We start from the raw sequence: 56,738 nt of genomic DNA on the forward strand, positions 1-56,738 counted from the left end.
CGGGGCGGTCATCGCGTGGGCTACCCCCGCGGAGGTCCCGCCGGCGGCCGGGTTCCGGATCCTCGGCGCGCACACCGACTCGCCGGGCTTCAAGCTCAAGCCGAGGCCCACCAGCACGGCCCACACCTGGCACCAGGCCGGGGTCGAGACCTACGGCGGAGCGCTGCTGAACTCGTGGCTGGACCGCGAGCTGCGCCTGGCGGGCCGGCTCGTGGTCCGGGGCGCGGAAGGCACCCCGGTGGAGCACCTGACCGCGACCGGCCCCGTGGCCCGCATCCCGCAGCTGGCCATCCACCTGGACCGCGACGCCAACAAGGGCCTGCAGCTCGACCGGCAGCAGCACGTGCAGCCGATCTGGGGCGTGGGGCAGCCGGAGGACGCGGACGTCCTGGCCCTGCTCGCCGAGCACGTGGACTCCGGGCCCGTGGATCCGGCACGGATCGTCGGCTACGACGTGGTGCTGGCGGACGCGCAGTCCCCCACCGTGTTCGGGCAGGGCGGGACCCTCTTCGCCTCCGGGCGGCTGGACAACCTCTCCTCCGTGCACGCCGGGCTGGGCGCTCTCGCCCGGGAGGCGGAGGCGGTCGAGCAGGGCCGGCACATCGCGGTGCTCGCCGCGTTCGACCACGAGGAGATCGGCTCGCGCACCCGCTCCGGCGCCGCGGGGCCGTTCCTCGAGGACGTGCTCGTGCGCATCGCCGAGGGGCTGGGCCGCACGGCCGCCGAGCACCGGCGCTCCCTGGCCGGGTCCGTGTGCCTGTCCGCCGACGCCGGGCACCTGGTGCACCCCAACTACCAGGGCCACCACGACCCCGTGAACCGGCCGGTGCCGGGGGCGGGCCCGCTGCTGAAGATCAACGCGGACCAGCACTACGCCACGGACGCCGTGGGCGCCGGGATCTGGGCCGAGGCCTGCGAGCGCGCCGGCGTGGGCTACCAGGAGTTCGTCTCCAACAACCGGGTGCTGTGCGGCTCCACGATCGGGCCCATCACCGCGGCCCGGCTGGGGGTGCGCACGATCGACGTCGGCATCGGCCTGCTGTCGATGCACTCCGCCCGGGAGCTGTGCCACGTGGACGACGTCGCGGCCCTCGGCGCCGTCGCGGGGGCCTTCTACACCGCCTGACCGGACCGCGGCGCCGCCGTGCGAGGGCGTCTCGTGCGCGAACTCCTGCGCGAACTCCTGCGCGAACTGCTGCGCGAGGGGTCGCCACTGAACGGTTCGAGTCGGTCGTTCCGTTCAGTGGCGACCCCTCGGCGCGGACGGTTCGCCGGTGGCGACCCGTCGGCGTCCCAGGCCTGCGAGGGGCGGCTCAGCCGGGGATCGACGCCGTGCCGACCGCGACCCGCTCGGCCGGGAACTGCGGCATGGCGATGTCGGCCATCCGGGCGAGCACCCGCACGACCTGGCAGGAGTAGCCGAACTCGTTGTCGTACCAGACGTAGAGCACCAGCGAGCTGCCGTTGACGATCGTCGCGAGACCGTCGACGACGCCCGCGCGGCGGGAGCCCACGAAGTCGGTGGACACGATCTCGGGGGAGTCGGTGTAGTCGATCTGCTTGCGCAGGGACGAGTTCAGCGAGATGTCCTTCAGGTACTGGTTGACCGCGTCCTCGGACTCCGGGGCCTGCTCGAGCTGCAGGTTCAGGATGGCCATGGACACGTCGGGGGTGGGGACGCGGATCGCGTTGCCCGTCAGCTTCCCGGCCATCTCCGGCAGGGCCTTGGCCACGGCCTTCGCCGCACCGGTCTCGGTGATGACCATGTTCAGGGCGGCGGAGCGGCCCCGGCGGTCGCCCTTGTGCCAGTTGTCGATGAGGTTCTGGTCGTTGGTGTAGGAGTGGACCGTCTCGACGTGGCCCTGCGCGATGCCGTACCGGTCGTGGAGCACCTTCACGACCGGGGTGATCGCGTTGGTGGTGCAGGACGCCGCGGACAGGATGGTGTCCTCCGCGGTGATGACGTCGTCGTTGACCCCGCACACGATGTTCTTCAGGTCGCCCTTGCCCGGGGCCGTGAGCAGCACCTTGGCCACGCCCTTGGACTGCAGGTGCTTGGACAGGCCGGCCTCGTCGCGCCACACGCCCGTGTTGTCCACGACGATCGCGTTGTCGATGCCGTGCTCGGTGTAGTCGATCTCGGTGGGGTCGTTCGCGTAGATGAACTTGATGGCCACCCCGTTGGCCGTGATGACGTTGTTCTCCTCGTCGACGTGGATGGTCCCGTCGAACTTGCCGTGCACGGAGTCGCGGCGCAGGAGGGAGGCGCGCTTGACCAGGTCGTTGCCGGGCTTCTTGCGCACCACGACGGCGCGCAGGTTCAGGCCGGTGCCGTCGTTGCGGTTGATCAGGATGCGGGCGAGCAGGCGGCCGATCCGGCCGAAGCCGTAGAGCACCACGTCCTGGGACTCCGGGGAGTTCTGGGCCCTGCGGTCCACCACGGGGGCGAGCTCCTCGCGCAGGAACGCCTCGAGGTCCTGGTCCGACTCCGGGGCGAGCCGGTTGAGCTTGCCGAGGTCCACCGCGCAGGTGCCGAGGTTCAGCCCGGACATCGCCTCGAGCAGGCGGGTCGTGTCCTCCAGGGGCAGCTCCTCGCCGTCGATGCGGCGGGCGAAGCGGTGCGCCTTGATGATCTGGGTGACGGACTTGTGCACCAGGGAGCGGCCGTAGACCGTCGGCACGACCTTGTTCTCGCGGTGCAGACGCCCGACCAGGGGGACGATGCCCTCCGCGAGTGCCTCGCGGTCGGCCCAGCTTTCAGGAGTGCTCAAGAATGACTCTCTTCCTCGGCCGGGGACGTCATCGTGTCCGGCCGTGACGTGCCGCGCCTCGTTGCGCGGTCGGGTGCGCGCCGCTGCGGTTCGCGCAGGACGCCGCCCTCCATTCTAGGGGCACGGGGGCACCGGCGAGGCTCCCGTTACACGTCCGCCGGACCGCTCCTGCGCCGGGGCGGCGGGACCGGCGGGTGCTACCGTGAGGGCATGCTGACGGTCATCGGTGAAGCGCTCGTCGACGTGGTGTCGAAGCACGGACAGGAGCCCCGCGCGCACGCCGGGGGGAGTCCCATGAACGTGGCCGTGGGCCTGGCCCGGCTCGGCCACGAGGTCCAGTTCCTCGGCCGCTACGGCGAGGACGAGTACGGCACGCAGGTCGAGGCGCACCTGCGGGACAACGGCGTCCTCCTGCCCTTCGAGGCCGATGCGCGGCCCACGTCCGTGGCGGAGGCCGTCATCGGGGACGACGGCGCCGCGACCTACGACTTCCAGCTGGACTGGTCCCTGGACCTCTCGGACGAGCAGCTGGGCGAGCTGCTGCGGGACACCACCCTGCTGCACGTGGGCTCGATCGGCGCGATGCTCGAGCCCGGTGCCTCGCGGGTGCTGCACGCCGTGGAGCAGGCCCACCGCTCGGCCCTGATCTCCTACGACCCCAACTGTCGGCCGTCCATCATCCCCGACTCCTCGGAGGCGCGGGCCCGGGCCGAGCAGCTCGTGGCCCTCGCCGACGTCGTGAAGGCCTCGGACGAGGACCTCCTGTGGCTGTATCCCCACCGCAGCGTCGAGGAGAGCGCCGGAGCCTGGCTCAAGGCCGGCGCGGAGCTCGTCGTCGTCACCCGGGGCCCCCTGGGGCCGTGGGCCCGCACCCGGGCCACCGGTCCGCGCGGGGTGCAGGTGCCGGCCGCCCGCACCACCGTGGTCGACACCGTGGGAGCCGGCGACTCGTTCATGGCGGCGCTGCTCTCCTGGCTCACCGACCACGGCTACACGGGCGCGCAGGCCCGCGAGCGGATCGACAACCTGGACGAGGAGCAGGTCGGCGAGCTGCTGCGCCACGCCGCCTCGGCGGCCGGCGTCACGGTCTCCCGCGCCGGCGCGGACCTGCCCCGCAAGGACGAGCTGCCGGCACCCTGACCGGCCCGGCCCCGATCCCCACCCCGACCCGATGCCCACCCGATCCCGAGCGGAAGGAGAGCCCGTGCTCGACCGCGACCCGTACGCCGACCTGCCCGACCTGCCGAGCTTCACCCTCACCTCCGAGGACTTCTCCGACGGCGGGCCGCTCGCCCCGGCCCAGCTCTCGGGCATCATGGGCGCCGGCGGCCAGGACGTGTCCCCGCAGCTGAGCTGGTCCGGCGCCCCGGAGGGCACGAGGAGCTACGTGGTCACGGTCTTCGACCCGGACGCCCCCACCCCCAGCGGCTTCTGGCACTGGTGCCTGTCCAACATCCCCGCGGACGTCACCTCCCTCGAGCGCGGCGCTGCGTCCGACCCGCCGGCCGGGGCGGTCAAGCACCGCAACGACGGCGGCACCGACGAGTACGTGGGGGCCGCCCCGCCCCCCGGCCACGGACCGCACCGCTACATCGTGTGCGTGACCGCGGTGGGCGAGGAGCAGGTCGACGTCGACGAGAGCGCGAGCCCCGCCGTCGTCAACTTCCAGCTGTTCAGCTCCGGGATCGCCCGGGCCTGCCTCACCGGGACGCACGAGGCGTAGGTGGCAGAACACCCGTGAGCCCGACTCCGGAGGTCCCCGGGGCGGAGGTGCCGATCAGGATGATCGCCAGCGACCTCGACGGCACCGTCCTGGGGCACGACTTCCGCTTCCGCCCGCGCACCGTCGACGCGATCCGGGCCGCCCAGGACAGCGGCATCCACGTGGTGTTCGTGACGGGCCGGCCCATGCGCTGGCTCGACCCGCTGCGCGAGCAGCTCGGCCACGAGGGCGTGGTGATCTGCTCGAACGGCGCGGTGGTCTACGACCTCGGTGCCGACCTCGTCGTGGAGTCCAGCCTCTTCCCGGCCCGGGACGCCTTCGCCGTGATGGACGAGGTCGCGGCCCGGCACCCCGGCACGCTGTTCGCGGCGGAGACGCTCGAGGGCGTCTTCACGGACCGCGGGTGGGCCCGGACCGACCGGATGGAGATCGGCGCCCCCCTGGTGGGGGCGCTGCGGGACCGGGTGCCGGAGGACCAGGGGCTCGTGAAGTTCCTGGCCAAGCTGGACAGCGCCGACCCGCAGGAGTACTTCCGGGCCCTCGCCGGGCTCGTGGCGGGCAGGCTGTCCGTGACGCACTCCGTGGCGGCCGCCCCGCTCGTGGAGATGGGCCAGAAGGGGCTCACCAAGGCGCGCACCCTCGAGCAGTACGCGGCCGAGCGCGGCATCCGCCCGCACGAGGTGATGGCCTTCGGCGACATGCCCAACGACCTCGAGATGCTCACGTGGGCCACCCACGGGTACGCGATGGCGAGCGGGCACCCCGCGGTCGCGCGCGCTGTCGGCCGCACGGCCCCGCCCTTCGAGGAGGACGGGGTGGCCCAGGTGATCGAGGCGCTGCTGCGCCGAGGGCGACCTGATGCGTCACGGGCGGGACAATCCGCTACCACGGGGTAACAATAGGAGGGTGACCCCTCCAGCGCACCGGCGTGACGCCCCCGCAGCCCTGGCCCACCGCGGTTTCTGCCGGGACGGGGCCGAGAACACCCTCGACGCCTTCCGCGCCGCCCGGGACCTCGGCTACGAGTGGATCGAGACGGACGTCAACACGACGGCCGACGGGGTGGTCCTGTCCTTCCACGACGAGACCCTCGACCGTGTCACCGGCGGGAGCGGGAAGGTCTCCTCCCTGACCTGGGAGCAGATCAGCACCCGGCGCGTCGCCGGCGCCGGGAGCATCCCGCGGTTCGCGGACCTGCTGACGGAGCTCCCCGAGCTGAAGTTCAACGTGGACGTCAAGGACGAAGCGTCCGTGGCGGCCCTGCCCGCGCTGCTCCACGAGCTCGGAGCCGTGGACCGGGTGCGGGTGACCTCCTTCTCCGAGAGCCGCCGGCGGCGCACGCTGCGGCGGATCCGCGAGCTCGAGGGACGGACGGTGCTCACGTCCTCCGGCAAGGAGGGGATGCGCCTGCTGCTCGTGTGCTCGTGGCTGGGCGGACCCAGCTGGCGTCTCGTCCGGCGGGCGGCCGCCCGGTGGATCGAACCGTTCGACACCGTGCAGATCCCCCGCCGGCACCGGATGCGCGGCGGGGCGGAGGTCGAGCTCGTGACCCCCCGGTTCGTGGGCTTCGCCCACCGGCACGGCATCGACGTGCACGTGTGGACCGTCAACGACACGGCCGAGATGGCGGAGCTGCTCGAGCTCGGGGTCGACGGGATCGTCACGGACCGGGCCGACCTGCTCGCCGCGCTGCTGGCGCAGCGGGGGCAGTGGCCGCCCCCGGGCGTGTGAGCCATGACACGGCGGCCCGGCCCGTGGCAGGGTGGGGACCATGACCGACACCGCCACGACCGGCACCGCGCAGCACGTCCTGACCGAGGTCCGCAACGGCACCGGGCGCATCGTGCTCAACCGCCCCCGTCAGCTCAACGCGCTGACCGCGCAGATGTACCGGGACCTCAAGGCCGCCCTCGACGCATGGCGGGACGACGACACCGTGCGCCACGTGCTCGTCACGTCCGCCTCGCCCAAGGCGTTCTGCGCCGGCGGTGACATCCGCGAGGTGCGGGACGCGGTCCTCGCCGGGCGGATCGAGGACGCCACGCAGGTCTTCGCCACGGAGTACGCCCTCGACTGCCTGATCGCGAACTACCCCAAGCCGTACGTGGTGCTCATGAACGGCATCTGCATGGGCGGCGGCATGGGCATCTCCGTGCACGGTTCCCACCGCGTGGTGGGGCCCTCGACGGTCATGGCGATGCCCGAGACGAAGATCGGGTTCTTCACCGACATCGGCGCCTCCTGGTTCCTCCCGCGCGTCTCCCGGCCGGACCGCCGCGGGGAGCCGGGCCCGGCCGTGGGCCGCTGGCTCGCCCTCGGCGGGCAGCGGCTCGGCGGCGCGGACGCCGTCGCCCTCGGCCTGGCCGACGTCCTCGTGGCGGACGAGGACCTCGAGGCCCTGGCCGGGGCCGTGGTGGAGGAGGGACCGGAGGACGCGCTGGCCCGCTTCGCGCGCGAGCCCGAACCCTCCTCCGTGGTGGCGCGGTGGGAGCAGATCGAGGAGCGCTACGGCGCGTCCACCCTCGAGGAGATCGTCGCCGCCGCCCCGGAGGACCTCACGGGGATGAGCCCGTCCTCCCTGGTGCGCACCTTCGAGCTGCTCGAGCGCGGGGCGGCCGACGACAGCGTGCGCTCCTGCCTCGAGCGGGAGCTGCGCCTCGCCGCGGACACGATCGCGCGCCCCGACTTCGCCGAGGGCGTGCGGGCGGTCCTCGTGGACAAGGACAACGCGCCGGCCTGGGAGCACGCCTCCGTCACGGACGTCGACGTCGCGGCCGTCCGGGCCGTGCTCGACGAGAAGCTGCCGCTGCCCCTCTGACCCGCCGGGCCCGCGCCCGGTGCGCTCAGCGGCGGGACGGGTGCTTCCCGTTGTCGCTGGCCAGCGGCCGGGGAGGGCCCCACCGGTCACCGGCCGGGGTGGGACGGTCCACGAACCGGCGGTAGCCGAGGTACAGCACCACGACCAGGGCCACGGTGACCACGGCGAACGAGGCGACGGTGTCTTGCGAGATCAGGCTCCGGACCACGCTGTGGAGCAGCGTGAACAGGCCGCCGAGCAGGATGCCCTGGCCCAGCACCGCTCTGCGCCGCTCCACGGCCAGGCTCGCCGCCAGGAGCGCGACCGAGGCGACCAGGGTCACCACGCCGACGTCGCGGCTGTGGTCCAGGAACTCGTCCTCCCACGCCTCCCACTCGCGCTCGTAGGCCGCCCACTGCTGCTGCTCCTCCGGGGAGAGCTCGCGGGTCTCCCGCGCCATCGCGATCCCCGGGGGCGGGACGGGCTCCTCCGGGCCCGGGTGCACCGTGGCGACGCCGAGACCCACGAACAGGGCCAGCAGCACCCCCAGGAAGAACGTGTAGACCGTCCGCAGGATCCTGCCGTCCGTGCGGTCCTCCGCGCGGTCTTCCGTGTGGTCCTGCATGCGGCGTGCTCCGTCTCCCCCCGCCTGTGCGGGACGTCCGTCCAGGGCGCCCGGGACCGCGGCCGGCCGGCCGCCGGGGCGTGCTCACATTGTGGGTCGCCCCCGACCCGTTGTCCACGGCCGTCACCTGGCCCCCGGCCCTTCCGCCGGGTTCCCCGTCTGCCTACGCTGGAGTCCTCCGCCGCGGCCCGCGGGACCCGAGGGCGCGGGCGGAGCCGGGGAGGGGCGGTGGGCCGCGTGCCCGCCGGAGAGGCGGTGGGGGCCGTGGTGGTCTTCGAGAACAGGGTCGAGGCAGGGCGTCAGCTGGGGAAGCGGCTGAGGTCCCTGCGCGGACAGGACGTGGTGGTGCTGGGCCTGCCCCGCGGCGGGGTGCCCGTGGCCCACGAGGTGGCCAGGATCCTCGACGCGCCGCTGGACGTCATCGTGGTGCGCAAGCTGGGGGTCCCCTCCCAGCCCGAGCTGGCCATGGGCGCCATCGGGGAGGAGGGCGCCCGGGTGCTCGACGAGCGGACCCTGCAGTACTTCGGCGTGACCGACGCGCAGCTCGAGCAGATCGAGGCGCGGGAGCGGGCCGTGCTCGAGGCCCGGACGGCGCGCTTCCGGGAGGGCCGGGAACGGGTCGATCTCACCGGGCGGATCGCCCTGGTCGTCGACGACGGCATCGCCACCGGCTCCACGGCGCGCGTGGCCTGCCGGATCGCGCGCCAGCTGGGCGCCGCACGGGTGGTGCTGGCCGTTCCCGTGGCCCCGCAGGAGGCCCTGTCCCGGGTGGTCGAGGCGGACGAGGTGATCTGCCTCGCGACCCCGCCGTACTTCACGGCCGTCGGCTACCACTACCGGGACTTCTCCGCCACGGAGGACGACGAGGTCGTGGCCCTGCTCGACGCCGCCCGGCGCCGCCACCAGGCGGAGCTGCCCGGGCCGTCCGGGGCGGGGCGGGCGCCGCACGGCTGGCCCGTCGACGCCGACGTGCGGATCCCTGCCGGGGAGGAGCAGCTCGAGGCGCACCTGCACCTGCCGGGACCCGGCGCCGGGGTGGTGGTCTTCGCCCACGGCAGCGGCAGCAGCCGGTACAGCCCGCGGAACCAGTACGTGGCCTCCGTGCTGCAGCAGGCGGGGCTCGGCACCCTGCTGCTCGACCTGCTCACCCCCGGGGAGGAGGCGGACCGCGGCAACGTCTTCGACATCGGCCTGCTCGCCGAGCGGCTGCTCCTGGCCACGGCGTGGCTGCGCGCGCAGCCCGGTTCCGCGGCGTCCCCGGTCGGGTACTTCGGGGCGAGCACCGGCGCCGGCGCGGCCCTGTGGGCCGCGGCCGAGCCCGGCGCGTCGATCGCCGCCGTGGTCTCCCGCGGGGGCCGCCCGGACCTCGCCGGCGAGCGGCTGCGCGCGGTGCGCGCGCCCACCCTGCTGATCGTCGGCAGCGAGGACTTCGAGGTGCTCGGTCTCAACCGGTGGGCGCAGGAGTCGATGAGCTGCCCCACCCGGCTGGCGGTCGTGGAGGGCGCCACGCACCTCTTCGAGGAGCCCGGCACGCTCGCCGAGGCCGCCGGACTGGCGCGGGACTGGTTCCTGCGCCACCTCCACCCGGCCGGGGAGCACGACGACGGGACGACCCGGTGAGCCCCCGCGGACACGGGCCCTCCCGGGAGGCCGGGGTCCTCGCCGAGATCCGCTCCCTCGCGCAGCCGCTGGAGGGGGCGCAGGACCTCGACCCGCTCGTCGAGCGCTGCGCCGGTGCCCGGTTCGTGTGCGTGGGGGAGGCGTCCCACGGCACCCACGAGTACTACCGGTGGCGGGCCCTGCTCAGCCGCCGGCTGATCGAGGAGCACGGCTTCACCTGGATCGGGGTCGAGGGGGACTGGCCGGACTGCTGGCGGCTCAACCGGTGGGTGCGCGGCGAGGCGGACCAGGACCTCGACGCCCACGCCGTCCTGGCGGGCTTCGAGCGCTGGCCCACGTGGATGTGGGCGAACGAGGAGGTCGCCGAGTTCCTCGACTGGCTCCGGGAGGAGAACGCCCGCCGGGCCGGCCACGAGCAGGTGGGCTTCTACGGCCTGGACGTCTACTCGCTGTGGGACTCCCTGCGGGAGATCATCGGCTGGCTCGAGGCGAACGCGCCCGAGGCGCTGCCCGCCGCGCTGCAGGCGTGGCAGTGCTTCGTCCCCTTCCACGAGGACCCGCACCGGTACGCGTGGCGCACGCGGATCGTGCCCGAGAGCTGCGAGGCCGACGTCGTGGCCCTCCTCGCCGAGGTGCGCCGGCGGACCATGGACCGGATGGCCGGGGACCCCGCCGCGTTCGACGCCGCCCTCAACGCCATGGTCGCGGTCGACGCCGAGCGCTACTACCGGACCATGGTCCGGGGTGACCGGCAGTCCTGGAACGTGCGGGACGAGCACATGGCGGACACCGCCGGCCTGCTCTCCCGCCACCACGGCCCCGGGGCGAAGGGACTGGTGTGGGAGCACAACTCCCACGTGGGGGACGCCCGGGCCACCGACATGTTCGACGCCGGGCTCGTCAACGTGGGCCAGCTTCTGCGCGAGCGCCACGCCGCGCACGAGGTGGTGCTCGTGGGCCTCGCCTCCTGGGCCGGCACGGTGGTCGCGGCGGAGTCGTGGGGCGCGGCCGAGGAGGTCCTCGCCGTCCCGGAGGCCCGTCCCGGCAGCCACGAGGACCTCCTGCACCGGGCCCTGGGGGAGGCCGCGGTGCTCGTCTTCGGCCGCGACCGCTCCGGGCCCTGGCTCTCCGGGAGGTTCGGCCACCGGGCCATCGGGGTGGTGTATCACCCGTGGCGCGAGACCGGCAACTACGTCCCCACCCGCATGGGGGAGCGCTACGACGCCCTGCTCTGGTTCACGGTGACCGCCGCGCTGCGGCCCCTGCACCACGAGGGCCCGCCCGAGGAGCCCGAGCTGGAGACCGAGCCGACGGGCTTCTAGAGGCGTCCCGGGGGAGCGGCTCAGACGCCGGTCTGCTCCCGCGGTGCCTCCTCGGGCGCACTCTCCTCGGGCCGGTCCTGGAAGAAGCGCCGGTAGCCCAGGAACAGCACCACGGCCAGGCCCACGCCCACGGCGATGAACGTCATCCTGGTCTCGCTGGAGGCGAAGCTCCGCCCGATGGCGTAGATCAGGGTGAAGAGACCGCCGAGCATCACCCCGTTGGTCAGCACCCTGTTGCGCTTCTCGAGCACGAGGCTGAGGCCGAGCAGCGCCACGGAGGCGCCCAGGGCGACGACGGCCACGTTGCGGCTGTAGGTCTGCTGCTCCTCCTGCCACTGCCGCCACTGCCGCTCGTTCTCCGCCATCTCCTCGCGCTGCTCCTCGGTGGGGGTGCTGCTCCCCTCGGGCACGAACTCCACCCCCGAGGTCTGCTCCGGCATCTCCGGGCCCGGGTAGAAGGTCTGGATGCCGAGCCCCACGAACAGCGCCAGCAGGGCTCCCAGGAAGAAGGTGTAGACGATCTTCATCACGTTGTTGTCCACGGCGGACACCCCGATCTCTCCCGGTCCCCGGGGTGGGCCGCCGGGCGGCGGCGGACCCGTGGGGATGCCCTGATTATCGCCCTGTCGCACCTGCGAATCCAGTGCTCCCGGGGGCCGGTGGGGCCCGCCCCGTCATGATGGCGTGCGGGGCCCCGCGGGGCTTACGCGCCCGGTCGGCGGTGTCTACGCTGGAAGGGTCGAGGCGGACCGCACCGGTTCCCCGGCCGACCGGGCCGACGCGCCCGGCCGCCGTCGCGGACGGGTGCCACGGGAAGAGGAGTCAGGTCATGGCCGGATTGATGCGCAGGGAGGGCCTGGAGATGCTCGAGCCCCTCCGGCGCCTCCTGGAGGGGGACGTCGAGGCGTCCTGGCCCCGGGTGGAGGAGTACCGGGACGGCGACACGGTGGTGATCCGGGCGGAGCTGCCCGGCATCGACCCCGAGCAGGACGTGGAGCTCACGGTGGCCGACGACGTGCTCCACCTGCGGGCCGAGCGCAGGGAGCGGACCGAGCACAAGGACAAGGGCAGCTACCGCTCCGAGTTCCGCTACGGCTCGTTCTCCCGCACCCTGCCGCTGCCCCCCGGGTGCCGGGACGAGGACATCAGCGCCGCCTACCGCGACGGCGTGCTGGAGGTGCGCGTGCCCGTGGCCGAGCACGTCGAGCCGCCGGCCACCAAGAAGATCCAGGTGACCCGCGGCTGAGGAGGCCCGTGCGCGGCCCGCGCGACGTCGGGCGGACCGGGACGGTGCCGCCCGCCCGCCGTCGTGCAGGTCGTGCGGGAGGTCATGAGGACGGAAGGGCCGTTGTGACGGACCTCACCGAGTCCTATCGTGGAGACAGGTGGACCGGCCGGCCCGCCGCGAACAAGGGAGAACAGCATGGACGAGCCGTCGTCCGGTGGCCGGATCGTCGTGGGAATCGACGGATCCGGCTCGTCCAAGGCCGCGCTCCGGGAAGGAGTGCGGCTCGCCGAGTCCCTGGGCGCGCCGCTCGAGGCCATCATGTGCTGGGAGGACCCGCTGCTCTACGAGAGCTACCGGGTGGTGGACCCCGAGGAGTTCCGCCGCGGCAGCGAGCAGCTGTTCGAGAGCACGCTCGACGAGGTGTTCGGGGAGCAGCGCCCGGCGAACCTGACCACCCGGTTGCTGCGCGGTCAGCCCGCGGCCCGGCTCATCGAGGAGAGCGAGGGGGCCCGGATGCTGGTGGTCGGCCGGCGGGGCACCGGAGGGGTGCTCGGGATGATCCTCGGCTCCGTCTCCTCGGCCCTCGTCTCCCACGCCAAGTGCCCCGTCCTCGTGGTGCGGCACTGAGCGGCCCGGCAGGAACCTGCCGGACGGAGCGCGCCCCGGGCACGGACCGCGGGCGCCGGAACGAAGGAGCTCGACCATGGTCGCACCATCGCAGCAGCGGATCCTCGTGGGGATCGACGGATCGGACTCCTCGAAGGAGGCCCTCCGGACGGCGGACAGGATCGCCCGGGCCCTGGACGTCCCGCTGACCGCCGTCATGTTCTGGCAGGGTCCACCCGTCTACGAGGGCTGGGAGACCGTCGATCCGGACAAGCCCCCGGCCGGCACCGAGGACGTGCTCCGCGCGACGGTCGCCGACGTGTTCGGTGCGGAGGTCCCGGCGCACGTGCGCGCCGAACTGGTGCACGGGCGGGCCGCGGCCCGGCTGGTCGAGGAGAGCGAGAACGCCCTGATGCTGGTCCTCGGCCGCCGCGGCCACGGCGGCATGCGGGGCTCGGCGCTGGGCTCCGTCTCCAACGCGTGCATCGCCCACGCCCACTGCCCGGTGCTGGTCGTCCGGCACTGACCGGCCGGCGCCGGCCATCCGGCGCGGGCCCCGCGGCACCGACAGGCCGGCTCCCGGAGCCGGTCCGGACAAGGAGGTTCGGCCATGAGTGCACCGACGGACCAGCGGATCCTCGTGGGGATCGACGGCTCGGAGTCCTCGATGGAGGCCCTGCGGCTCGCCGCGAGCCTCGCGGAGGCGCTCGACGCCCCGCTCGAGGCGATCGCGTGCGCGGGGGACCCCACCGTGCTGGACGCCGAGCTGCTTGTCGACGAGGAGGCGCTGCGCGCCAACCACGAGCGGATCCTCGCGCGCACGGTCGCGGCCGTGTTCGGGGAGGACGTCCCCGCCCGGCTGACCAGCACGGTGACGCACGGCCGCCCGGCCGGCCGGCTCATCGCGGAGAGCGAGACCGCGCAGCTGCTCGTCCTCGGCCGGCGTGGCCGCGGCGGACTGCTCGGCTCGGCGCTGGGGTCGGTGTCCCACGCGTGCGTCTCCTACGCCCACTGCCCGGTGCTCGTGGTCCGGCACTGACCGGCGTCAGGACCTGACCGGCCAGGCCGGTCACCGCTCGCCGCGCGGCCCCCGCAGGGCGCGCAGGGCGTTGAGGATGGCCAGGAGGTCCACGACCTCCTGGCTGAGGGCGCCGAAGATCGCCGGGATCGCCCCCGTGGCGGCCACGAGCATGAGCACCACGGACAGGGCGATGCCCAGCCAGATGCTCTGCAGGGCCACCTGCATGGTCCGCCGGCCGATCCGCACCGCGGTCGCGGTCCTCGCGAGGTCCTCGGTGAGGATCACGACGTCGGCGGACTCGCTGGCGGCCGTCGCGCCGCGGGCGCCCATGGCGACGCCGACGTCGGCGGCGGCGAGCACGGGGGCGTCGTTGACGCCGTCGCCGACCATGAGCACCGGCCGGTCCGGGGCGTCGCGGACGGTGCGGACCTTGTCCTCGGGCAGGCACTCGGGCAGCACCCGGGTGATGCCCAGCTCCGCGGCGACGTGCTCGACGGTGGCGCGGGCGTCCCCGCTGAGCACGAGGATCTCCCGCACCCCGAGTCCGGTCAGCTGGGCCATCGTGGCCGTCGCGTCCTCGCGCACCTGGTCGCTCATCACCAGGGTGCCGGCGAAGCGGCCGTCCACAGCCACGTAGACGGCCAGCTCGCCCGGCCCGAGCACCTGCTCGACCACGTCCGGGGCGGAACGGGCCACGTGGGCGCGCTTGCCGACCACCACCCGGCGCCCCTCGACGGTGGCGGTGACCCCGTGGGTGGCCTCCTCGTGGGCCTCCTGCGCCGGGGCCGCCTCCAGTCCGCGGGCGAGGGCGGCGTCCCGCACGGAGGCGGAGAGCACGTGGGAGGAGTACTGCTCGGCGGACGCCGTCAGGCGCAGCAGCTCGTCCTCCGGGAACGGGGGGCGGGCGTGGACGGCCAGCAGCTCGGGGCGGCCGTAGGTGATCGTCCCGGTCTTGTCGAAGGCGACGGTGCGCACCGCGGCGAGCCGCTCGAGGGTCCCGGCGTTCTTGATGATGACGCCGTTGCGCGCCGCCCGGCTCATCCCGCCCAGGAACGCCACGGGGGCGGCGATCAGCAGGGGGCAGGGGGTGGCCACCACGAGGACCTCCGCGAAGACCACCGGGTCCCCGTGGTACCACCACGCCAGCCCGGCCACGAGGAGGGCGAACGCGGTGAAGGGCACGGCGTAGCGGTCCGCCAGGCGCACCACCGGGGCGCGGGACTCCGCGGCCTCGCGCACCATCGCCACGATCTGGGAGTACTGGGAGTCCGCCGCGGTCGCGGTGGCCCGCAGCACCACGGCCTGCTGCTCGTTGAGGACGCCCGAGAGCACCGCCTCCCCGGCGCGGCGGGTCACGGGCAGGCTCTCGCCGGTGATGGAGGACTCGTCGAAGTCGGCCTCCTCGCTGAGCAGGGCACCGTCCACGGGCACGACCTCGGCGGGGCGGACCAGCAGCTCGTCCCCGGGGCGGACCTCCTCGACCGGGACGTCCTGGAGGGACCCGTCCGGGTGCAGCCGGTGGGCGAGCACCGGGGCGCGCTCGAGCAGCGCGTTGAGCTCCTTGCGGGCCCGGTTCGCGGCATAGTCCTCGAGGGCCTGCCCGCCGGTGAGCATGAGGACCACCACGAGGGACGCGAGGTACTCGCCGACCGCCACGGTGGAGCTGATCGCGGTGACGGCCAGCAGGTCCACGCCCCAGTGCCCCGCGATGATGTCCCCGACCATGCCCCACGCCACCCGGGCGGCCACGACCAGGGCCCAGCCGGAGCCCAGCCACTGCGCCGGTCCCGGCTGCCCGGCGACCAGCAGGCCCACGACCGCGGCGCCCACGGCGAGGGTCACGGCGACGAGCGGGTAGCGCCGCGGGAACGCGAGCAGCCGGCCCGTGCGGCCGAGATCGACGTCCGGGTCGGGGCGTGCGCCCACGGTGAGGCTCATGCGTCCATGATGCCCTCGGGACCGGCCGCGAGGCGCCGCTCGGTCTCGGCGATCCGCCGCGCGGTGCGCAGGAAGCTGTCCGGGTTCAGGGAGATCGAGTCGATCCCCTCCCGCACCAGGAACTCGGCGAAGTCGGGGTGGTTGCTGGGACCCTGGCCGCAGATGCCGATGGGGATGCCCGCGGCGTGGGCCTTGCGGATGGCCTCGCTGATCATCCGGGTCACGGCCTCGTCCCGCTCGTCGAACAGCGCGCGCAGGGCCTCCGCGTCCCGGTCCACGCCCAGGACGAGCTGCGTGAGGTCGTTGGAGCCGATGGAGAAGCCGTCGAACCGCGTGGCGAACTGCTCCGCCAGGATCACGTTGGAGGGGATCTCGCACATCATGTACACCTTCAGGCCGTGCCGCCCGCGCTCGAGCCCGTGCTCGGCCATCGTGGCCAGGACCCGGTCCGCCTCCGCCACGGTGCGGCAGAACGGGACCATCACCACCACGTTGTCGAAGCCGATGCGCTCGCGGACCCGCCGCAGCGCCCGGCACTCGAGGGCGAAGCCCTCCCGGTACCGGGGGTCGTAGTAGCGCGAGGCGCCCCGGAACCCGAGCATCGGGTTCTCCTCGGGCTCCTCGAAGGCCGCCCCGCCCACGAGGTGCGCGTACTCGTTGGTCTTGAAGTCGCTGAGCCGCACGATCACCGGCAGGGGGTGGTACGGGGCGGCGAGCTTGGCGAGGCCCAGCGCCAGCGTCTGCACGAAGTACTCCTGCCCGTCGGCGAAGCCCGCCGTCAGCTCCGCGATCCGCCGCCGGTCCGCCTCGTCCCGGACCCGCTCCGGGTGCACGAGGGCCATGGGGTGGACCTCGACGATGTTGTTGACCACGAACTCCATCCGGGCCAGCCCCACCCCGTCGGCCGGCAGCCGCCACCAGCGGAAGGCCGCGGCGGGGCTCGCCACGTTGACCATGATCGCGGTGCGCGACTCCGGCAGCTCCCCGAGGTCGACCTCCTCGACGTCGAACGCGAGGGTGCCCTCGTAGACCGTGCCCCGGTCGCCCGCCGCGCAGGAGACCGTCAGCTCCTGGCCCTCCGGGATCGTCCGCGAGGCGTCGCCGGTGCCGACGACGGCGGGCAGGCCCAGCTCCCGGCTGACGATCGCCGCGTGGCTGGTGGTCCCGCCGTGGTCGGTGACGATCGCGGCGGCACGCTTCATGACCGGGACCCAGTCCGGGTCCGTCATCTCGGTGACCAGCACCGACCCGTCCCGGAAGGACTCGATGTCCGCGGCGGTGCGCACCACGCAGGCCGGGCCCGTGGCCACGGCGTCCCCGACCGCGGCGCCCACCGCGAGCACGCGCCCCTCGCCCCGGAGGTGGTGGATCGTGAAGCGGGTCCCGCTGCGACCGGCCTGGACGGTCTCCGGCCGGGCCTGCAGCAGGAACAGCTCGCCGGTCAGCCCGTCCTTCGCCCACTCCAGGTCCATGGGGCGGCCGTAGTGGTCCTCGACCAGCACGGCCCAGCGGCCGAGCTGCAGGACGTCGTCGTCGCCGAGCACCCACGCCCCCCGCTCCGCGGGGGAGGTCTGCACGAGCCGGGTGGCGGCGGCGCCGGCAGGGGCGTCGTCGTCGTGGACGAGCTTGTGCAGCTTGGCCCCCCGGGTCCGCTCCACGATCGGGGCCTCCGCCACGTCGAGGAGGGGCTTGAACACGAGGTACTTGTCCGGATCCACGGTGCCCTGCACCACCGTCTCGCCCAGGCCCCACGTCGCGCTGATCACGGCCACGCGCGGGAAGCCGCTCTCGGTGTCGATCGAGAACATCACCCCGGAGCAGCCGAGGTCCGCCCGGACCATCTCCTGCACGCCGACGGACAGGGCGACCGCGAGGTGGTCGAACTGCTTGAGCTCCCGGTAGGTGATCGCCCGGTCCGTGAACAGGGACGCGTAGCACCTCCGGCACGCCGTCAGCAGCTCCTCCTCGCCGACCACGTTGAGGAAGGTCTCCTGCTGGCCGGCGAAGCTCGCGTCCGGGAGGTCCTCCGCGGTCGCGCTGCTGCGCACGGCCACGGGCAGCTCGGCGCGGCCGGTGCGCTCGCAGAGCTCCCGGTAGAACCGGCGGATCTGCCGCGCCGTCTCCTCGGGGAACTCTCCGCGCAGGAACAGCTCGCGCACGGCGGCGCCGGTCTCCCGCAGCGTCGCGCGGCCCGCGCGGTGGTCCTCGAGCCGGTCCCGCAGCGCGGGCCCGATCCCGTTGGCCGTGACGTAGGACCGGTAGGCGTCGGCGCTGGTCGCGAAGCCGCCCGGCACGCGCACGCCCCGGGACGTCAGCTCCCGGACCATCTCCCCGAGGGAGGCGTTCTTGCCGCCCACCCGGGGGACGTCCGCGATCCCGAGCTCCTCGAACCAGTGGACCTCGGGGTCGGCCACGTCAGCTCCTCCGCGCCAGCAGGTCCGCGCAGGCCGTGTCGCACCGCTCGCAGGCCTCGGCCGCGAGGGCGCAGTGCTCGTAGGCCTCGTCGTGCTTGCGGCACGCGTCCCGGCACACCCGGGCCGCGGCCCGGCACGCCTCGAGCAGCGGGACCAGCACGGCCCGGCCGTTGCCCGGCTCCGGGAAGCCGAGACGGGCCAGCACCTGGGCGGTGGCCGAGCAGATCACCGCGCAGTCCTGCTCGGCGCGCAGGCACTCGCGCAGGTCCGCGACGGCGTCCTCCTCCACGCAGGCGTCGGCGCCGATCCGGCAGATCTGGGCGGTGTCGAGGCACGCCTCGATGCACCGGGCCTCGGCCGCGCGCTCCTCGTGCGTGAGCTCGGGGGCGGCGGGGTGCGCCATCAGGGCGCGGCTGATCGTGCTCACGGGCTGTCCTCCATCTGGTGGGACCGGTACAGGTCGGTTCAGCCCGCGAGGCGGGGCCTCGGGGCGGCCCGGGCCCGCGCCGCCCGGCGTGCGGGCTCGGGGGTTCCGGGGCGGCGGCGGGTCCCCGCCCACCCGGCGAGCTGGGTGACGGTGCCGTGGCCGGGGAGCTCGGTGGGGAGCACGAAGTCGACGGCGGGCGTGCCGCGCACGGCGTCCTCGTGCTCCGCGGCCCAGCGCAGCAGGTCCACGGCGGCGGGCTCCACGTGGTGGGCGGAGGTGAGGTCCACGACCACGGCGATGTCCGGTGCCAGGGTGCGTGCGCGACGGACCAGGGGGCACAGGGCCCGGTGGTTGAGCTCCGTGACGCACCCGCTGACCGCGAGCCGGATGTGCCGGCCGTCGAGATCGACCTGGACGAGAACGGACGGTTTGTGGTGCATGTCTTCTCCCCTGCAGCTCGTGGTGCGTGGCCGGCTGCTCGGCCTTCCCGCCCTCCACGCTAGGGGAAAGGAGACCTGGGTCACGAAGAAAGGCGGCCGCTCACGGGCACATTTCGTCTACCGACGAGTAGCAGGGGTCCGGCGGCGCTCAGCCCAGGGGGGAGGGCAGCCGTGTGGTGTCGGGGGCGAGCGGGTCGCTGCCCGCCGTCCCCCGCACGCGGGCCAGGAACGCCATGAGGTGGTAGACCACCAGCGTGGCCGCGGTGCCCAGGGCGATGCCCGCGAACTGCAGCCCGGAGGCCTCCCACGTGTAGTCGGCGATCCCGATGATCATGGCCACCGCGGCGGTGGTGAGGTTGACCGGGTTCGAGAAGTCCACGCGGTTCTGCACCCAGATCCGCACGCCGAGCATGCCGATCATCCCGTACAGCACCGTGGCGGCCCCGCCCAGGACCCCCGCGGGGACCGTGGCCACGGCGGCGCCGAATACCGGGAAGACGCTCAGCAGGATCGCCACGACGGCGGCGACCCAGTAGGCCGCCGTCGAGTAGACGCGCGTGGCCGCCATGACGCCGATGTTCTCGGCGTAGGTCGTGGTGCCGGAGCCGCCGCCCGACCCGGCGATCACGGTGGCGAGCCCGTCGGACATGATCGCGCGCCCGATGTACGGGTCGAGGTCGTCGCCGGTCATGAGGGCCACGGACTTCACGTGCCCGATGTTCTCGGCCACCAGCACCAGCACGACGGGAACGAACAGGCCCATGAGCGGCAGGTGGAACTCCGGGGTCTGGAACGGGGGCAGCCCGAAGAGCCCCTGCTCCTGCCACACGGCGCCGAGCGCGGAGAAGTCCACCTCGCCCCGGACGACGGCCGTCAGGTAGCCGATCAGCACGCCGAGCAGGATCGACAGCCGGCCGGGCAGGCCGCGGAAGACCACCGAGATCAGGATGATGGACGCCAGCGTCACGAGCCCGGTGACCGGGGCGGCCATGAAGTTGTCCTTCGCCGACGGCGCCAGGTTGAACCCGATCAGCGCCACGATGGTGCCCGTGACCAGGGGCGGCATGAGCTTCTGGAGCCACGCCGTGCCCGCGAACTGCACCACGAGGCCGATGAGGAACAGTGCCGCGCCCGCCATGAGGACGCCGCCCAGGGCGCCCCCGGGACCGTACTGGTTCATCGAGGCCGTGATGGGGGCGATGAACGCGAAGGACGAGCCGAGGTAGGACGGCACCCTGCCCGCGGTGACCACCAGGAAGAGGATCGTGCCCACGCCGGAGAAGAACAGCGTGGTGGACGGGGGGAACCCCGTGATCAGCGGCACCAGGAACGTGGCGCCGAACATGGCCACCACGTGCTGCGCGCCGATCGTGATCGTGCGGGGCCAGGTGAGCCGCTCCCGCGGCCTGACGACCTCCCCGGCGGTGACGGTGCGGCCGTCGCCGTGGAGGCGCCAGCCCAGGCCGAGGCGGGTGGCGGTGGTGCGTCCGGGCACGGGGGAACTCATGCGGGTCTCCTCGACGGCGGGGTGGGGGCCCGGAGCCGGGCCTCCACCACTGTACTCGGTGCCCCGCCGGGCGGAGAGGGGGCTCCGCGCCCGCGCCCGGACGGTGTCGGACGCCCTCCATATGATCAGCACGGTGACGGAAACTATGATGGTGGGCGACCAACCCCACCGTCCGGACAGGAGTCGACACATGCGTCAGCCACAGCCACGAGGGCCGCTCGGCGAGGACCTCCTCGCGGTGCTCCGGGAGGAGCCCGGCACCCCCGGGGCCGAGGCCCGGGCCGCGGCCCTGCCGGCGGCCGCCCGTGCCGCCGTGTCCCGCGCGGCCGGGGTGCTCGGGGACGACGACGTCCAGCTCAGCCTGTTCGTCCTGCACGCCCTGCACTACCAGGGCGTCGACGGGGTCGACGACCGCTGGGAGAGCGACCCCGAGCTGCTGCGCGCGCGGGAGGTCCTCTCCGGCGCGCTCGAGGCGCAGCTGCGCGCGGAGCTGCCCGCCGACACCGTGCCCGGCACGCCGCAGTCGGTCGCCGACGCCCTGTTCGCCATGGCCGCCGAGGACGACGGGCCGAGCCTCGCGCGCCACCTCTCCGGCCGGGCGGACGACGAGCAGGCCCGGGAGTTCCTGCAGCTGAAGTCCGTCTACCAGCTCATGGAGGGCGATCCGCACACCTGGGGCATCCCGCGGCTGAGCGGCCGGGCGAAGGCCGGTCTGATCGAGATCCAGGTCGACGAGTACGGGGGCGGCAGCGCTTCCCGCATGCACTCGGCCCTGTTCGCGGCCGGGATGCGCGAGGCCGGCCTCGACGACTCCTACGGCAGCGCCGTGGACCGGGTGCCCGCCGAGTGGCTCGCCGGCGTCAACACCGTCACGATGTTCGGCCTGCACCGGCGGCTGCGCGGCGCGGTGGTGGGGCACCTGGCGATGTACGAGATGACGTCCTCCGTCCCCTCCAGGTTCCTGGCGCGCGGCTTCCACCGCCTGGGGCTGCCCGCCGCGGCCGCGTTCTACGACGAGCACGTCGAGGCCGACGCCGCCCACGAGCAGATCGCGGCCCGGGACATGGCCGGAGGGCTCGTGGTCGAGGACCCCGCCGTCGCGGCGGACGTCTTCTTCGGCGCGCGCTGCGTCCTGCACCTGGACGCCCTCGCCGCGCGCCACGCGCTCGCGCGGTGGGAGGCGGGGGAGTCCGCGCTGCGCCCGGCCACGGCGGAGCCCTCCCGGCGCGGCGCCGCGGAGCTCGTCCGGTGAGCGCGGAGCACGGCGCCGGGGACCCCGCCCCGGACCCGGTCCCCGGGCCCACGGCGATGCCCGGCCCGGGCGCCGGCTCCGGTGAGCCGGTGACGATCACCGTGTGCCCCGACGGCCCGCTGCTGGTGCGCGGCGGCTACGAGCTGCTGGACGGCGACGACCGGCCCATCGACCCGGGGCGCGCCACCGTGGCGCTGTGCCGCTGCGGGGCGTCGTCCATCAAGCCGTTCTGCGACGGCTCGCACAAGCGGGCCCGTTTCCGGGCCCGCTGAGCCTCAGCGGCGCGGAGCCGGCTCGCGCAGCAGCCACTGCGCGAGCTGGTCCAGGGCCATGCCCAGCAGGCCGATGACGAGGATCACCACGAGCATCTCGTCGTAGGCCAGCCGGTCCCGGGCGTTGAGGATCTCGTAGCCCAGTCCGCTGCTGACCCCGAGCATCTCCGCCGGGACGATGACCACCCACGAGATCCCCAGGGCCAGCCGCACACCGGTCATGACGAACGGCCGGATGCTGGGGAGCACCACGGTGCGCAGCCGCTCGACCGGGGTGGCCCCGAGCGTCTCGGCGACCCGCAGGTGCAGCGGGTCCAGTGCCTTCACGCCCGCGGCCGTGTTCATGGTGATCGGCCAGACGGCGGCGGCGGCCACGAGGAAGATGACGGGCGCGTTGCCCACCCCCAGCAGGGCCACGGCCACCGGCGCCCAGGACAGGGGGGAGACCATGCGCAGGAACTGCACCACCGGGGCGCTGGTCCACCGGAAGCGGCGGTAGGAGCCGATGAGCAGGCCCAGCGGCACGCCGAGCCCCGTGGCGACGGCCAGCCCGCACAGCAGCCGCCACAGGCTCGTCAGACCGTCCTGGACCACCACGCCCCGCTCGAACAGCGAGGCCACGGCGCCGGGCATGCGCTCGGGCTGGAACGCGGCGATCATCGTGCTGGCGCCCGCCGCGGCGTGGGTGAACGCCCACCACACGGCGACCGTGACCAGCACCCCGAAGACCCCCCAGGCCGGGCCGGCCCAGGGGGACCCGGTGCGCCGGGACGTCCGCGCCGGAGCGGACCGACCGGGTCCGGGACCGTCCGGTCCGGAGCGTGACGGATCGGAGCTTGACGGATCGGAGCGGGACGGGCCGGTCCGGGCGACGTCGTCGAGGTCGGTGGGGGTCCCCGAGGCGTCCTGCGGGGTCCGGTGCGCGCCACTCATGGGTCGATCTCCTCGGTGCGGGTCGTGCCGGTCAGGCCGAAGACGCCCAGCCCGCCGACCTTCTCGATGCTGCGGGTCACGAGCGTGTCGTCGACGAGCTCGCGGTGGGCGGCGGCCGGGTCCAGGCCGTCGAGGAAGCCGGCCGGCGCGTCCACGACGGTCTCCTGCATGGCGCGCACCAGCTCCTCGGTGAAGCTCGCGTACGGGTACGGGCGGAAGTCCAGGCGCTCCCCGTTCCACGCGGGGTGGTGCAGGGCCTCCTGGTGCTCGGCGGCGTGGTAGGTCAGGGCCTGCTGGATCACGGGCCTGGGCTGGGGGAGGTAGCCGGCGGACAGCAGCGCCGCCGTCTCGGGGCGGTTCTGCCGCGCCCAGGACTGCGCCCGGACGAGGGCGTCCATGAACCCCTGGGCCTGCTCGGGGCGGTGGCGGATGAGCTCGCCGCGCATCATCGTCACGCAGCACGCGTGGTCGTGCCACACGTCGCCGAGGAAACGGTGGATGTTCCCGACGTCCTTCGCCTCGGCGGCCGCGTTGAACGGGTCGGCGACCACGTAGCCGCCGATCACCCCGTTGTTCAGCGCCGGGAGCATGTCGGAGGGGGCCATGGGCAGCAGGGCGACGGTGCGGCGCTGCCGGGACGGGGACTCCCGCATCACCGGGGTGAGGCCGGCCCCGCGCAGCATCTTCTGCACGATCACGTTGTGCACGGACCACCACGCCGGGATCGCCACGGACTCCCCGGACAGGTCCTCGAGCCGTTCCACGTCCGGGCGGACCGTGAGCGCGGAGCCGTTGATGTGGTTCCAGGCCGTGATGCGGACGTCGGCCCGCAGCCCGTAGCGCATGTAGAGGGCCATGGGCATGAGCATGTGGATCGCGTCCACCTTGCCCGCCACGAACGCCTCGGACAGGGACGCCCAGCTGCGGAAGAGCACCGGGTCCGCGACCGGGACGGCGGCGTCGTCGTAGTACCCGTTGGCGTGGGCGACCAGCAGGGGGGAGGCGTCGGTGATGGGGAGGTACCCGATCCGCACGGGGCGTGCCGGGCCGTCCGCGCCCCGGGCGTCCTGCTGGCTGTCCGCGTAGAGGGCCCCGGCGCCCCAGCCGAGCCCGGTGAGGGCGGCGGCGCCGGCCCCGGCCCGCAGCAGGGTCCGCCGGCTCGGTCCACGGGTGCTCATATGACCCAGTTCCCGGAGCCGTCGTCGCTGCCGCGGTAGTGGGCGAGGATCTGCTCGGCCGTCGTGCCGTCCCGCGCCGGCACCCACTGCTGCCGGAATCCGCGCGGACCGGCGAAGAAGCCGATCCGGTCCCCGAGGGTGATGGCCTCGTCGACGTCGTGGGTCACGAGGAAGACCGTCAGGTCCAGCTCGGTCGCGAGCCCGCGCAGCCACAGCTGCAGATCCTTGCGGGTCGCCGGGTCCAGGGCGCTGAAGGGCTCGTCGAGCAGGAGCACGTCGGGGCGCACCGCGAGCGCGCGGCCCACCGACACGCGCTGGGCCTGCCCGCCGGAGAGCTCCTGGACGGGGGTGTGCGCGAGCGGGGTCAGGCCGAGGATCCCGAGCAGGTCGTCCACGCGGGAGTCCTCGAAGCGGTCGCGGTTGCGCCGGTACCGGCCGCCGAGGGCGATGTTCTGGCGCACCGACAGCCAGGGGAACAGCCCGGGGTCCTGGAAGACGACGGCGAAGCGCTCGTCGGCGTCGCCGAACTCGATGCTGCCCCCGTCCAGGGGCTCGAGCCCGGCGATGGCCCGCAGCAGCGTCGACTTCCCGGAGCCGCTGGGACCCAGCACCGCGAGGGTCTCGCCGTTGCGCAGGGTCAGGTCCACCCCGTCGAGGGCCGGGGAGGAGGCCCCCGGATAGCTCTTGCGCAGCCCGCGGACGGTGAGCGCGGGCCGCGAGGCCGGCGCGGCGCGGCTCAGGCCAGGTTCTGCAGCACCCACCGCAGGTGACCTTCCGTGGGGGACTGGACGGGCAGGAACGCGGCCTCGCGGGCGCGGCGCGCCGTGGGGGAGGACATGGCGTAGCCGCGCCCGCCCACGACCTTCCCCTCGATCCGGGTGGCCCGGCCGGTGAGCAGCGCGGCGTCCAGCCGGAGGGAGAACAGCTCCCGGGGGCCGGCCTCGCGGGGCGTGTCCGCCAGGCGCACCAGGTCGGCGCGCAGGCGCCGGTACGCGGCGGTCGCCTCCTCCAGCTCCTCCCGGAACACCTCGGCGACGCCCTGCAGGGCCTCGTGGGCGGCGGTCAGCGCGGCGGCCGAGAGGCCGAGGCAGAACGCGGTCTGCAGCAGCAGGAACGGGCCCCGCACGGCGGCGAGGAAGGACGGGAGGTCCTCGCTCAGCAGGTCCTCGGCGGGATCGACGGGCACGTCCTCGAGCACGAGCACGCCCGAGGCCGTCGCGTTGAGCGCCATCAGGTTCTCGAGCAGCCGCACCGTCACGCCGGGCGCCGAGACCCGGGTCCGCAGCACCGCGCGCGAGCCGTCCTCCCGCACGGCCGGCAGCACCACGACGCCCTCGGGGTAGAGGTTGGAGGCCCACGGCACGGTGCCGTTGAGGACGGGTCCCGCGGCGCCGGCGGTGAGGGTCACGGGGATCTCCCCGATGCCGGCGGCGTCCTTGAACGCCGGGGCCATCGCCGAGCACCCGGGCACGGCCCCGGAGCGCACGTCGGCGGGGATCTCCGTCCCGGTGGCGGCGAGGTACTCGATGGTCGCCCGGTGCGCCCACAGCGAGAACGCCGTGGCGGTGCACTCGGTGGCGAGGTCGAACACGACGGCTGCCTGCGGCGCCAGGGATCCGGTCAGGCCGAGGTCCAGCAGCCCCCGGGCGCCCAGCTCGCGCAGGGTCTCCAGCGGGGAGGCGGCGGACGTGTCGACGTCGCGGGCCCGGGCCGCGGCGGTGCGGCGGACGAGGTCGTGGTCGGGGTAGTCGACGAGCGGAGCGAGCAGCGGCCGGCCCTCGGGGCCCGGGGCGCCGGCCGTGGAGGGGGATCGCGTGGACTGGGTCATGGTCTTCCGTTCTGCCGGGGAGTGCGGGGCGGGCCCGGCCGCGCGGGCCCGGGGCGTCGAAGCACGACGGCGGCCCCCGGCTCGTGGGGGCCGCCGTGTCGCCGAGTGCTGCGTGCCGCTCAGACGTTGAGCTTGAACAGCCGGTCGAACGGGGTGCCCACGGCCTGGCGGGCGCGCTCCACGGACGCCTCGTCGGGGGCGTTGTAGAAGCACAGGCACTTGGCGGTGTCCTCGCGCACGTAGGTGCGCAGGAAGGAGACCTCCGGGACCTCGGCGTACTTCGGGGAGTTGGCCTTCTTGCGCGCCAGGTACTGCTCCATGGTGATCTCCGCGGGGATGTCCCACTCCACCAGGTACTGCGCGTCGCCCCTGAGCTTCTTGATGTCCTCGAGCTCGGCGCCCACGAGGCGGACGGCGTCGGGGCCGGTCACCTCCGTGGCGGCGTCCCCGGCGGCGGTGCGCACCGTCGGGGCGAGGCCCTCGTCGCTGTCGGCCTCGACGATCACGAACACCCGTCCGTGATCGGCGGTGACCTGGGACTCGATGAACTCGGCGCCCGCCGCGGAGACGGCCTCGGAGACCGTGGCGATGAGCTGGGTCACGGCGTCCTTGGACGCGGAGGCGGGAACGATCTCGAGCAGGTGGAGAGACATGGGGTTCCTTCCGGGGAGGGGACGGGGCGACGGCGTCGGGGCCGGTCGGGCACTGATTCCAGGCTAGGCTCCTGCCTCCGGGACGTCGCGGAAATCGTCACACTTCGCAACATCGGGCTCTTCCGCCGCTCATCCTGGCCCCAAGGGTTCCCCAGGTGGACAATGCGCCCCGGCCCGCCCTGCCCGGGGTGGTGCGGGGACCTGCCGTCCCCGGGGCCGCTACCCTGGGGGCGTGCGCGCGGAAGAGCTGAACCGGTCCGTCCAGGACTGCCTGAAGACCGTCTGGCTGGCCCAGGAGTGGTCCTCGGACGCCGTGACCACCACCGGGCTCGCCCAGCGGCTGGGCCTGTCCCCGTCCACGGTGTCGGAGGCCGTCACGAAGCTCACGGCCCAGGGCCTGCTGAGCCGTCCCGCCCAGAGCGGGATCGTCCTCACCGACCGGGGCCGGGACGTCGCCGTCCAGATGGTCCGGCGGCACCGGATCCTCGAGGCGTTCCTCACCGGCAGCCTCGGCTACGGGTGGGACGAGGTGCACGAGGAGGCCGAGGTGCTCGAGCACGCCGTGAGCGAGAAGTTCGTCGCGCGGCTGGAGGCCCTCCTGGGGCACCCGGAGCGGGACCCGCACGGCGACCCGATCCCGCGCCGGGACGGCACCGTGCCGTCCGCCCCGGCCGTGCTCCTGGCGGACGTCCCGCCGGGCAGCCCCGTGGTGGTGGCCCGGGTCTCGGACGCGGACCCGGGGGTGCTGCGCCGGCTCGGGACCGCCGGCATCCGGCCCGGCACGGAGCTCGTCCCCGGCGAGCACCGGCCCCGCGCGGTCCCCGTGGTGGTGGGCGGGGACGTCGTCGAGGTCGACGTCCTGGCCGCGGAGGCGGTCTGGGTCCGGCCGCGGGACCGTCCCGGACCGCCTCCGGGCCCCGTCAGGAGATGACGCCGTCCACCAGGGCCTTGGCCTCCTGCTGGACCTGCTTCAGGTGCTCCTCGCCGAGGAAGGACTCCGCGTAGATCTTGTAGACGTCCTCCGTGCCCGACGGGCGGGCCGCGAACCACGCGTTCTTCGTGGTGACCTTCAGCCCACCGATCGCCGCGCCGTTGCCCGGGGCGTTGGTCAGCTTCGCCGTGATCTGCTCGCCGGCGAGGGTGTCCGCCTCCACCTGGGCCGGGGAGAGCTTCTTCAGGGCGGCCTTCTGCGCCCGGTTCGCCGGGGCGTCGATGCGCTGGTAGACGGGGGCGCCGAACTGCTCGGTGAGCTCCGTGTAGCGCTGGGAGGGGGTCTTCCCGGTGCGGGCCGTGATCTCCGCGGCCAGCAGCGCCAGGATGATCCCGTCCTTGTCGGTGGACCACACGGAGCCGTCCCGGCGCAGGAAGGACGCGCCCGCGGACTCCTCGCCGCCGAAGCCGATCGAGCCGTCCATCAGCCCGGGCACGAACCACTTGAAGCCCACCGGCACCTCCACGAGCTCGCGGCCCAGGGAGGCCGCCACCCGGTCGATGATCGAGGAGGACACCAGGGTCTTGCCGACCCCGGCCTCCGGGGACCAGCCGGTGCGCTCGCGGAAGAGGTAGTCGATCGCCACCGCGAGGTAGTGGTTGGGGTTCATCAGGCCCGCGTCCGGGGTCACGATGCCGTGGCGGTCCGTGTCGGCGTCGTTGCCGGTGGCGATGTCGTACTTGTCGCGGTTGCCGATGAGCGAGGCCATGGCGGAGGGGGAGGAGCAGTCCATCCGGATCTTCTCGTCCCAGTCGAGGGTCATGAACGCCCACTGGGGGTCCACATGCGGGTTCACCACGGTCATGTTCAGCCCGAAGCGCTGGGCGATCTCGCCCCAGTAGGCCACGGAGGCCGAGCCCATGGGGTCGGCACCGATGTGCAGCCCGGAGTCGCGGATCACGTCGAGGTCGACCACCTCCGGGAGCGTCCGCACGTACTCCTCGAGGAAGTCGTAGGCGCCGGTGGTCTCCGCCGCCCGCGCCCGGTCCAGGGGCACCCTGCGGACCCCCGCCATGCCGTTCTCCAGGAACTGGTTGGCGCGCTGGGCGATCCACTCGGTGGCGTCGGTGTCCGCGGGGCCGCCGTTGGGCGGGTTGTACTTGAAGCCGCCGTCGGAGGGCGGGTTGTGCGACGGGGTGATGACGATGCCGTCGGCCATCCCCTCCGCCCGCCCCGCATTGTGGGTCAGGATCGCGTGGGACAGCGCCGGGGTGGGCACGTAGCCGTCCCGGGAGTCCAGCAGGACGGTCACGCCGTTGGCGGCCAGCACCTCGAGCGCGGTGTCCTGGGCGGGCCCGGACAGGGCGTGGGTGTCCTTGCCCATGAACAGCGGGCCCGTGATCCGCTGGCCGGCGCGGTACTCCACGATGGCCTGCGTGATGGCCGCGATGTGCTGCTCGTTGAACGAGGCCTTGAGGGACGAGCCGCGGTGCCCGGACGTGCCGAAGGCCACGCGCTGGTCCGGGTCCGACGGGTCGGGGGCGACATCGGTGTAGGCGTCGAGGAGCTTGCCGAGGTCGACGAGGTCACTGGGTTGGGCGACGGTGCCCGCACGGTTGGTCATGGCGCCCAACCTACCGCCGGGCGGTGGGCGCGTGGGGACTGGCACGCGATCGGGTCGCCAGGTTTCGTGCTCCGCGACGGGCGGACGAGGGCCGCGCGGGGGCTGGAGGAATCGCGGCCGGTGGGACAGGATGAGGACACCAGCCAGGGCAGGACCGAACGAGGGGACCGACACCATGAGCAACGCACCCGACGAGACGACCGAGGGCTCGGGCAAGGGCCCGGAGGGCACCGTCCCGGACAACGAGCAGGGCATCGGGCTCACCGCCGACGAGAACGCGACCGGTTTCGAGCCCGAGGAGGACCCCGAGGCGGCCACCGAGCCGGGCGACGACCCCGGGACGGACGAGGAGGCCCTGGGCCACTCCTGATGTGCACTGGCTCCCGGGCGACTCCGGAGCCACTGCATGGCCTCTAGACCGCGGGGCGGGGCCCGGGGAGGCCCCGGTCCTCGAGCTGGGCGACGACGGCGAGCAGCTGCGCCTCCGCGCTGGGACGGCCGATGAGCTGGACGCCCATGGGCACGACCGGCCCGTCGTCGTCGCCCGCCGGGCGGGTCCACAGCGTCGGGACGGTCACCGCGGGCAGGCCCACGACGTTCACGACCGAGGTCCACGGCGTGTACCCGCACTGGCGCCGGTAGTCCTGCTCCGCGCCCGCGGGGTCCGCGAGGTCGAAGCCCTCCCAGTACCAGCCCAGCGGACGCGGAGTCATGGCGAGCGCGGGCGTCAGGACCACGTCCCAGGCGCCGTACGCCCGCACCACGTCCTGCTCGACGCGGCGCAGGACGTTCACGGCCCGCGCCAGCTCGACCGCGGACCGGCGCAGGGCGCGGGCCCGGAACTCGCCCGCGAGCCCGGTCAGCCTCCCGGCCTGGTCCTCGTCGAGGGGCGCGGTGCCCATCGAGGTGGTCCACACGTCGAAGAACGCACCGGGGTACTCGGGGTCGTAGGACAGTTCGGCCTCCTCGACCTCGTGCCCGGCGGCCCGCAGCCGGGCGACACCGGCCTCGAGGGCGGCGCGCGCCTCCGGGGAGACCTCCACGTCCTGGACGGCGTCGAAGGGGGAGGCGGTGCTCACCCCGATCCGCAGCGGCCGGTCCCCCCACGGGAGGTCGCCCCGCCGGGCCGCGCGCACGCCGTCGAGGAACGACCCCTGCGGGGCGGCGCGGACCGCCCGCCGCACCACGTTGCCGTGCGCCGGGCCGGGCGCGGGGGAGCACAGGACGTCGAGCAGCAGCGCCGCGTCCTCGGCCGTGTGGGCGAGGGGCCCGTGGACCACCAGCTGGGCGGCGTCCGACTGTGCGTCCGCGGTGGGCACCCGGCCGCGGTTGGGCTTGAGCCCGACCAGTCCGCACGCCGCCGCCGGGATGCGCACCGATCCTCCGCCGTCGGAGCCCGGCGCCACCGGGAGCAGACCCGCCGCCACGGCCGCCGCCTGGCCGCCCGAGGACCCGCCGGCCCCCGTCGACGGGTCGTACGGGTTCCGGGCGGGCGGGGCCACGAGGTTCTCGGAGTAGCAGTCGAGGCCGAACTCGGGCACCTGGGTCTTGCCCAGGAACACGGCGCCGGTCGCGCTCAGCACGGCCGCGAGGTCGTCGTCGGTCTCCGCCACGGGCGCGCCCCCGCGCTGACCGGCCACCGCGGCGGAACCGTAGGTGGTGGGCATGCCCGCGACGTCGTGCAGGTCCTTCAGCGCGAGCGGCACGCCGTGCAGCGGTCCGCGCGCGGCCCCGGGAGGCAGCGCGTCGAGCGCGCGCGCCCGGGCGAGGGCGAGGTCCGCGGCCACGTGGACGAACGCCCCCAGCGCCGGGTTGCGCTCCTCGATCCTGGCCAGGAAGTGCTCGGCGGTCTCGACCGCACGCAGTTCTCCGCGCGCCAGCGCGTCCCGCAGCTGCACGGCGCTGAGGTCTCCGATCGGGGTCACGGCGGCTCCTGTCCGAAGGTCGCGCGGCTCCCGTCCGGGTCCGCGGGGCGCTGGGCCCAGGCTAGTAGGCTGACGGCTGTCCGGAAGCGCCCGGGCCCCCCTGGTTCCCCGGCCCCGCAGGAGATCCCCGTGCCGACAGCCCGTGCGCCCCGTCCCGCGGTGACCCGCGCCGCGGTGGCCGTCCTGCTCCTGGCCCTCACCGGCTGCTCCTCCGCGGAGCGGGAGTCCGCGGCCGGCGCCGGGCCGGAGGATCCGGCGGCCGTCGCCACGAGCGCCCCCACGAGCGCCCCCACGGCCTCCGGCGACGCGTCGGTCGCCACCGTCCGGCAGACGTGCGCCCGCGTGCTGGAGACCGTGCGCGCCGCCCCGCAGCAGCTGCGGGACGATCCCGCGGGACTGTTCGCCGAGGTCGACGAGCTGGCCGCCACCGCCCCGGACGAGCTGTCCGGGCAGCTCACCTCCGTCCGTGAGGCCGTCGCCGGCTTCCGGCAGGGCGAACGCTCCTTCATCAGCGTGGTCCAGGAGGTCAGAGGCCTGCAGGAGCGCTGCTCCGGCTGACCTCCCACCGTGCCGAGAGGTCGCGTTCGGCACTCCTGGGGCGCGAGGGGTCGCGTTCGGCGCTCCTGGGGCTCGAGGGGTCGCGTTCGGCACTCCTGGGGCTCGAGGGGTCGCGTTCGGCACTCCTGGGGCTCGAGGGGTCGTGTTCGGCACTCCAGGGGTGCGAGGGGTCGCGTTCGGTGGGACTCGGTGGCGCGGAGGGTCCGGAAGCGACCCGTCGGTGATGGAGGCGTGCAGAACCCGCCCCCTCGCCGTGAAGGGGCTGAAGGATGCAGAGCGGCGCAACCGCACTCCACCGGGGCGAGATGACGGTCCGGGAGGGCAGATTGCACCACTCCATGTGCTCGAGCCGTCCTCCGCCCGTCCACGGCGATCAGGCTCTCGCCATGAGACACCCCGGACCCCTGCCGCCCGAGCTCCGTGGAATCGGCTTCTCACGTCAGGAGGCCCTCGCACTGGGCGTCGCGGAGCACCGGCTCCGTGACTCCGACCTCACCAGTCCCGTCGGCAGGGGAGTGCGAGTCCCCACCGGCTGTCCTGCTCCTCTGCTGGAAGCGGCACGGGCACTGACCCGCCGGTATCCGGGGACGGTGATCAGCCACCGCTCCGCGGCGCTGCTCCACCGGATGCGGGTTCCTGCCCGCTGGCAGCGGTCCTCGGAGCTGTGGCTCTCGCGCGCCGACAACTCGAGGGCCCTGAGGCGGCCCGGCGTCGTCTGCCGGAGGGGATGCCACGGTCCGCACGAGGTGGTCCGTGTCCACGGGGTGGCCGTCACGTCACCGGTGCGCACGTTCCTGGACGTCTGCGCCGAGCTCACGGTGACGGAGGCAGTGGTGCTCGCCGACGGACTGGTCGACGCCCACCGTTACGGGATCCGCCGGGCCGTGGCCGCGGTGTGCCGACCGGACGAGCTCGAGACCGGAGTGCGGGAGCACGCCGGGCGGCGTGGCATCCGCACGGCCCGCGCAGCGGTCGAACGGATGCGGGTGGGGTCTGACTCGCCCGGCGAGACACGGCTGCGGCTGCTGCTCGAGGACCACGGGATCCGGGGACTGGTGCTCGACCATCCTCTGCTGGGGTCCGACGGGACGCTGCTGGCGCAGCCCGACCTGGCCCTGGAGAGCCACCGGCTCAGCCTGCAGTACGAGGGTGCCCACCACGACCGGGCGGAGCAGCGAGTGGTGGACATCAGGCGGTTGCGGGCCACGGAGTCGGCCGGGTGGCGGGAGCTCCGGATCTGCGCCCACGACCTGCACCGGCACACGACGACGACGCGGGGCCGGGTGCCGGTGGCGGTCGCCCTGGTGTGGGAGGCCATGGGCATCGCGCACCGCCTGTGAGGGGCCGAGTCGAGGGGCGAGGGGTCGCAACCGGCCGCCCGCAGCGCCGAGGGGGCCCGTCCGGTCGGAATGTGACGGTCCGACCGTGCGAACGAGACCCCTCGGCGGGAGGGTGGTGCTGAACGAGACCCCTCGATGCTCGTTCAGGCCGCTGCGGTGCGGACGGCCCGCGCGAGCACCCGCAGGCCGTCGCGCAGCAGGTCCTCGCCGATGACGAGCGGAGGCAGCAGGCGCACGATGTTGCCGAAGGTTCCGCAGGTCAGGATGATGACGCCCTGGGCGAGGCACTCCGCGGCGATCGCCCTGGCCGCGTCGGCGTCGGGCTCCGTGCCGCCGGGGCGGACGAACTCGAGCGCCATCATGGCCCCGCGGCCGCGGATCTCGCCCACGATGCCGGTCTCCTCGGCCACCGGGGCCAGCTCCTCGCGGATGATCTCCTCGACCCGGCGGGCGCGGGCGACGAGGTCCCACTCCTCGATGGTCTGCAGCGCACCCAGGGCGGCGGCGCAGGCCACGGGGTTGCCGCCGTAGGTGCCGCCGAGGCCGCCGGCGTGCACGGAGTCCATGATCTCGGCGCGGCCGACCACGCCGGACAGCGGCATGCCGCCGGCCACGCCCTTGGCCACGGTGATCAGGTCGGGGACGACGCCCTCGTGGTCCACGGCGAACCACTCGCCGGTGCGCGCGATGCCGGACTGCACCTCGTCGACGACGAACACGGCGCCGTTGTCGGTGCACCACTCGGACAGTGCGGGCAGGAAGCCGTCGGCCGGCACGATGAACCCGCCCTCGCCCTGGATGGGCTCGATCACGACGGCGGCCACGTTCTGCGCGCCGACCTGCTTCTCCACCTGGAACAGCGCGCGGCGGGCGGCCTCGGCGCCGGTCATGCCCTCCGGGTCCCGGAACGGGTAGGACACGGGCACGCGGTAGACCTCGCCGGCGAACGGGCCGAAGCCCTGCTTGTAGGGCATCACCTTGGCGGTCATCGCGAGGGTCATGTTGGTGCGGCCGTGGTAGGCGTGGTCGAACACGACGACGGCCTGGCGGCCGGTGTGCACGCGGGAGATCTTCACGGCGTTCTCGACGGCCTCGGAGCCGGAGTTGAACAGTGCCGCCTTCTTCGGGTGGTCGCCGGGGGAGAGCTCGGCGAGCTTCTCCGCGACGGCCACGTAGCCCTCGTACGGGGTGACCATGAAGCAGGTGTGCGTGAAGTGCGCCACGGCCTCCTGCACCTTGGCGACCACGGCGGGGGCGGAGCCGCCCACGGTGGTCACGGCGATGCCGGAGCCGAGGTCGACGAGCTGGTTGCCGTCGACGTCGAGCACGATCCCGCCGTCGACGTCCGCGGCGTAGGCGGGCACGGACGAGGCGACTCCGGAGGCGACGGCCGCGGCACGCCGCTCGGACAGCTCGCGGGACGTCGGGCCCGGGAGGGCTCCGTCGACGCGGCGGACCTGCTCGAGGCGGTACTGGATCTCGGTCACGGCGAGATCTCCTTTCGGTGGGGAAGAGGGTGGGACGGTGGGGACGGGGACTGCGGGGACGGGACGGTGGGGACGGGGACGTCGAGCGGGCGTGCCCCGGCACGGGACGGCGGTCGCCGCAGCTGCCTGCGACGACCGCCGTCCCGTGGCGGGGAGCGCGGGTCAGGGCCTCAGGCGGGGGTGCCCGCGCCGCTGACGGGGACGTTGCTCCAGGGGTTCTCCACGCCGATGTACTGGGTGGTGGTGTACTCGTGCAGGCCCTCGGCGCCGCCCTCGCGGCCCAGGCCGGACTGCTTGACGCCGCCGAACGGGGCGGCGGCGTTGGAGATCACCCCGACGTTGAGGCCCATCAGGCCGAACTCGATGCGGTCGCCGATGCGCAGGCCGCGGGAGATGTTCTCGGTGAACACGTAGGAGGCCAGGCCGTACTCGGTGGAGTTGGCCAGGGCCACGGCCTCGTCCTCGTCCTTGAACGTCACGACCGGCGCCACGGGGCCGAAGATCTCCTCGGTCACCGCGCGGGCGTCGACGGGGACGTCGCGCAGGAGGGTCGGCTCGAAGAAGTAGCCGGGCCCGTCCACGCGCTTGCCGCCGACGACGACCTTCGCCCCGCGCTCGACGGCGTCGGTGACGAACTCCTCGACGGAGTCGCGGGCCTTGGCCTCGACCATCGGGCCCACGGTCACCCCGTCGTCGACGCCGTTGCCCACGGTGAGCGCGGCCATCTTCGCGGCCATCTTCTCGACGAACTCGTCGACGACCGACTCGTGCACCAGCAGCCGGTTGGCGGCCGTGCAGGCCTCGCCCATGTTGCGCATCTTCGCGGCCATCGCCCCGGCCACGGCCTTGTCGATGTCGGCGTCCTCGAAGACGATCAGCGGCCCGTTGCCGCCGAGCTCCATGGAGGTGCGCAGCACGTTGTCGGTGGCCAGCTTCATCAGCTGCTTGCCCACCGGCGTGGAGCCGGTGAAGGAGACCTTGCGCAGCCGCGGGTCGGCCATGATCGGCTCGGACACGGAAGAGGCGGACTTGGAGGAGACGACGTTGAGCACGCCGGCCGGCAGACCGGCGTCCAGCATGAGCTGGGCGAAGTACTGGGAGGTGAGCGGGGTGAGCCGGGCGGGCTTGAGCACCATGGTGCAGCCGGCGGCCACGGCCGGGGCGACCTTGCGGGTGGCCATCGCCAGCGGGAAGTTCCACGGGGTGATCAGCAGGCACGGGCCCACGGGCTTGTGGGTCACCAGCATCCGGAGGTTGCCCTCGGGGGTGTCCAGGTAGCGGCCGTAGTCGCGCACGGCCTCCTCGGCGAACCAGCGCAGGAACTCCCCGCCGTACTTGACCTCACCGGCGGCCTCGGCCAGCGGCTTGCCCATCTCCAGGGTCATCAGCAGCGCGAGGTCCTCGGCGCGCTCCTGCACGAGGTCGAAGGCGCGCCGCAGGATCTCCGAGCGCTCCCGGGCCGGGGTGCGGGCCCAGGACTCCTGGGCGTCGGCGGCGGCGTCCATCGCGGCCTGGGAGTCCTCCCGGGTGGCCGAGGCCATGGTCGCGAGGACCTCGCCGGTGGCCGGGTTCTCCACCTCGAAGGTGGCCCCGTCCGAGGCGTCGCGCCACTGGCCGTTGATCAGCAGCCCCGTGGGGGTCTTGGCCAGGACCGCCTCGATGCGGTCCTGCATGCCGGTGGCCGCGGGGGCCTTGTCCGTGGTGCTCATGTATCAGCCTCTCTTCGTCGACGCGCACCACGCCACCGGGCGCCGGTGCCGCTGCGCTGCGTCAAGGGGTTCGTCGGACGGGCGGGCGACAGCACTGGGCCCGCCCGTCCATCGTAGGGCTCCGGGCGGGCTTCCCCGCGGGGAAGCCGTCACCGTGTGACGTCGGGCCGGGGCGGAGCCGGTGCCCAGGGCCGCCGCGGTCCCTCGACAGCTTCAGGCTAGCGCCGAAGGGACCCAGCAGGATGCTGAACTTTTGCGGGGGTGTTGTGCACAGTGCACAGGGGTGACGACGGCGGACTACGGCGCGGACCGGTCGGGCCGTTCGGAGAGGCGCAGGGCGATCCACAGCTCCGCGCGCAGCTGCGGGTCGTCGACGGACCGGCCGAGCACCTCCTCGATCGCCTGCAGTCGCTGCTGCAGGGTGTTGCGGTGGATCCCCAGGGCCTCGGCCGTCCCACTCCGGTTGCCGTTGTGCGCGAGGAACGTGCGCAGCAGGGGCAGCCGCCCGGCCCGGTCGACGGGGCGCAGCAGCTGCCGGGCCCAGGCTCGGGCCGCCTCCGGGGGCAGCAGGCCGGCGACGCCGCCCGCCACGAGGTCGTCCCACGTGCCGACGCGCTGCCGGTCCGTCGTGCGCTCCAGGGCCTCGCGGGCCTCCCGGTCGCTCGCGTCCGTCTCGTGCACGGCCGACGGGCCGCCGATGCCGGCCCGCAGTCCCGAGGCCTCGGCGGCGGCGCGCACCTCGGCGAGCCGCTCCGGGAGGTCCTCCAGCAGGACCGCGGCGGTCTGCTCGCCGGACGGCTCCGTGGCCGGTGCCCCGACGAGCACGGGTCGGGTGCCGTGGGTGCTGCCCGACTCGAGCCGCCGCACGCCGTCCCGGAGCTGCTCGGCGCCGCCGAGCAGGCGGGCCACCCGCACCCGGGGGACCGTCGACCACGTCGTGTCGTCCGCCACCTCCAGCAGCGCGTCCGCCGACCGCACCTCGCCGTTGAGCAGGAGGGCGAGGGCCCCCGCCCGGACCCGGCGGCGGAACAGCGCCTGCTCCGCGGCGCGCTCCGCGTGCAGCGAGAGCAGGGCCACCGCGGTGGCGATCACGCCGGTCCGGACGGGATCGACCGCACCGGGCAGGGACACCACGAGGTAGCTCTGGGGGACGCCGTCCACCCCGAGGGGATGGACGACCACCGCGCCCGCCGGGCCGGACTCGCTCAGGGACCCGCGCAGCCCGGCCGGACGCAGCCGGTCGAGGAGGTCGGGGAGCGTCCGGCCCGGGGGCAGCTCGGGCAGCCCGGGGCCGGAGCGCTCCACGATCCGGGCGTCCGCCGTGCACACCCCCGCCCATCCGCCGCCGAGCACCGCCACCAGCGTGCGGATCACCCGGGCCGGGCCGTTGCGCCCCACGGCCGCCCGCGTCAGGCTCCGCTGCTCCGACAGCATCGCCTCGAGGGCGGTGCGCGCCTCGGCCGCCCGCATCTCGGCGGCGGCGCGGATGATGCCCAGGAAGGGCGTGCGCTCGGGCACCCGGAACAGGGTCAGCCCGGCGTCCCGGCACGCGGCGGCGAGGGCGTCCGGCACACGGAGGTAGGACAGCTGCCGGCCCACACCCAGGCCCAGCGCCACCACGCCCCGGTCCGTGAGCCGGCCGACGTACTCCGTCCAGGAGTGCTCCCGGGCGGAGGTGTGGATGCCGGTCAGCAGCAGGACCTCACCGCCCTCGAGGTACGGGGTGGGGTCGGCGAGCTCGCTGGTCACCACCCAGCTCACGGGCAGATCGGTGGCCGCCTCGACGACGGGCTCCAGCCCGAGCCCGGGGAGGCCGAGCACCTGGGTGACCGTGACCATGGGCAGTCCTCCTCCTCTGCGGTGGCCTCTGTGGTGGCCTCCTGTGGTGGCCTCCTGTGGTGGCCTCTGTGGTGGCGTCTGCGGCAACCTCTTCAGCGGCGCGCCGGGGACAGCCTAGGGAAGCGGTTCCCGGCGCGCCGACGGGCTCAGCCCTGCTGCCGGCGGCGCTCGACCTCGGCGACGAGCCGGTGCTCGGCGTCGGGGCCCGGCCGGATCCCGGTGGGGATGCGCAGCAGGAACACGAGCCCGAGCAGCCACCACACCCCGAAGATCGTCCAGGCGGGCGCGCTCAGGAAGGCGGGCATGCCGGGCAGGTACAGGCTGATGAGGGCGAGGCACAGGATCACCGAGAGCACGCCGATCGCCGTGCCGCCGTGGCTGCGGCCGCCGATCCGGAAGGGGCGTTCCATGCCGGGCTCGCGTCGGCGCAGGATCACGAAGACCACCGAGACCAGGGCGTAGGCGATCACGATGGACGGGGACCCGGAGTCCACGAGCCAGCCGAGCATCTCCGCGCCGAAGAACGGCGCCACGAAGGACACGGCGCCCACGAAGAGCAGGGCGTTGGCGGGGGTGCCGTACTTCGGGTGCAGGCGGCCGAACCACCGCGGCACCATCCGGGTGTTGCCGAGCGCCCACAGCAGGCGGGACGCGCCCATGAGGAGGGAGTTCCAGGAGGTGAGGATGCCGGCGAGACCGCCGGCGATGAGGAGGTTGGCCACGACCGTGCTGTCGAAGGCGGAGCCCATGGCGTCGGCCACGGCGATGTCCGCGCCGGAGAGGTCCTCGGCGGACATGGACGCGGAGGTGGTGAGCACGACCATCACGTACCACGCGGCGGCGAGGAGCACGGAGATGATGATGGTGCCCCCGAGCTTCTTCGGCGGCAGGTGCATCTCCTCGGAGACCTGGGGGATGACGTCGAAGCCGACGAACAGGAACGGGACGGTCACGAGCACGAGGAAGAAGCCCGCGGTGCCGGGGGTGAAGAACGGCTCCATGGTGGCCGCGGAGCCCTCGGTGAACGCGCCGAAGAGCATCATGAGCCCCACGATCAGCAGGAAGAGGATCACGAAGATCTGCACCACGGAGGCGTGCTTGACGCCCCGGATGTTGATCCCGGTGATCAGGACGGCGGTCAGCGCCCCCACCAGCGCCCAGGTCAGGTTCACCTCGAAGCCGGCCACCGTCCACAGCGGGATCTGGCTCAGGCCGGGGAAGATGTACTGCGCGGTGCGCGGCACCGCGACGGCCTCGAAGGCCACGATGGTGATGTAGCCGCCCGTGATGGCCCAGGAGCCCACGAACGCCCAGCGCGCGCCCATGCCGCGCAGGAGGTAGTTGTGCTCCCCGCCGGCGTACGGCATGGCGGCGACGAGCTCGCCGTAGACGAGTCCCACGACGGCCATGATGAGCCCGCCGGTGACGAGGGCCAGCACGGCGCCCATGGTGCCGGCCTCGGCGAGCCACTCGCCGGTGAGGATGACCCAGCCGAAGCCGATCATCGCGCCGAAGCCGAGGGCGATCGCGTCGAGGCGGCCCAGGACCTTCTTGAAGCCGTGGTCCTCGCGGTCCGGGGCCTCGGGCCCCGCGCTGCGGGGTTCGATGGTGCTCATGGGAGTTCTTCCTTCTGTCGAGGACACCGCGACGAGGTGCCTGGTCCGAGCTGCCGCACGGCACTCCCGGCGGCGAGGGCACAATTTATACAGGGATTGTTTCGTTTCTGTGTGCCGCCTGGAAGTCGGAGGGGGCGAACGCCCGCGGCGAACGGCGCGGCGGCCGTCTCCCCGGGCAGGGGCGATCGGTGGGACCCTTGGCGGCGGGTCCCCGTCCGTGGTCTGCTGGTGCCGAGTCTCCACCGTCCCCGCGACCGAAGGACCGCCATGCGCAAACTGATCAACGACCCCGCCGACGTGGTCGAGGACCTCATCACCGGGCTCACCGCCCGCAATCGCGAGCTCGCCCGGGTGACCGGCCGGCCCGTCGTCGTGCGGGCGCAGCGGGCGGACGGGAAGGTGGCGCTCATCTCCGGCGGGGGCTCCGGGCACGAACCCGCCCACGCCGGTTTCGTGGGCCGCGGCATGCTCGACGCCGCCGTCTGCGGACCGGTGTTCACCTCCCCGTCGGTGGACGCCGTGCAGGCGGCGCTGCAGGCGGTCGGCGAGGACCGGGACGTGCTGCTCGTCGTGAAGAACTACACCGGGGACCGCCTGAACTTCGGGCTGGCCGCGGAGACCGCGCAGGCCGCCGGGCAGACCGTGGCCACGGTCGTCGTGGCCGACGACGTCGCCCTGGGCGACTCCGCCGGCGCGGGCCGCCGCGGGGTCGGCGGCACGGTGCTCGTGCACAAGATCGCCGGTGCGGCCGCCGAGGCCGGCCGCGGGGTCGCAGAGATCCAGGACCTGGTCGAGCAGTTCCTGCCGGGGATGGGCACCATGGGTCTCGCCCTGGGCCCGAGCCTCGCCCCCGGGGCCGAGGACACCAACTTCGACCTCGGTCACGACGAGGTGGAGTGGGGGCTGGGCATCCACGGTGAACCGGGCCTGGAGCGCGGCACCGCCGACTCCGCCCGGTACGTCGCCTCCCGGCTGGTCGACACCGTCGTGGCGGACCGGGGACTGCGCGAGGGGGATCCTGTCGTCGTGCTGGTCAACGGGCTGGGGGCCACGCCGCCGCTGGAGCTGGAGATCCTCGCGGGCGAGGTGCTCACGGCGGCCCGGCGGCACGGGCTCGACGTGCGCCTGTGCTGGTCCGGGACCCTCCTGACCAGCCTGGACATGCCCGGTGCCTCGGTCACGCTGGCCCGGGTGGACGACGAGCTGCTGGAGCTGCTGAGCGCCGGCAGCGACGCCCCCGGATGGATCGCCCCCACGGTCCCGGCCGGGTCCCCGCGCGAGACCGCCGTGGACCTGCCCGACCCGCTGGCGGACCTGGCCGGCGCCGAGCCGGTGGCCCCCGCCGTGCTCGACGCGCTGTGGCGCGCCGTGGACGCGGTCGAGGAGGCGGAGCCGCGGCTGACCGAGCTCGACCGGAAGGTCGGGGACGGGGACCTGGGCACCAACCTCGCCCGGGGGGCGCGGGCCCTGCGGGCGCACCGGGAGCAGCTGGGCGCGGCCCCGGACCTGCGGACCTGGTTCCGGGCCGTCGCCCAGCTCCTGCAGGACGAGGTCGGGGGCACCTCCGGGCCGCTCTACTCGTTGTTCGTCCTGGCCCTCGGCGAGGCCTTCGAGCCCGGGGAGCGGCAGGTCCGGCCCGAAGCCCTCGCCGCAGGGTTCCAGGACGCCGTGGCCCGCCTGCAGGAGCTCGGCGGCGCCCGGGTGGGGGACTCCACCATGATGGACGCGCTCCTCCCCGCCGCCGGGACCCTGGCCGGGGTCCCGGCCGGGGAGCTCGCCCCGCACCGGATCGCCCCCCGGCTCCTGGCCCGTGCCGAGGAGGGGACGGCGGCCACGACCGGGGTGGTGGCCGGACTCGGTCGCTCCAGCTACGTGGGGGAGCGGGCCGTCGGCACCCCGGACCCCGGCGCGGTGGCCGTCACCGTCTGGCTCGAGGCCGTCCTGCGCCCGTGGTCGGGCGGCTGACCCGCGACCCGGCCGCGACGCCCCCGGACTAGGCTGGTCACCGCAGACCGACCCGCAACGAAAGGACCCGGACGATGGACAACCTGGACAGCCTGCCCAGCGCCTCGGTGGAGGAGATCCCCGAGGGCGCTCGCATCCTCGATGTGCGCGAGGACGAGGAGTGGGAGGCCGGGCACATCGACGGCGCCCAGCACATCCCGCTCCGGCAGCTCCCGGAGCGCTACGGCGAGGTGCCGGTGGACGAGGACGTGTACGTGATCTGCCGCTCCGGCGGCCGTTCCCTCAAGGCGACGGCGTACCTCCAGCAGTACGGCTTCGACCCCGTCAACGTCCTGGGCGGCATGGGGGCGTGGCTGGACGCCGAGAAGCCCATGGTGTCCGAGACGGGCGAGACCCCGACCGTCCGGTGAGGTACGCCTACCTGGGTCCAGCCGGCACCTTCACCGAGGCCGCGCTGCTGGGCGTGGAGGGCGCCCGGGAGGCCGAGCGCCGCCCCGTGTCCTCCGTGCCCGTGGCGCTCGCGGCCGTCCGCGCCGGCGAGGTCGACGCCGCCATGGTGCCCATCGAGAACTCCGTGGAGGGCGGTGTGACCGCCACCCTCGACGCCGTGGCCTCGGGTAGCGAGCTGCGCATCGTCCGTGAGGCGCTAGTGCCCATCAGCTTCGTGCTCGTCGCCCCGCCCGGCACGGCGCTCGCCGACGTCCGCACCGTCTCCACGCACTCCCACGCCTGGGCCCAGGTGCGGGGCTGGATGGACGAGCGGCTGCCGGGCGTCGACTACGTCCCGGCGTCCTCCACGGCCGCCGCGGCGCTCGCGCTGCTGCCCGGCGGGCCGGGGCGCGAGGAGCCGGCGCGGGACGTCGGCTTCGACGCCGCGGTCTGCTCGCCCGTGGTCGTCGAGCAGCACCCCGAGCTCGAGGTGCTGGCGGAGGACATCGGGGACAACAGGGCCGCCGTCACCCGGTTCGTGCTCGTGGCCCGGCCCGAGGCTCCGCTGCCGCCGCGCACGGGCGCGGACCGGACCACGCTCGTCATCCCGCTGTGGGAGGACCGGGCCGGAGCCCTGATGGAGATCCTCGAGCAGTTCGCGACCCGGGGGGTCAACCTCTCGCGGATCGAGTCCCGGCCCACGGGCAACTTCCTCGGCGAGTACTTCTTCAGCGTGGACGTGGACGGGCACATCCTCGACGCACGCGTGGCCGACGCCCTCGAGGGGCTGCGCCGCGTCTGTCCCAGCACGCGCTTCCTGGGCTCCTATCCGCGGGCCGACCACAAGGTGGCGACCGTCGCCCGGCACCACTCCGACGGGGCCTTCCGCGAGGCGGAGGCCTGGGTCGCCGCCCTGCAGGGGCGCGACCGCCGGGCCCCGGACGCCCTGTCCGCACCGGGCGCGCCGGGACCCGCGTAACGGGAGGACGCGCACCACACCCCGCTTGTTAGCAATTGCGAATACATGCACCATGGGGAGTGCGGGCGCGTCCGTGCCCGCGATCTTCAGCCGGTGTCGATCGACCCCCCGGGTCGGGACCGAGCCCGACCGGAGGTGCCACCATGCCCGCTCCCGCCGTCCGCCGACTCGCCCTCGCCGCAGCGCCCGCCGTCCTGGCCTGTGCGCTCGCCGCTCCGCCGGCGGCGGCGGCCGCATCGCCCGAGCCCACCCAGGTGGTCCGCGTCGAGGTCGGGCCCGGCCCCGTCGTCGGCGACCCGCGGACCGCCGACGCGCTGGACCTCGTGCCGGCCTCCCGCGTGGTCCCGGAGCCGGGCGCCCCGCTCACGGAGCGCGGGCAGGGCCCGATCCTCGCCGTGGGGCTTGCCGTGCTCGCCCTCGTGGGCGCGTTCGTGGCGGGCCTGAGCCGCCGGCCCGACCCCGCCGACTGACCCGCGCCGCCCGGCGCCGGAGCGCCGGAGCGGACGTCAGTCGCCCTGCGTGGGCGGGACCCGCACGGAGAGCGCGCCGGGGAGGATCTCGGACTCGAACCCGTTGATCAGCCCGGTGCCGTCCCCGTCCATCTGGGACTCGATGGGCTCGTGGAACTCCACGCGCACCTTCTTGGCGGCGAAGAACTCGATCACGGGCAGGTCGCGCCGCTGCCGGAAGACGACCTTGGCTGCCATCAGCGCCCACTCCAGCGTGCTGCGCGGCGACATCACCACGAGGTCCAGCAGGCCGTCGTTGATCTTCGCCTGCGGCACCAGGATCAGGCCCGCGGTCAGGATCCCGCAGTTGGCGGCCATCACGGAGCGGACGCGGCGGCTCTGCCACTCGCCGTCGTCGATCCGGAAGCGCGCCCACCGCGGGGGCGCGATCAGGTGCCGGACCCCGGCCTCCCCGTAGGCCGCCCACCCGACCAGCTTCTTCAGCTCGTCCCGGGTGTCCGTCATGATCTGGGCGTCGAAGCCGGCCCCGCCCATGACGCAGAACGCGTGCTCCCGCACCGTCCCGTCCTGGAGCTCCACGCGGAACGTGGCCATGTCGATGGCGCGCTCCGCGCCGAAGAGCGCGATGTCCACGTTGCGGTGCGGATCGCCCAGGTCGGCGCCCAGGTTGCGGGCCAGCAGGTTGCCGGTGCCCAGCGGGATCAGGCCCAGCGGGGTGTCGTGGCCGATCATGGCCTCCGCCACGGCCCGGACGGTGCCGTCGCCGCCGGCGGCGACGATCAGGTCGACGCCCTGCTCGAGCGCCCGCCGGGTCATGGCGGCGCCCGGGTCGTCCTCCGCCGTCTCCAGGAACACGGGATCCGGGAGCCCGCCCTTGCGGCAGCCGATGATGACCGCGTCGCGGGCGACGTCCGCGTCGGCCTTGATGGGATTGATGACGACGGCGACCCGTTTGGGGGCCACTGGGGTGGCGGTCACGGAAGGACTCCTCGGTTCTGCGGCGCCGGGGCCGGTGGCACCGTGCGGTGGGGGCGGTGGGCCGCGGCGCGGTGCCGCGGGCCCGGGGCGCCGGGCGGATCGCGGCGGGCCTCCACCCTAACCCGGTCGCGCCCCGGGGACTTGGGTACCCTGTTGGGGTGATCGACATCAACCAGCTCCGTGAGAACCCCGACGTCTTCCGCGCCTCGCAGCGTGCCCGCGGGGCGGACGTCTCCCTGATCGACCGGATCCTGGAGGCGGACGTCGAGCGCCGTCACCTGATCACCGAGTACGAGTCCCTCCGGGCCGAGCAGAACGCCTTCGGCAAGCAGGTCGCCCGGGCCCGGGGCGAGGAGAAGCAGGCCCTGCTCGCCGAGGTGAAGGACCTGGCGGCCCGGGTCAAGGAGGCGCAGGCGGCGTCGGAGGCCGCCCGGTCCCGGCAGGACGAGCTCGTGGCGGTCGTGGACAACCTCGTGCTCGAGGGCGTCCCCACGGGCGGCGAGGACGACTTCGTCCTGCTCAGGACCGTCGGCGAGCCCCGCGACTTCGCCGGCGAGGGCCTCGAGCCGAAGGACCACCTCGAGATCGGTGAGCTCGTGGACGGCATCGACATGGAGCGGGGCTCCAAGGTCTCCGGCGCCCGGTTCTACTTCCTGAAGCGGGACGTCGCCCGGCTCGAGACCGCCCTGCTGCTCATGGGCCAGGACCAGGCCGTGGACAACGGGTTCGTCCCCATGACCACCCCGAACCTGGTGCGCCCCGAGATCATGAGCGGCACGGGCTTCGACGTGGGGCACTCCGACGAGATCTACCACGTGGGCAAGGACGAGCTCTACCTCGTCGGCACCTCGGAGGTGCCTCTCGCCGGGTTCCACGCCGACGAGATCCTCGACCTCTCCGAGGGGCCGCTGCGCTATGCCGGCTGGTCCTCCTGCTACCGCCGCGAGGCCGGCTCCGGGGGCAAGGACACCCGGGGCATCATCCGCGTGCACCAGTTCAACAAGCTGGAGATGTTCGTCTACTGCTCCCCGGAGGACGCGGAGGCGGAGCACGCGCGGCTGCTCGCGTGGGAGGAGGAGATGCTCGCCAAGTGCGAGCTCGCCTACCGCGTGATCGACACCGCCGCCGGGGACCTCGGCACCTCCGCCGCCCGCAAGTTCGACTGCGAGGCGTGGGTGCCCACCCAGGGCAAGTACCGCGAACTGACGTCGACGTCGAACTGCACCACCTACCAGGCGCGGCGGCTCAACATCCGGGAGCGGCTGCCGGAGACCACGGACGCCGCCGGCAAGGTCCGCAAGGGCGGCACCCGCACGGTGGCCACCCTCAACGGGACGCTGGCCACCACCCGCTGGCTGGCCGCCATCCTCGAGACCCACCAGCAGGCCGACGGCTCGGTGCGCGTCCCCGAGGCGCTGCGGCCCTATCTGCGCGGCCAGGAGGTCATTCCCGTCCGTCGCTGAGCCGCCGGACGGCGTTCGGCTCCCGTTCATCTCACATCGAAATCTCGGCCATCCTGTCGGTGTGATGTGGCACCATGTCCCGCATGACAAAAGAAAAGACCGCTGGCACCGAGGACCAGCACGAACTCGTCGGCATCAACTCCACCGTCCCGCTGAAGGTCGAGCACTCGGAGGACCTCAGCGACACTGCCGGCGGCACCACCGCGCCCGCGCGCTCCGCCGCCGACGTCCGGATCCCCCTCAAGGTCCAGCCTCCCCGCTCGAACGGGTGGAAGAAGGAGGCGGGCGTCCGGTACCTGGTGGCCCTCGACGTCGACGGAACCCTCGTCGACCACGACGGCCACATGTCCCGGCCGGTGCGCGAGGCGGCCCAGGCCGTGCTCGAGGCCGGCCACCACGTGGTCATCTCCACCGGCCGCTCCAAGGGGGCCACCCTGCCCGTGGTCGAGCTCATCGGCCAGGAGCGCGGCTACGCCGTGTGCTCCAACGGGGGCATGACGCTCGAGCTGGACCCGGAGCTGCCCGAGTACCACCGGGTGCTCGAGTGCGTCTCCTTCGACCCCGGCCAGGCCCTCGAGGCCCTCGAGCAGCGCCTGCCCACCGCGAAGTTCGCCCTCGAGACCGAGGACGGGTCCTTCTACTCCACGGAGCGCTTCCAGGACGCGTCCTTCGGCATCGAGGCGATCGGCGTGGACCTGCACCAGCTGGCGCGGATGAAGGCCGTGCGCATGGTGGTGTACAGCACCGAGCACACCCCGGAGGAGTTCGCCCTGGCGATCGACGAGGCCGGGCTGCACGGCGTCACCTACTCGGTCGGCTGGAGCGCCTGGCTCGACATCGCCGCCAACGGCGTGTCCAAGGCCAGCGCCCTGGAGCAGGTCCGCCGCCGGCTCGGGGTGGACCCGTCCCACACGGTCGCGGTCGGCGACGGCCGCAACGACATCGAGATGCTCGACTGGGCCGCCCGCGGCGTGGCCATGGGCCAGTCCCCGGACGAGGTCGCGGCGGCGTGCCACGAGGTGACGCACACGGTCTACGAGGACGGCGTCGCCCGCATCCTGCGCTCGCTGGTCTGAGTCCCGCGGGGCACGGGGCCGCACTCGTCGTGCAGTCGTGGCCGGACGCCGCGACACCCTCGAGGGTGTGACCTGCGTCACTCCGATGAAAACGGAGTGGTAAGGTGCACAGCAGACCGGGTGACGACGTCATCGACGACGACCGAGAGGTGTGCCGTGATCGAGTACGTGTCCGACCGGTGGGAGCAGATCCTCTTCTCCAGCTGGCAGCACTTCTCCCTGGTGGTCCAGTGCCTGATCCTGGCCACCGTCCTCGCCGTGGGCATCGCGGCGCTGTGCTACCGCTCGCCCCGGCTCACGGCCGTGGCCAACAACGTCTCCGCCGTGGGCCTGACCATCCCCTCCTTCGCGCTCATCGGCCTGCTGATCGCCCCGCTGGGCTTCGGGGTGACCCCCGCGGTCGTCGTCGTCACCTTCTTCGCCGTCCTCCCCGTCCTGCGCAACGCGGTCGTCGGGCTGGCCGGGGTCCCGCAGGCCACCGTCGAGGCCGCGCGCGGCCTCGGCATGGGCCGGGCGGCGACCTTCCTGCGCGTGGAGCTGCCGATGGCCTGGCCGGTCATCCAGGCCGGCATGCGGGTCTCGGCGCAGATGGTGATGGGCGTGGCCGCCATCGCCGCCTACGTGCTCGGCCCCGGTCTGGGCGGCTTCATCTTCTCCGGCCTCTCGCGGCTCGGGGGCGCGAACTCCTTCGCGTCGGTCGTCACCGGCGTCGTCGCCGTCATCGTCGTCGCACTCATCCTGGACGGGCTGCTCGTGCTGCTCGGCCGACTCACCACATCGCGAGGTATCCGTGTCTGACTCCGTGACCACCACCAGCACCGACTCCTCCGTCACCGGGGCCCGGATCCTGCTGGAGAACGTCTCCAAGCGCTACCCCGGGCAGGCCCGGGCCGCGGTCGACGGCCTCACGCTGGAGATCCCCGCGGGCAGCATCGTCATGCTCGTGGGCCCCTCCGGGTGCGGGAAGACGACCACGCTGAAGATGATCAACCGGCTCATCGAGCCCACCGACGGGCGGATCGTCATCGACGACCAGGACGTGACCTCGATGAACGGCGACGAGCTGCGCCGCGGCATCGGCTACGTGATCCAGGCCGGCGGGCTGTTCCCGCACATGAGCGTGGCCACCAACATCGGCATGGTCCCCAAGATGCTCGGCTGGGACCGCAAGCGCATCGCCGCGCGGGTGGACGAGCTCCTCGAGCTCGTCTCCCTCGACCCCGCCGTCTACCGCGACCGGTACCCCCGGGAGCTCTCCGGCGGGCAGCAGCAGCGGGTCGGCGTCGCCCGGGCCCTGGCCGCGGACCCGCCCGTGCTGCTCATGGACGAGCCGTTCGGCGCCGTGGACCCCATCACCCGCCAGCGGCTCCAGGACGAGCTCATCAACATCCAGCACGAGCTGCAGAAGACCATCGTGTGCGTGACCCACGACTTCGACGAGGCGGTCAAGCTCGGCGACTGGATCGCCGTCTTCGACGAGGGTGCCCGGATCGTCCAGTACGACGCCCCCGAGCGGATCCTGGCCGAGCCGGCCGACGAGTTCGTGGAGGACTTCATCGGCTCGGGCGCGGGCCTCAAGCAGCTCACCCTCACCCGGGTCCGGGAGGTGGACCTCGTCCCCGCGGTGACCACCCGTCCCGGCGAGGACGTCCGGGCGGTGCTCGGGCGGATCGACGAGGCGGGCACCCGCGACGTGGTCGTCGTCGACGACCGGGACCGGCCGCTGTCCTGGCCCTCCCGCCGGCAGCTGGAGCGCTTCGACACCGTCCCCGACGAGCGCAACGAGCGCCTGCCGCTGGTCGGCACGGGCGCCACCCTCAACGACGCGCTGGACACGATGCTCGTCTCCAGCACGGGGGCCGCGCTCGTCGTGGGGGCGCGGGACCGGTTCGAGGGCGTCATCTACGTCGAGACCGTCATGGCCGCGATCACCGAGGCCCGCCGGGCCGTGGCCGCGGAGGGCGCGCCCCTCGGCCACAACACGGGGGAGATGCCCGCGGTGAGCACGAACTCAGGAGGCGGGGACCGATGAGCACGCAGACCGAGCGCCCCGCCGACGCGGAGCAGGACCCCGGCGACGCCCCGGCGTCCCGCCCGTCCCCGGCCGACACGGACCAGCGCACCTGGAAGGGTCTGCTCCTGCAGCTCCTGGCGATCCTCGTGGCGCTGGGACTGCTCGTGCTGTGGCTGTCCACGGCCGAGCTGACGGAGACGGAGGCCGTGACCCTGAGCCCCGACTCGCTGTGGAACTACACCGTGGAGCACCTGCAGCTCACGGTCGTGGCCACCGTGGTGGTCCTGCTCATCGCGATCCCGGTGGGCATCCTCCTGACCCGCAAGCCGCTGCGCTTCCTCACCGGCCCGGTGATCGCGCTGGCGAACATCGGCCAGGCCGCCCCGGCGGTGGGCCTCATCGTCCTGTTCGCCTTCTGGTTCGGCTTCGGCTTCCAGGCGGCCGTGGTCGCGCTGATCGTCTACGCGATCCTGCCCGTCCTGAAGAACACCATGGTCGGCCTCGACGGCGTGGACCGCAGTCTCGTCGAGGCCGGGCGCGGGATGGGGATGAGCGCCGTCTCGGTCCTGTTCCGTGTCGAGCTGCCCCTGGCCGTGCCCGTCATGCTGGCCGGCGTGCGCACCGCCCTGATCCTGGTGGTCGGCACCGCGACCCTGGCCACGTTCGTCAACGGCGGTGGGCTCGGTCTGCTGATCACCACCGGGGTCAACCTCAACCTCGTGCGGGTGCTGATCGCCGGCTCGATCCTCGTGGCGCTGCTCGCGCTCGCCATCGACTGGATCGGCCGCGTGGTGGAGCACGTCGCGCGCCCGAAGGGACTGCGATGAGAACCTCCCGTGCCGCCGGCGGCGTCCTGCTGCTCTCCTGCGCCGGCCTGCTCCTGACCGGTTGCGGGCTCGAGCCCTCCACCGCCTACGTCCCCGCCGCCGAGCCCGGCTCCATCGAGCCCATCGAGGGCGCCGAGGACACGGAGGTGCGGGTGACGTCCAAGAACTTCACCGAGCAGCTCATCCTCGGCAAGATCGGGGTGCTCGCCATGGAGGCCGCGGGCTTCGAGACCGAGGACATCACCAACGTGCCCGGCTCCCAGCCCGTGCGCGAGCTCATGCTCACCGGGGACGCCGACCTCACCTTCGAGTACACCGGCACGGCGTGGCTGACGTACATGGGCAACGAGACCGGCATCCCGGACCAGCAGGAGCAGTGGCAGGCCGTGCGCGAGGCCGACCTCGACAACGGGCTGACGTGGGGCGAGCCGGCATCGCTGAACAACACCTACGCCATGGCCGTGCGGTCCGAGTACGCGGAGGCCAACGACCTGGAGACGGTCTCGGACATCGCGACCCTGCCGGTGGCCGAGCGGACGTTCTGCGTCGAGTCCGAGTTCAACTCCCGCAGCGACGGGCTCACGCCCATGCTCGCCCACTACGACCTGGACCGCGGCAGCGAGGTGCCGGAGGACAACATCGGCATCTACGACACCGGCGCCATCTACTCGGCCACGGACGACGGGGAGTGCAACTTCGGCGAGGTCTTCTCGACGGACGGCCGCATCCCGGCGCTCGACCTCACCGTCCTCGAGGACGACCGGCAGTTCTTCCCCGCCTACAACGCGGCACCGGTCTACAACACCGAGGTGCTGGAGGAGTTCCCGCGGATGGAGGAGGTCATGGAACCGATCTCCGCGGCGCTCACCGACGACGTCATGCAGGAGCTCAACCGGCAGGTGGACGTCGAGGGACGGGACCCGGCCGACGTCGCCTACGAGTGGATGCTCTCCGAGGGGTTCATCGTCGAGCCCTGAGTCCCGCTGCGCACCGGCCCGTCCTGCTCCGGCTCGCACAGGCCCAGCAGTCGGGCCGCCGCGGGGCGGGCCTCCCACTCCTCCTGCCACAGGGAGCGCGCCACCGCCTTGGAGACGGCCTGCGGGGAGATGCCGAGCTCGGCGGCCACGACCTTCTGCTGGCCGCGGGCCCCGGGCACGAGCAGGTCGACCACGCGCCACTCCGCGTCGCTGCGCTCCGCCACGATCCGGCCCAGCAGCCGCAGCACGGCCTGCGCCTGCGCCGCGGCCGGCTCGTCGTCGGCGGCGACGTGCACCGGCACCCGCCCGGCGGCGGCCTCGGCGGCGCGGCGCCCGTGCACCGTCCCGGGGCCGTCGGCGCGCAGCCCCGTCCGGCCCTCCGGGTCGGTCGCGGTCTCGAGCCGGACCGGTCCCACCCCGACCCCCACGCTCCAGGCCCCGCCGCGCAGCCCGGCGAGCACGGCCGCGACCGCCGCGCCGGGCTCGGCGGTGATGCCCTGGACCGCGTGCGCCCGGGCACGCTGGAACGGCACCACGGTCTCGAGGTCCGCGAGGCGGCGCAGGAGGCCGGGCACGAGGTCGCCCGCCTCGCGGCGGCGCTGCTCCAGGGTCACGACGTACACGGTCCCAGTATCGGGCACGGGGGCCGCCGGGGAGCGGGGGCGCGGCGGGGACTCACTCCCAGAACCGCGGTTCGATGTCGACGCCCTGCACGAGGAGCTCGTCCTCCAGGGGCTCCCGGCACACCACCGGCAGGCGCAGGCAGCCGATCCGGTCGTCGGGGCCGAAGTAGGCCGTGAGCCGGTCGAAGCCCTGCCGGAACGGCGCCAGCTCCTTGGCCGTGGCGGCGACCTCCGCCAGGTCGGCGTCGGAGCCGAGCACCCAGAAGGAGTCCGGGTCGGTCAGCTGGAGCAGTCCCACGGGCGCCCCGGCGTCGTTGTTCTCGGTGCCGGCCCAGCCGGGGGCCCGCAGCCACCCGCCCGGTGCCGCCGCGCCGAGGGCCGGCGCCAGGGGATCGTACTCCCACGCCCGGGCCCGCTGCAGCCACCCCGGCGGGACCGGGAGGTAGAGGGGGCCGTCGAGGTCCACGGGCCACCGGGCGGCGGCGAACGCCCCGGCGTCCACACGGTCCCAGAACTGCTCCGCGGTGAGGTCGGTGCCCACGCTGTTGAGCGCCGCCCCGGGGTCCTCCTGCCGCATGCCGTGCCAGTAGGTCGGGCGGGTCGGGACCTCGGCGCGCCGCAGCAGGGCGTCCAGCTCCTCCAGGTGGGCCGGCTCCCCGAGCACCACCGTCCTGGACTCGAAGTGCAGGACGTAGGGCACGCGCTCGGGGCTCACGGCAGCCCCGCGGACCGTCCGCGGCGGCACAGCCGCGTGAAGCGGCCGAGCACCTGCAGCGCCTCCGGGGTGGCGGGCAGATAGTCCGTCAGGGCGGGGGAGCGCACCAGGACGGCGCACCACTGCCCCCGGGAGACCGCCACGTTGAGCCGGTTGGGCGAGAGCAGGAACTCCATCCCGCGCGGTCCGTCGGCGGCGGAGGCGGCCATCGACACGATCACCACGGGGGCCTCCTGGCCCTGGAACCGGTCGACGGTCCCCACGCGGACCCCGCCGCCCTCCTCGTCCCGCAGCCCCGCGGCGGTGAGCTCACGGCCGATCAGCTCGACCTGGGCGTTGTACGCGGCCACCACGAGCACGTCCTCGGGCCTCAGCGCCGCGGGGGAGGCTCCCGGGCCGGAGCGCCACGGCGTCCCGACGAACTCGTGGACCAGCTCCACGACGCGCCGTGCCTCCTCGGGCGACGCCGTGCGGTTGCCGGTGTGCTCGACGTGGCAGGTGCGCAGGCCCGGGGCCACGCCGGTGAGCTCGCGGCGGCCCGCGGCCGGGGCGGACCCGAGCCGCCCGGCGTAGGACAGCTCGGAGACCGGCTCGCACAGGGCCGGGTGCATCCGCCAGGTGCGGTCCAGGAAGTAGCCGTGCTCGGCGGGCAGCGTGGGCGCCCCGTGGGAGAGCCAGCCCAGCGCCGACTCGTCCACGGGCAGGGGGTGGGTGCCCTGGGAGACCTGCGGCAGCTGCTGCGGGTCGCCCAGCAGCAGCAGGCGCCGCGCGGCGCGGGACACGGCCAGGGTGTTGGCGAGCGAGTACTGCCCGGCCTCGTCGACGACGAGCAGGTCCAGGGCCTCGTCCTCGAGGTTCCCGGCGTTGGAGAAGTCCCACGCGGTGCCGCCGACCACGGCGCCGCCGTCCGCGAGGAACGCGGCGAAGTCCTTCCCCGGCACGTCGCGCCACGGCACCTCCCGGTCCGCGGCCCGGGAGGAGGACGGCTTCTTGCCGACGCGCTCGGGGGCGACCCCGCCCTTCTCGAGCACCCCGGTGAGGAGGTTTTCGACGACGGCGTGGGACTGCGCCACCACGCCGATCCGCCAGCCGGCCTCCACGAGCCGGCCGATGACGTGGGAGCCGAGGAACGTCTTGCCGCTGCCCGGGGGGCCCTGGACGGCGAGGAAGCTGCGGTCGAGGGAGCGCAGGGCCCGGACCACCGCGTCGATCGTGCCGTCGGGACCCTCGTGCGGGCGGGGCAGGGGGCCGCCGTCCGCCGGCCGCGGCGCCCGTCGCCGGAGCAGCTCGAGGCCGGGCTGCTCGGGCAGTCCCGGCAGGGTGCCGGCCGTGCGCGCGGCGAGGTCCTGCAGCGATTCCTCGAGGGAGCGCGTGGCGATCGGCCGGGCCGGGCCCAGCGCGATCGGCAGCTCCGCCCAGGGCTCGGGGGCCGGGCCGTCCCTCGGCTTCTTCAGCCGTTCCCGCACCGTGAGCACCGCCGTGCCGTCCTCGTGCTCCTCGAGGTCCTCGAGCACGGCGGTCCAGTCCCCGGCCCGGCCGCTGCCGCGCGGCGCGGCGTCCTCGGCCAGGTGCGCGGGCACGGGGGCCCCGTACATCAGGAACAGCCCGGGAGTGCCCGGCTTCGGGGTCGAGCCCTCGCCGAAGCGGCCCGCGAGGCGCAGCAGCCTGGTGGGGGCGGCACTGGCGCGCTTGGCCGGGTCCTTCGCCCAGTCCTCGAGCACCTCGGCGCGCTGGGCCACGAACACGTCGCGGGTGTCCTCCCAGTCCTCGACGGGGCCCTCGAGCCGGTCGAAGTGGGACCACCAGTACTGCTTGCGCTCGCGCCGGTGGTAGCCGGTGGCGGAGGCGACCATCGCGACGGCCGTGCGCTGCTCCTCCGTCAGGGCGTCCCGGGCCTCCGGGTCCTCCAGGAACGCGTGCAGTCGCTGCTCGGCCCCGGTCATCCCGGCGTCCGGCGGCTCCTGCGGCAGCTCGAGCGGATCCTGGACGGGGCGCGGCGGGTGGTCCGCCGGGTCCGGGGAGATCCCGGCGAGGCCCAGCAGCCAGTCCCGGAGCCGGAGGGTCGAGAGGCAGTCGTACTCGTTGTAGTCGGCGATCCCGGCCAGCAGCCGCTGCGCGGCGTCCTCCCGCCCGGCCTCCCGGGCCGTGCACCAGTCCGCGTAGGCGACCACCGACGCGCCGGCGTCCACGACGTCGCCGGCGCGCAGGTGCTCGCCCATGTAGAGCGGCTCCAGCTTCTTGATGGAGTACGAGCTCTCCGACAGCCGCAGGCTTCCCCGCACGGTGTCGTAGAGGTCCACCAGGACGTTCTCGCGCAGCAGCTCGTCCACGGCGTCCTCGCCCACCGCGTGCACGAGCGAGAGCCGGCGCAGGGCGGCCTTCTCGTAGTTGGCGTAGTGGTACACGTGCATCCCGGGGAACCGCGCGCGGCGCTCGGCCACGTAGTCGAGGAACGCCCGCAGCGCCTCCCGCTCCTGGGCCCGGGAGTGCGCCCAGAACGGACGGAAGACGGGCTCGGCGCCGGGTGCGGGGGGCTGCTCGACGACGCCGAAGAGGTACTCGAGCCCCCAGGACGTCGGGTCCTCGGGGTCCTGCCACAGCGGATCGCCCTCGAAGTCGAAGAACACGTCCCCCGGGTCCGGGGCCGGCAGCCGCCGCACCGGCTCCGTGGCGGTGACCCGGTAGGCGATCCGGCGGGTCCCTCCGTCCTTCGGGTACTCGACCGCGCCGTCCTCCCCGCCCCGGCCGGTCTGCATCGCCGCCTGGTCGCGCAGCCGCCGCACCGCGGCGGGGAGCCCCCGCTCCGCCAGCACCGCGAGCTCGTCGACGGTGCGCACCCCGTGCCGGTCGCGCAGCGTGCGGCGCATCCGCACGGACAGCCCCGCCGTCAGCAGCAGGTCCCGGTGCTCGGCGACCGCCCGGGCGCAGTGCTCGCACCGGCCGCACCGGGCGACGTCGTCGTCCTGCCAGTCCACGGGGGCCGTCCGCGCCCGGTGCGCGGCGGCGGCCGCGACGAAGCGCTCCCGGCGCTCGCGGTAGACCGCCAGGTGCTCGGAGACGGGGAAGACCGCCTCCCGCTGGTCGCCGAGGACCAGGGTGACCTCGGGCGCCACGTCCACGCCGGCCCGTTCGAGCTGGTCGGCGTAGGCGGCGAGCTGGAGCAGGGCGGTGACCTTGGCATGCCGGGCGAGCTTGGTGTCGTGCACCGCGTACGCGCCGTCCGGCCGGCGGACGAGGAAGTCGGCGCGGCCGTGGAAGGCGCCGTCGAAGAAGGAGGCCTGGAAGACGACGTCCGCACCGGCGCGCAGGGCGCCCAGGGACTCGGCGTGCTTGGCCGTCAGCTCGTCCCGGTCCATCCGCCGGGCCGGCTCGACCTCGTGCACGCCCCGTCCGGTCGTCGCGTCCCAGGGGCCGAACGCCTCCCGGTGGGCGGCCAGGACCCGGAGCTCGTGGGCGTCGCCCAGCTCGGCCGTGCGGGCGAGCATCGCGTCCCGCTCCGGGGCCCGCCGGGGCGTCCGGCCCAGCTTCTCGTCCAGGACGCACAGGCTCGCGTAGGGGCACTCGGCCGCGCGCACCAGGTCGCTCGCGGAGAAGACGAGATCCGCCTCGGGGCCCAGCAGGAACATGCGCATCCTTCCGACGGCACCGGGTCCGTCCCGGGTCCGGGTCCATCGAACCACAGGGACCGGACGTCACAAGGAGGAGGACGAGGAGGACGGGCAGGAGGAGGACAAGGAGGGCGAGGGGGCGGGGAGGAACGGGGAGCGGGGATCGGCCGGCAGGTCCGAGGACCTGCCGGCCGACTCCCGGCGGACCGGCAACCGGCCCGCCGGGATGGACCGGGAGAGATCGTGGGGATGCGGCGCGGGTGGGGGGACCCCCGCCGCCACCGGGCACCTCGCGGGTGCGCTCCGGCGACCTCGATCCCGGTCGGCGGCCCGGATGCCGATGGGGGGATGCATCCTGGGGCCGTCGGGCCGGCTGAGCCGGCCGCTCCCAATATAACGAAATTCATGGATTCTCTGTAGGGCGCCCGTCACGTCGCGTCGCGTTCCTGCACCCCGGCACCCCGGCACCCGCACGCGCAGGGGCCGGGGACCGTCCGGTCCCCGGCCCCTGCCGTCGCGCCCGTCCGCTCAGTCGGTGGACGCGGCCTTCTCCTCGGCCTCGGCGGCCGACTCGTAGTGGGACTGCTCGAAGCGCTCGCGGGCCTCCTCGACGAGGCGCTCCGCGGTCTCCCGGCCCTCCCAGCCCTCGCCCTTGACCCACTTGTTGGGCTCGAGGTCCTTGTAGCGCTCGAAGAAGTGCTGGATCTCCTTGAGCTTGAACTCGTCGATGTCGTCCAGGCCCTGGATGTGGTCGTAGCGCTTGTCCGTGGACACGCAGAGGATCTTCGCGTCCCCGCCGGCCTCGTCGTTCATGTTGAACACGGCGATGGGGCGGGACTCCACGAGCACGCCCGGCACGATCTCGAAGTCCAGGAGCACGAGTGCGTCCAGCGGGTCGCCGTCCTCGCCCAGGCTGTCCTCGAAGTAGCCGTAGTGGGCGGGGTACTGCATCGACGTGAACAGGACGCGGTCCAGGCGGAGGCGGCCGGTCTCGTGGTCGATCTCGTACTTGACGCGCGATCCCCGGGGG

General features: G+C 74.0%; 52 protein-coding genes (2 of these 52 running past the window's edge). 28 read left to right on the top strand and 24 right to left on the bottom strand.

What is annotated here, in order from left to right; translation table 11 throughout:
• Positions 1 to 1,126, top strand: partial view of a M18 family aminopeptidase gene (locus Q0817_RS01805; RefSeq protein ID WP_298583275.1) — the 3' portion only. 194 nt of this gene lie to the left of the window's left edge; 1,126 of the gene's 1,320 nt are visible here — the last part of the coding sequence; its start codon lies off the left edge, out of view; its stop codon occupies positions 1,124 to 1,126.
• Between the two features lie 187 nt (positions 1,127 to 1,313).
• Here Q0817_RS01805 and Q0817_RS01810 read toward each other — a convergent pair whose 3' ends face one another.
• Positions 1,314 to 2,771 carry a glyceraldehyde-3-phosphate dehydrogenase gene (locus tag Q0817_RS01810; RefSeq protein WP_298583277.1) on the bottom strand — a complete coding sequence of 486 codons (1,458 nt, stop codon included), beginning with the start codon at positions 2,769 to 2,771 and terminating at the stop codon, positions 1,314 to 1,316.
• 210 nt (positions 2,772 to 2,981) lie between these two features.
• Here Q0817_RS01810 and Q0817_RS01815 point away from each other — a divergent pair, with 210 nt between their 5' ends.
• From Q0817_RS01815 to Q0817_RS01835, 5 genes are all read left to right on the top strand, one after another.
• A complete protein-coding gene (locus tag Q0817_RS01815) occupies positions 2,982 to 3,911 on the top strand; it encodes a carbohydrate kinase (protein WP_298583279.1) in 930 nt (309 codons plus the stop codon).
• Between the two features lie 64 nt (positions 3,912 to 3,975).
• The gene (locus Q0817_RS01820; protein ID WP_298583281.1) at positions 3,976 to 4,494 is read left to right on the top strand and encodes a YbhB/YbcL family Raf kinase inhibitor-like protein; all 519 of its coding nucleotides are present in this window, start codon (positions 3,976 to 3,978) and stop codon (positions 4,492 to 4,494) included.
• Between the two features lie 14 nt (positions 4,495 to 4,508).
• Entirely contained in the window at positions 4,509 to 5,390 is an 882-nt protein-coding gene (locus Q0817_RS01825) for an HAD family hydrolase (protein WP_298583283.1), read from the top strand.
• A 10-nt stretch (positions 5,391 to 5,400) separates the two neighbouring features.
• Positions 5,401 to 6,225, top strand: coding sequence for a glycerophosphodiester phosphodiesterase family protein (locus Q0817_RS01830; RefSeq protein ID WP_298583285.1), 825 nt, complete (start codon positions 5,401 to 5,403; stop codon positions 6,223 to 6,225).
• A gap of 40 nt (positions 6,226 to 6,265) precedes the next feature.
• Complete coding sequence (locus Q0817_RS01835; protein WP_298583287.1) at positions 6,266 to 7,312, top strand: enoyl-CoA hydratase/isomerase family protein; 1,047 nt, start codon at positions 6,266 to 6,268, stop codon at positions 7,310 to 7,312.
• A gap of 25 nt (positions 7,313 to 7,337) precedes the next feature.
• On the opposite strand, the gene Q0817_RS01840 is transcribed toward Q0817_RS01835, so the two are convergent.
• On the bottom strand, positions 7,338 to 7,916 hold the full coding sequence (locus tag Q0817_RS01840; protein ID WP_298583290.1) for a hypothetical protein: 579 nt from the start codon (positions 7,914 to 7,916) through the stop codon (positions 7,338 to 7,340).
• A gap of 228 nt (positions 7,917 to 8,144) precedes the next feature.
• Here Q0817_RS01840 and Q0817_RS01845 point away from each other — a divergent pair, with 228 nt between their 5' ends.
• Both Q0817_RS01845 and Q0817_RS01850 read left to right on the top strand, forming a co-directional pair.
• Complete coding sequence (locus Q0817_RS01845) at positions 8,145 to 9,536, top strand: phosphoribosyltransferase (protein WP_366139849.1); 1,392 nt, start codon at positions 8,145 to 8,147, stop codon at positions 9,534 to 9,536.
• A complete protein-coding gene (locus Q0817_RS01850; protein ID WP_298583291.1) occupies positions 9,533 to 10,858 on the top strand; it encodes an erythromycin esterase family protein in 1,326 nt (441 codons plus the stop codon). Before Q0817_RS01845 ends, Q0817_RS01850 begins: the two co-directional genes overlap by 4 nt.
• 20 nt (positions 10,859 to 10,878) lie before the next feature.
• On the opposite strand, the gene Q0817_RS01855 is transcribed toward Q0817_RS01850, so the two are convergent.
• Positions 10,879 to 11,400: a hypothetical protein gene (locus Q0817_RS01855; protein WP_298583292.1), complete on the bottom strand. Its 522-nt coding sequence runs from the start codon at positions 11,398 to 11,400 to the stop codon at positions 10,879 to 10,881.
• Positions 11,401 to 11,687: 287 nt separating this feature from the next.
• Here Q0817_RS01855 and Q0817_RS01860 point away from each other — a divergent pair, with 287 nt between their 5' ends.
• The 4 genes from Q0817_RS01860 to Q0817_RS01875 all read left to right on the top strand — a co-directional run bounded on the left by Q0817_RS01860 (position 11,688) and on the right by Q0817_RS01875 (position 13,731).
• The gene (locus Q0817_RS01860; RefSeq protein ID WP_298583294.1) at positions 11,688 to 12,104 is read left to right on the top strand and encodes an Hsp20/alpha crystallin family protein; all 417 of its coding nucleotides are present in this window, start codon (positions 11,688 to 11,690) and stop codon (positions 12,102 to 12,104) included.
• A gap of 177 nt (positions 12,105 to 12,281) precedes the next feature.
• Positions 12,282 to 12,713: a universal stress protein gene (locus tag Q0817_RS01865; RefSeq protein WP_298583296.1), complete on the top strand. Its 432-nt coding sequence runs from the start codon at positions 12,282 to 12,284 to the stop codon at positions 12,711 to 12,713.
• Between the two features lie 76 nt (positions 12,714 to 12,789).
• Complete coding sequence (locus tag Q0817_RS01870) at positions 12,790 to 13,218, top strand: universal stress protein (RefSeq protein WP_298583298.1); 429 nt, start codon at positions 12,790 to 12,792, stop codon at positions 13,216 to 13,218.
• A gap of 84 nt (positions 13,219 to 13,302) precedes the next feature.
• Complete coding sequence (locus Q0817_RS01875; RefSeq protein WP_298583299.1) at positions 13,303 to 13,731, top strand: universal stress protein; 429 nt, start codon at positions 13,303 to 13,305, stop codon at positions 13,729 to 13,731.
• A gap of 30 nt (positions 13,732 to 13,761) precedes the next feature.
• Here Q0817_RS01875 and Q0817_RS01880 read toward each other — a convergent pair whose 3' ends face one another.
• From Q0817_RS01880 to Q0817_RS01900, 5 genes are all read right to left on the bottom strand, one after another.
• The gene (locus tag Q0817_RS01880; protein ID WP_298583300.1) at positions 13,762 to 15,651 is read right to left on the bottom strand and encodes a heavy metal translocating P-type ATPase; all 1,890 of its coding nucleotides are present in this window, start codon (positions 15,649 to 15,651) and stop codon (positions 13,762 to 13,764) included.
• The gene (gene ppsA, locus Q0817_RS01885; protein WP_298583301.1) at positions 15,648 to 18,065 is read right to left on the bottom strand and encodes a phosphoenolpyruvate synthase; all 2,418 of its coding nucleotides are present in this window, start codon (positions 18,063 to 18,065) and stop codon (positions 15,648 to 15,650) included. The genes Q0817_RS01880 and ppsA overlap by 4 nt, the downstream gene beginning before the upstream one ends.
• Position 18,066: 1 nt before the next feature.
• Positions 18,067 to 18,492 carry a four-helix bundle copper-binding protein gene (locus Q0817_RS01890; RefSeq protein ID WP_298583303.1) on the bottom strand — a complete coding sequence of 142 codons (426 nt, stop codon included), beginning with the start codon at positions 18,490 to 18,492 and terminating at the stop codon, positions 18,067 to 18,069.
• A 38-nt stretch (positions 18,493 to 18,530) separates the two neighbouring features.
• The gene (locus Q0817_RS01895; protein ID WP_298583305.1) at positions 18,531 to 18,932 is read right to left on the bottom strand and encodes a hypothetical protein; all 402 of its coding nucleotides are present in this window, start codon (positions 18,930 to 18,932) and stop codon (positions 18,531 to 18,533) included.
• Positions 18,933 to 19,080: 148 nt separating this feature from the next.
• Positions 19,081 to 20,439: a uracil-xanthine permease family protein gene (locus tag Q0817_RS01900; RefSeq protein ID WP_298583307.1), complete on the bottom strand. Its 1,359-nt coding sequence runs from the start codon at positions 20,437 to 20,439 to the stop codon at positions 19,081 to 19,083.
• 190 nt (positions 20,440 to 20,629) lie between these two features.
• On the opposite strand from Q0817_RS01900, the gene Q0817_RS01905 reads away from it, so the two are divergent.
• A complete protein-coding gene (locus Q0817_RS01905; protein WP_298583309.1) occupies positions 20,630 to 21,691 on the top strand; it encodes an iron-containing redox enzyme family protein in 1,062 nt (353 codons plus the stop codon).
• Positions 21,688 to 21,963: a CDGSH iron-sulfur domain-containing protein gene (locus Q0817_RS01910; RefSeq protein WP_298583311.1), complete on the top strand. Its 276-nt coding sequence runs from the start codon at positions 21,688 to 21,690 to the stop codon at positions 21,961 to 21,963. The genes Q0817_RS01905 and Q0817_RS01910 overlap by 4 nt, the downstream gene beginning before the upstream one ends.
• A 3-nt stretch (positions 21,964 to 21,966) precedes the next feature.
• Here Q0817_RS01910 and Q0817_RS01915 read toward each other — a convergent pair whose 3' ends face one another.
• From Q0817_RS01915 to Q0817_RS01935, 5 genes are all read right to left on the bottom strand, one after another.
• Positions 21,967 to 22,896 (bottom strand): ABC transporter permease, encoded by a 930-nt coding sequence (locus Q0817_RS01915; protein ID WP_298583313.1) that lies wholly within the window; start codon positions 22,894 to 22,896, stop codon positions 21,967 to 21,969.
• Positions 22,893 to 24,074 (bottom strand): ABC transporter substrate-binding protein, encoded by a 1,182-nt coding sequence (locus Q0817_RS01920; protein ID WP_298583315.1) that lies wholly within the window; start codon positions 24,072 to 24,074, stop codon positions 22,893 to 22,895. The genes Q0817_RS01915 and Q0817_RS01920 overlap by 4 nt, the downstream gene beginning before the upstream one ends.
• Positions 24,071 to 24,835, bottom strand: a complete 765-nt coding sequence (locus Q0817_RS01925; RefSeq protein ID WP_298583316.1) for an ABC transporter ATP-binding protein — start codon at positions 24,833 to 24,835, stop codon at positions 24,071 to 24,073. Before Q0817_RS01925 ends, Q0817_RS01920 begins: the two co-directional genes overlap by 4 nt.
• A complete protein-coding gene (locus Q0817_RS01930; protein ID WP_298583317.1) occupies positions 24,811 to 25,902 on the bottom strand; it encodes an acyl-CoA dehydrogenase family protein in 1,092 nt (363 codons plus the stop codon). The genes Q0817_RS01925 and Q0817_RS01930 overlap by 25 nt, the downstream gene beginning before the upstream one ends.
• A 119-nt stretch (positions 25,903 to 26,021) precedes the next feature.
• Positions 26,022 to 26,555 carry a DUF4242 domain-containing protein gene (locus Q0817_RS01935; RefSeq protein ID WP_298583318.1) on the bottom strand — a complete coding sequence of 178 codons (534 nt, stop codon included), beginning with the start codon at positions 26,553 to 26,555 and terminating at the stop codon, positions 26,022 to 26,024.
• Between the two features lie 232 nt (positions 26,556 to 26,787).
• Between Q0817_RS01935 and Q0817_RS01940 the strand changes: the two genes are divergently transcribed.
• Positions 26,788 to 27,486 carry a metal-dependent transcriptional regulator gene (locus Q0817_RS01940; protein ID WP_298583320.1) on the top strand — a complete coding sequence of 233 codons (699 nt, stop codon included), beginning with the start codon at positions 26,788 to 26,790 and terminating at the stop codon, positions 27,484 to 27,486.
• Here the strand turns inward: Q0817_RS01940 and pgm are convergent.
• The gene (pgm, locus tag Q0817_RS01945; RefSeq protein ID WP_298583322.1) at positions 27,476 to 29,110 is read right to left on the bottom strand and encodes a phosphoglucomutase (alpha-D-glucose-1,6-bisphosphate-dependent); all 1,635 of its coding nucleotides are present in this window, start codon (positions 29,108 to 29,110) and stop codon (positions 27,476 to 27,478) included. The genes Q0817_RS01940 and pgm overlap by 11 nt on opposite strands.
• 175 nt (positions 29,111 to 29,285) lie before the next feature.
• Here pgm and Q0817_RS01950 point away from each other — a divergent pair, with 175 nt between their 5' ends.
• Entirely contained in the window at positions 29,286 to 29,480 is a 195-nt protein-coding gene (locus tag Q0817_RS01950; RefSeq protein ID WP_298583324.1) for a hypothetical protein, read from the top strand.
• Between the two features lie 43 nt (positions 29,481 to 29,523).
• Here the strand turns inward: Q0817_RS01950 and Q0817_RS01955 are convergent, their stop codons facing one another.
• Positions 29,524 to 31,035 (bottom strand): amidase, encoded by a 1,512-nt coding sequence (locus Q0817_RS01955; protein ID WP_298583326.1) that lies wholly within the window; start codon positions 31,033 to 31,035, stop codon positions 29,524 to 29,526.
• 129 nt (positions 31,036 to 31,164) lie between these two features.
• On the opposite strand from Q0817_RS01955, the gene Q0817_RS01960 reads away from it, so the two are divergent.
• Positions 31,165 to 31,593 carry a hypothetical protein gene (locus tag Q0817_RS01960; RefSeq protein ID WP_298583328.1) on the top strand — a complete coding sequence of 143 codons (429 nt, stop codon included), beginning with the start codon at positions 31,165 to 31,167 and terminating at the stop codon, positions 31,591 to 31,593.
• Between the two features lie 386 nt (positions 31,594 to 31,979).
• Positions 31,980 to 32,933, top strand: coding sequence for a hypothetical protein (locus Q0817_RS01965; protein WP_298583330.1), 954 nt, complete (start codon positions 31,980 to 31,982; stop codon positions 32,931 to 32,933).
• Positions 32,934 to 33,076: 143 nt separating this feature from the next.
• Here Q0817_RS01965 and gabT read toward each other — a convergent pair whose 3' ends face one another.
• From gabT to Q0817_RS01985, 4 genes are all read right to left on the bottom strand, one after another.
• A complete protein-coding gene (gene gabT, locus Q0817_RS01970) occupies positions 33,077 to 34,420 on the bottom strand; it encodes a 4-aminobutyrate--2-oxoglutarate transaminase (protein WP_298583333.1) in 1,344 nt (447 codons plus the stop codon).
• Between the two features lie 170 nt (positions 34,421 to 34,590).
• Positions 34,591 to 36,129 (bottom strand): NAD-dependent succinate-semialdehyde dehydrogenase, encoded by a 1,539-nt coding sequence (locus tag Q0817_RS01975; protein WP_298583335.1) that lies wholly within the window; start codon positions 36,127 to 36,129, stop codon positions 34,591 to 34,593.
• 297 nt (positions 36,130 to 36,426) lie between these two features.
• Positions 36,427 to 37,968: a PucR family transcriptional regulator gene (locus Q0817_RS01980; RefSeq protein WP_298583337.1), complete on the bottom strand. Its 1,542-nt coding sequence runs from the start codon at positions 37,966 to 37,968 to the stop codon at positions 36,427 to 36,429.
• A gap of 146 nt (positions 37,969 to 38,114) precedes the next feature.
• The gene (locus Q0817_RS01985; protein ID WP_298583339.1) at positions 38,115 to 39,584 is read right to left on the bottom strand and encodes an APC family permease; all 1,470 of its coding nucleotides are present in this window, start codon (positions 39,582 to 39,584) and stop codon (positions 38,115 to 38,117) included.
• 267 nt (positions 39,585 to 39,851) lie between these two features.
• Between Q0817_RS01985 and Q0817_RS01990 the strand changes: the two genes are divergently transcribed.
• The 4 genes from Q0817_RS01990 (at position 39,852) to Q0817_RS02005 (ending at position 43,427) form a co-directional block, all read left to right on the top strand.
• A complete protein-coding gene (locus Q0817_RS01990; protein ID WP_298583341.1) occupies positions 39,852 to 41,549 on the top strand; it encodes a dihydroxyacetone kinase family protein in 1,698 nt (565 codons plus the stop codon).
• 74 nt (positions 41,550 to 41,623) lie between these two features.
• Positions 41,624 to 41,959: a rhodanese-like domain-containing protein gene (locus Q0817_RS01995; RefSeq protein WP_298583343.1), complete on the top strand. Its 336-nt coding sequence runs from the start codon at positions 41,624 to 41,626 to the stop codon at positions 41,957 to 41,959.
• The gene (gene pheA, locus Q0817_RS02000; RefSeq protein ID WP_298583345.1) at positions 41,956 to 42,957 is read left to right on the top strand and encodes a prephenate dehydratase; all 1,002 of its coding nucleotides are present in this window, start codon (positions 41,956 to 41,958) and stop codon (positions 42,955 to 42,957) included. Before Q0817_RS01995 ends, pheA begins: the two co-directional genes overlap by 4 nt.
• A 143-nt stretch (positions 42,958 to 43,100) precedes the next feature.
• Entirely contained in the window at positions 43,101 to 43,427 is a 327-nt protein-coding gene (locus Q0817_RS02005) for a hypothetical protein (RefSeq protein WP_298583347.1), read from the top strand.
• A 36-nt stretch (positions 43,428 to 43,463) separates the two neighbouring features.
• Here the strand turns inward: Q0817_RS02005 and Q0817_RS02010 are convergent, their stop codons facing one another.
• Positions 43,464 to 44,405 carry a diacylglycerol kinase family protein gene (locus Q0817_RS02010; protein WP_298583349.1) on the bottom strand — a complete coding sequence of 314 codons (942 nt, stop codon included), beginning with the start codon at positions 44,403 to 44,405 and terminating at the stop codon, positions 43,464 to 43,466.
• A 158-nt stretch (positions 44,406 to 44,563) separates the two neighbouring features.
• On the opposite strand from Q0817_RS02010, the gene serS reads away from it, so the two are divergent.
• The 6 genes from serS (at position 44,564) to Q0817_RS02040 (ending at position 50,762) form a co-directional block, all read left to right on the top strand.
• Positions 44,564 to 45,868 carry a serine--tRNA ligase gene (gene serS / locus Q0817_RS02015; protein WP_298583351.1) on the top strand — a complete coding sequence of 435 codons (1,305 nt, stop codon included), beginning with the start codon at positions 44,564 to 44,566 and terminating at the stop codon, positions 45,866 to 45,868.
• 74 nt (positions 45,869 to 45,942) lie between these two features.
• Complete coding sequence (locus Q0817_RS02020; protein ID WP_298583353.1) at positions 45,943 to 46,944, top strand: HAD family hydrolase; 1,002 nt, start codon at positions 45,943 to 45,945, stop codon at positions 46,942 to 46,944.
• Positions 46,945 to 47,100: 156 nt separating this feature from the next.
• The gene (locus tag Q0817_RS02025) at positions 47,101 to 47,742 is read left to right on the top strand and encodes an ABC transporter permease (RefSeq protein ID WP_298583355.1); all 642 of its coding nucleotides are present in this window, start codon (positions 47,101 to 47,103) and stop codon (positions 47,740 to 47,742) included.
• Positions 47,735 to 48,976 carry an ABC transporter ATP-binding protein gene (locus Q0817_RS02030; RefSeq protein ID WP_298583357.1) on the top strand — a complete coding sequence of 414 codons (1,242 nt, stop codon included), beginning with the start codon at positions 47,735 to 47,737 and terminating at the stop codon, positions 48,974 to 48,976. The genes Q0817_RS02025 and Q0817_RS02030 overlap by 8 nt, the downstream gene beginning before the upstream one ends.
• The gene (locus tag Q0817_RS02035) at positions 48,973 to 49,785 is read left to right on the top strand and encodes an ABC transporter permease (protein WP_298583359.1); all 813 of its coding nucleotides are present in this window, start codon (positions 48,973 to 48,975) and stop codon (positions 49,783 to 49,785) included. The genes Q0817_RS02030 and Q0817_RS02035 overlap by 4 nt, the downstream gene beginning before the upstream one ends.
• Positions 49,782 to 50,762, top strand: coding sequence for a glycine betaine ABC transporter substrate-binding protein (locus Q0817_RS02040; protein WP_298583360.1), 981 nt, complete (start codon positions 49,782 to 49,784; stop codon positions 50,760 to 50,762). The genes Q0817_RS02035 and Q0817_RS02040 overlap by 4 nt, the downstream gene beginning before the upstream one ends.
• On the opposite strand, the gene Q0817_RS02045 is transcribed toward Q0817_RS02040, so the two are convergent.
• The 4 genes from Q0817_RS02045 to Q0817_RS02060 all read right to left on the bottom strand — a co-directional run.
• Entirely contained in the window at positions 50,720 to 51,385 is a 666-nt protein-coding gene (locus tag Q0817_RS02045; RefSeq protein WP_298583362.1) for a hypothetical protein, read from the bottom strand. The genes Q0817_RS02040 and Q0817_RS02045 overlap by 43 nt on opposite strands.
• Before the next feature lie 52 nt (positions 51,386 to 51,437).
• Positions 51,438 to 52,100 carry a hypothetical protein gene (locus Q0817_RS02050; protein ID WP_298583363.1) on the bottom strand — a complete coding sequence of 221 codons (663 nt, stop codon included), beginning with the start codon at positions 52,098 to 52,100 and terminating at the stop codon, positions 51,438 to 51,440.
• A complete protein-coding gene (locus Q0817_RS02055; protein WP_298583365.1) occupies positions 52,097 to 55,726 on the bottom strand; it encodes a TM0106 family RecB-like putative nuclease in 3,630 nt (1,209 codons plus the stop codon). Before Q0817_RS02055 ends, Q0817_RS02050 begins: the two co-directional genes overlap by 4 nt.
• 510 nt (positions 55,727 to 56,236) lie before the next feature.
• On the bottom strand, positions 56,237 to 56,738 hold the 3' portion of the coding sequence (locus Q0817_RS02060; protein ID WP_298583367.1) for an inorganic diphosphatase. 26 nt of this gene lie beyond the right edge of the window; only the last 502 of its 528 coding nucleotides appear in the window; the start codon falls outside the window, past its right edge; the stop codon is at positions 56,237 to 56,239.

The organism is uncultured Kocuria sp., assembly GCF_947500125.1.
Lineage (GTDB): Bacteria > Actinomycetota > Actinomycetes > Actinomycetales > Micrococcaceae > Kocuria.

Bases quoted from the DNA above. Each gene is read 5' to 3' on its own strand.
- Q0817_RS01815 (WP_298583279.1), top strand. From the start codon at position 2,982: ATGCTGACGGTCATCGGTGAAGCGCTCGTCGACGTGGTGTCGAAGCAC.
- Q0817_RS01835 (WP_298583287.1), top strand. From the start codon at position 6,266: ATGACCGACACCGCCACGACCGGCACCGCGCAGCACGTCCTGACCGAG.
- Q0817_RS01840 (WP_298583290.1), bottom strand. From the start codon at position 7,916: ATGCAGGACCACACGGAAGACCGCGCGGAGGACCGCACGGACGGCAGG.
- Q0817_RS01860 (WP_298583294.1), top strand. From the start codon at position 11,688: ATGGCCGGATTGATGCGCAGGGAGGGCCTGGAGATGCTCGAGCCCCTC.
- Q0817_RS01865 (WP_298583296.1), top strand. From the start codon at position 12,282: ATGGACGAGCCGTCGTCCGGTGGCCGGATCGTCGTGGGAATCGACGGA.
- Q0817_RS01870 (WP_298583298.1), top strand. From the start codon at position 12,790: ATGGTCGCACCATCGCAGCAGCGGATCCTCGTGGGGATCGACGGATCG.
- Q0817_RS01875 (WP_298583299.1), top strand. From the start codon at position 13,303: ATGAGTGCACCGACGGACCAGCGGATCCTCGTGGGGATCGACGGCTCG.
- Q0817_RS01880 (WP_298583300.1), bottom strand. From the start codon at position 15,651: ATGAGCCTCACCGTGGGCGCACGCCCCGACCCGGACGTCGATCTCGGC.
- Q0817_RS01895 (WP_298583305.1), bottom strand. From the start codon at position 18,932: ATGCACCACAAACCGTCCGTTCTCGTCCAGGTCGATCTCGACGGCCGG.
- Q0817_RS01900 (WP_298583307.1), bottom strand. From the start codon at position 20,439: ATGAGTTCCCCCGTGCCCGGACGCACCACCGCCACCCGCCTCGGCCTG.
- Q0817_RS01905 (WP_298583309.1), top strand. From the start codon at position 20,630: ATGCGTCAGCCACAGCCACGAGGGCCGCTCGGCGAGGACCTCCTCGCG.
- Q0817_RS01915 (WP_298583313.1), bottom strand. From the start codon at position 22,896: ATGAGTGGCGCGCACCGGACCCCGCAGGACGCCTCGGGGACCCCCACC.
- Q0817_RS01920 (WP_298583315.1), bottom strand. From the start codon at position 24,074: ATGAGCACCCGTGGACCGAGCCGGCGGACCCTGCTGCGGGCCGGGGCC.
- Q0817_RS01930 (WP_298583317.1), bottom strand. From the start codon at position 25,902: ATGACCCAGTCCACGCGATCCCCCTCCACGGCCGGCGCCCCGGGCCCC.
- Q0817_RS01935 (WP_298583318.1), bottom strand. From the start codon at position 26,555: ATGTCTCTCCACCTGCTCGAGATCGTTCCCGCCTCCGCGTCCAAGGAC.
- pgm (WP_298583322.1), bottom strand. From the start codon at position 29,110: ATGACCAACCGTGCGGGCACCGTCGCCCAACCCAGTGACCTCGTCGAC.
- Q0817_RS01950 (WP_298583324.1), top strand. From the start codon at position 29,286: ATGAGCAACGCACCCGACGAGACGACCGAGGGCTCGGGCAAGGGCCCG.
- Q0817_RS01965 (WP_298583330.1), top strand. From the start codon at position 31,980: ATGAGACACCCCGGACCCCTGCCGCCCGAGCTCCGTGGAATCGGCTTC.
- Q0817_RS01975 (WP_298583335.1), bottom strand. From the start codon at position 36,129: ATGAGCACCACGGACAAGGCCCCCGCGGCCACCGGCATGCAGGACCGC.
- Q0817_RS01980 (WP_298583337.1), bottom strand. From the start codon at position 37,968: ATGGTCACGGTCACCCAGGTGCTCGGCCTCCCCGGGCTCGGGCTGGAG.
- Q0817_RS01985 (WP_298583339.1), bottom strand. From the start codon at position 39,584: ATGAGCACCATCGAACCCCGCAGCGCGGGGCCCGAGGCCCCGGACCGC.
- Q0817_RS01990 (WP_298583341.1), top strand. From the start codon at position 39,852: ATGCGCAAACTGATCAACGACCCCGCCGACGTGGTCGAGGACCTCATC.
- Q0817_RS01995 (WP_298583343.1), top strand. From the start codon at position 41,624: ATGGACAACCTGGACAGCCTGCCCAGCGCCTCGGTGGAGGAGATCCCC.
- Q0817_RS02005 (WP_298583347.1), top strand. From the start codon at position 43,101: ATGCCCGCTCCCGCCGTCCGCCGACTCGCCCTCGCCGCAGCGCCCGCC.
- Q0817_RS02020 (WP_298583353.1), top strand. From the start codon at position 45,943: ATGTCCCGCATGACAAAAGAAAAGACCGCTGGCACCGAGGACCAGCAC.
- Q0817_RS02035 (WP_298583359.1), top strand. From the start codon at position 48,973: ATGAGCACGCAGACCGAGCGCCCCGCCGACGCGGAGCAGGACCCCGGC.
- Q0817_RS02040 (WP_298583360.1), top strand. From the start codon at position 49,782: ATGAGAACCTCCCGTGCCGCCGGCGGCGTCCTGCTGCTCTCCTGCGCC.
- Q0817_RS02055 (WP_298583365.1), bottom strand. From the start codon at position 55,726: ATGTTCCTGCTGGGCCCCGAGGCGGATCTCGTCTTCTCCGCGAGCGAC.